Origin of the sequence: Mesorhizobium sp. M0983 (genome assembly GCF_040318975.1) — a bacterium.
Taxonomy (GTDB): Bacteria; Pseudomonadota; Alphaproteobacteria; order Rhizobiales; family Rhizobiaceae; genus Mesorhizobium.
Genome location: NZ_JAMYNH010000006.1, coordinates 57672 through 115342 on the forward strand (window position 1 = coordinate 57672; position 57671 = coordinate 115342).

Here is a 57671-nt window from a genome sequence, read left to right on the forward strand (position 1 = left end):
ATCAAAAGCATCCAGCGCTGCCGCCAGCTCGGAATAGCTTTTGCGGGTTGCCAGAAACCCTCTCCAATTTGCGATCGCCACATCGACCGGCGCCAGTGAGCGGCCCAGCAATATGGACGACGCTATGATCACACCCGGCGAGGCCTCGCCCCCGATCACGAGGTAGGCACCAAGCCCCAGCACGCATGATTGCAAGGCCATTCGGAGCGTCTTCGACAGTGAGCTCGCTGCGCCAACGACGTCGGAGAGCCGTTCCTGGTTCTTCAGATAAAGATGACTGACCTCGTTCCAGCGCCGGCTAAGCGGGGCGGACAGGCCCATAGCCTGAACAACCTCTGCGTTGCGGCGGCCGGAATCGGCCAGAAGCCGCTGCGCAACGAGTGTTTCAGACGCACGAGCCGCAGGTTTGCGGCCGATGATCTCCGCAGCCACCGTCAAAAGCACAACGGCGCATGCGCCGAGCGTTGCCAGCACGCCAAGCGCAGGGTGCAGCAGATAGATGACCACCATATAAAATGGTATCCAGGGAGCGTCGAATAAGACTGTCGGCCCCAGTCCGGAAAGAAAGCCACGTAGCTGGTCCAGATCACGAAGCGGATGTACCCGGTTCGCATCCGGCCCGGCAACGAGGGGCAGGGAAAGCGAGGCTGCGAACGCCTTTTGCTGCAGATTTCTATGCAGGCGGCTGCCGATGCGGACCAACAGGCGAAGCCTCACGAAATCGAGGAGCCCGTAGGCCGCGTAAAGTCCCAGCATCCCGACTGTAAATCCGACAAGAGTCGGCACGCTCTGCGAAGGCAGCACGCGATCGTAGACCTGGAGCATGTAGACGGAGCCGGTCAAGGCGAGGATATTTATCAATGCGGAGAAAACGCCTACGCCAACGAGGCCGTGCACACAGCCGAACATCGCGGATCGTAGATCGAGCGAGCGCCCTTTGGTTGACTTCATGATATGCGCTCTTTGACGCGAAATTGCCGCGCAATCTCGTCGGTTCTTTCGATGAGGGACAAACTTTAACCTTCCGGGAAGCAGCAGCTCCGCCCTTCGCTGCTGGAACATTACGAATTGCTTACATATGTGCCTTCTTTGATTAAAATGTAGCAAAATCGTGACGCCAGGCTGAGAATTCGGCAACTGGCTCGCCAGGCTGGGGATAACCGGGTCTGGTAAGGAGATATTCCTAATCATGACACAGCGCAGAAGCTTATGGTCATCTTTGTAGCATCAAGGCGTCGAAGCGTCTGGGGACGGATGGGTTTTGATTTTGTCGATCGAGAGTTAAACGGTTTTGAGATACACTTCATCGGAACGCAATTGTCGGCCACCAACGCCAGCTAAAACGGGGAGGCGAGTGTCGTGAGCGAAGAGATCAATGTTGCCGACGCCTACGGCAGGGGCCGCAGCACCTTCATGGGATTGCAGCTGCTGGTCTCGCCCGGTGCGCTTGTTCCTCGGCCGGAAACGGAACTGCTCGGCAACGCCGCTCTCGATGTTCTGAGCCAACTGAACTTGCCGGTGCCTCGCGTTGTCGACATGTGCTGTGGGGCGGGCAATCTGGCGTGCGCCATCGCGCACCACGCTCCCACCGCGCGCGTGTGGGCAAGCGATCTTACCGACGGATGCGTGGAGGTCGCGCGCCGCAACGTCACCCATCTTGATATGGAGGAGCGGGTAACGGTGCTTCAGGGCGACTTGTTCGGCGCCTTCTCCGGCTTGGAGCTTGACGGCACGATCGACGTGATCGTTTGCAACCCGCCCTATATTTCGGAAAAACGGCTCGAGGGCGATCGTTCGCATTTGGTCGAGCTCGAGCCGCGTGAAGCGTTCGCAGCCGGACCCTACGGTCTGAGCATCCATATGCGAGTGCTCAAGGACGCGCCGCGTTATTTGCGGCGCGGAGGCATCCTGCTTTTCGAGGTTGGGCTTGGCCAGGACCGGCAGGTCATGAGTTTGCTCAAGCGTTCCAAGGCTTATGAGAGTATCCGGGCAGTCACCAACCAGGCCGGCGAGGGCAGGGTGGTTGTGGGGCATACGAAGGCGCAGGCGTAAGCACCGCCGTCGCGACAGGCCTAGACGCGCTGTCGCAACCGGAAACGGTCGGGGACTTGAAACAGAGTTGCGCGAGATGTCGGCAAATCAGTTTCTCTTGCGCATGACATATTGCGCAATTCCCTCGATGGAATCGAGATTCTCGGGCAGCAGCTCGCTGTCTTCGACCGTGATGCCGAAGGTCTCCTCGATGAAGCCGATAACCTCGAGCACCCCCGTCGAGTCCACGATGCCTTGGTCGAGAAGCGAGGTGTCGCTCTCCAGGCTCTCTGGATCGGCTATATAGAAATTCGACGCCAGGAAAGCGCGAATTTGATCGCTGCAGGTATCGGTTCTATCCTTGGTAGACAACATTGATTTCGCCTCCGGTACAAAAAATGAATGCTGATCAACTTCGCCCTGATACCGACTCATGACAGGGCGGTTTTTTTGAGTTTGCCCGTGTCGGTCATCGGCAGACTGGGTACGATGACGATCGACTTTGGAACCATGAAGTTTTCCAGTCGTCTCTGGCACTCTTTCTGCAACTGCTTTTCACCGATCATGCTTCCTTGCTCCATCACGACAAATGCCTTCACTGCTTGTCCAAGCAACTCGTCCGGAACGCCGATGACCGCGGCTTCCCGTACGCCCGCAATCTCCATCAACACGTTTTCCACCTCCTTCGGCGCTATCTTCTCGCCCCGCGATTTTATGATCTCGTCGCCGCGACCGACAAAGTAGAGGTAGCCCTCGGCGTCCATCCGGCAGTAATCGCCGGTGTACAGGACCTGCTCGCCCGGCAGCGGTCCGGGCTTGAGCTTCCTGGCCGTCGCCTCCGGCTTGCCCCAGTAACCCTTCATCACCGTCGCTCCGCGGATGACGAGCTGGCCAACGACACCGTGGCCGACCCGCCTGTCATGCTCGTCGACAATCCACATTTCCGTATTGGGGATGGCGATCCCGACGCTCAACGGCTTTCGCTCGAGATCCTCCGGCGGCAGGTAGGTACAGCGCTTGCATTCGGTAAGGCCGTACATCGAATAGATACGGGCACGAGAAAATAGCTCCTGAAGCAGGAGAATGTGCTTGAGCGGCAGAGCGGCCGCAGTGTTCGTGACATAGCGAATACTCGAAAAATCCTGATCCCTGAGAGACTTGAGCTCCCCGAGTGCGGCGAAGATGGTCGGTACGCCGGGAAAGCCCGTCACCCTTTCTTGCTTGATCAGCCCAAGGATCTGCGCGGGGAAGGCGAACGAGCGTTCAAGCACCAGCCGGGCGCCCGCGCCGAATGCCATGATCATCTGGTACAGGCCGTAGTCGAAGGCGAGCGGCAGGACGTTGAGGATCACCTCGTCTTCAGCAAGCGCCAGGTATGAGGAAATCGAGGCGCACGCGGCAACCATGTTTCGGTGCGTCAGCATCACGCCCTTGGGCTCGCCCGTCGAGCCGGACGTATAAATGATTGCAGCAAGATCGATATCGATGCAGTGGCGCGCGGGCGGCGTGCTGCGGGCTGCCGCGACCGCAGTTTCCCAGCGCACAGCATGCGGCGGTTCTTGCAGGTCGTCGCGTTCGATCGGCCCGGAGACGATCATGCAGCGCAACGATGGGCAATTCCGCGCCGGCTCCCTGAAAATCGAATGCAGGTGGTTGTCGGTGATCAGTGCCGTCGGGCGGCAATCGTTGAGCAGATAACCAAGCTTGTCGCTTTTGGTGAGTGGATTGACGATGCACACCACGGCGTTGGCCTTGAGCACGGCCCAGAAAGCGACGACGGCCTCGACAGTGTTGTCGGCGAAGATCACCACCCGATCGCCGCGCGCGATTCCGGCCTGGCTCAAATGATGCGCTATGGCGTTCGAGCGCATATCGAGATCGCCGTAGGTGACACGTTGATTACCGCACACCAGGGCCACCTTCCCGCCGAGCCGGCTGGCAGAGTGGATGAGATAGTCGTGCAGGAGCGGTACGGCGCCATGCATCATGCGAGCACCTCTGCGCGATGCTCGCGGTCGATATCGACGCTGAGCTTGAGCGTGCGAGCTCCACTTGGTCGGCTCGCGATAAATTGCTCATGAAGAAGCTGCGTCGACAGCACCCCGACCAGCGCCATATTGTCGGAGTTGGACAGGTCGGCGCCGCCGGCGCTGGCCTGGCACTTGCTCAGGAGACGGGCAACCGACTTAGGATCGAAGACGTTTGCCTCGCGCAGCGCCGCCTCCGAAAGTGCTTCGCGAATATAGGCCGGAGCGCCATCGGCGACGAAGCAAAGCGCGTTGGGGGCCCGGTAGGGCTGCTTCTTGCGAGTGACGATTTCCGACGGCACAATCGGTTGCGCCACACGCTTCAGAACATGCTTTTCATCGAGCACGCGCAGCTTATAGGCGGCCGGAAGCGAATTCGCGAGCCTCACGAGTTCATGATCGAGGAATGGGAAGCGCCCCTCGACGGAATGGGCCAAGAGCATCCTGTCCCCTTGCGATGAAAGCAGGTATCCCGACATCAGCGTCTGGATCTCGATATGCTGGTCCTGCGCAAGGGAGCCCCATCGCGAAAACTCCGCCGGCAGGCGGGCAAGCAGCTCGGACACGGCGTTGCGGCGCTCCGTTTGGGCCCGCATGTCTGCCGAAAACAGCCGCTTGATAGCGCTCGTGGTACGCCAGCGCGTGCCATGCGCAAAACCAGGCGCGTCATGGGCGTGGATGTCGCGCCCGAAGAACTGGCGTGCCATCGCCTGCTGTTGCACCGGCGAGCGGCTGAGATAGGGATAGAGGCGCTCCAGCAGCCGGGAGCGTCGCGTCGAGGCGGGCTGGCGTCCCCAGAAACGGCGGACCTTGCCCTCGCGGAACAGATCGTAGCCGGCGAACATTTCGTCGGCCCCTTCGCCGGTCAGCACGACCTTGATGCCATGCTGACGCACCAGTCTCGATAGCAGGAACAGCGGCGCCGGCGCGGTCCTGAGGATTGGCCGCTCGGTGTGGTAGATCACCTCAGGGAAGATGCCAGCGATATCGCTGCGCGAAACAACCACCTCATGGTGCTCGCTTCCCGCCACGCCGGCAACCAGGCGCTGGAAATGAGTCTCGTCATACTCGGCGTCGGCAAAACGCAGGGAGAAAGTCTGGAAGCGCCCGCCGGCGAAGCGTCTTCCAAGCGCGGCGACCAGCGAGCTGTCGAGCCCGCCGGACAAATAGCAGCCGACCGGCACGTCGGCGCGTACTATCCTGAGCGCCGTAGCGGCTTCCAGGGCGCCGCGCACTTCCTCCACCGCGTCATCAAGTGAACCGGCGAATTCGTCATCGCCGGGTCCGTCAACCTCTGGATAGCTTGGCTTCCAAAAAGCCCGCTCGCGAACGATGCCACTGTCATAAATGCGAATGTGCCCTGGAGTGAGTTCGCTTACTCCTCCAAACACGCCTTGTGGCGGCACGACGGTCCAGAGCGTGAAAGTCTGATCGATGCCGGCTGGATCGAAGGCGCGGGGTATATCCGCATCGGCCGCGAAAATGGCCTTCACCTCGCTGGCGAAGTAAAGCCGTCCGCCGTGCTCGCAAAAATGCAGCGGACAGATGCCGAACCGATCCCGCGACAAGACGAGTCGACCCGCCACGGAGTCCCAAATGGCGACTGCCCATTGCCCATTCATCCGCTCGAAGGCGGCCTCGCCCCAGGCATGATAGGCATGGACGATGACCTCCGTGTCGCTGCGTGTGCGGAAGCGATAACCGAGCGCGACCAGGTCTTGTCGCAGCTCGATGTAATTGAAGATTTCGCCGTTAAAGACGATCCACATTGTGTCGCCCGCGCCAGCGAGTGGCTGCTGGCCACTGGCGAGATCGATGACGGACAGACGGGCATGCGCCAATCCCGCACGTTTGTCCCGGTAAAGACCGCGCTCGTCCGGGCCGCGATGCGCCAGTGTGCCTACCATGCGCATCAGCGCATCACGGGAAGGGGGCGCCGCGGCGGCGCTCAGCGACACAATTCCGGCGATGCCGCACATCGCCTAGCCCTCGCCCATTGAAGAGGACACCAACGGCCGCGCGTGAAGATAGCGTGCGGCGCGCCGTTTGCTGTCGATATCCTTGAAAACTTTCTGAACCTGCACCACGGTGAGACCGGTGGCCTCGGCGACGTCTTCGCTAGCGATCCCGTGGTTTAACCCGTAGAGGCACAAATCCATCAGATAATAAGGCAGTGCGAAGTAGAACTCCTCCTGGCTCTGCGCCATCGAGAAGGTGTCCGTGGTGGGCGGTCTGCGCCGGACCTCTTCCTCCACCCCAAGATATTCGGCCAACTGGTAGACCTGGGTCTTGTAGAGGTGAACGATTGGCATCAGGTCGGCGATTCCGTCGCCCTGCTTGACGAAGAAGCCCTGGTCGTATTCCAGGCGGTTCGGCGTGCCCGCTACCGCGTAGTTGAGGCGGTCGGCATGATAGTACTCGGTCATCTTGCGCAGGCGCTGCTTGTAATTGGTTGCGGCGACGATCTGCAGATAGGCTGCCGACGGCAGACGCACCGTGTCGGTCCTGCCCTCAGGGTCCTGAACCGTGAGGCGCGTGATGTTGAGACCATTGCTCTCGAGAACTGAGGCCAGCACCAGCTTGCATTTCCAGCCGTCCCCATAGTCGGGAACGACAGTCTGGATTGCCTCGGTCTGCCGACAATAGGCGCCGATCGCTTCGAGGGCCGGTGTTATGTCCTCCAGGATCGCATCGATGCCAAGCTGTGCGGCGACAGTGCGGCCAAGCCTTAGCGAGTCACCGGAGGAGTGGCGCTCCGGCATGAATATTCCGAGGACCTTGTCTTTCCCAAAGGCGCGAACACACAACGCCGCGACGACGGAGCTGTCGATGCCGCCTGAGAGGCCGACAACCGCGCCTCGACGTCGCAGCGTGCCAAGGACCTGCTGGCGCAGGATCTGGACGATGCGATCGACCTCCGCAGCAGCGTCGAGCACAAGCGCGTCCTTGCTGAATGTTGAGATCAGGTCGATAGCTTGTACTCCAGTTTGCGAGACTCGGTTGGCGAATAGGTTTGCGCCACCGCTTTCTCGATAAGCGGGCGGTTGGTGGCGAGGTGAGGTTCTACGACCAGATCGATGTGGCTGCCGACGATCGGAATCACGTCCAGATGTCCGAAAGCGCGATCCCAGCCGATGGCCAGAGGCATTCCGGGTCGAGCACAGCGGAACAGGGTGCCTGTGATCGGCAGCGCCGGCTTTGGCTCGGCCACCCACTGGAAGAAGGCTCGCGCGCGCAAAACCTCTTGCAGTTCCAGTTTGGTTCTAAAACTCGTCGCGTTGAACTGTCCCTGAGCGAAACGATCGAGAAACCGGACCAGTTGCGCCTCGCGCCGCATTGCCACGGCGACTTTCGCGAGGGCCCGGCAAGCCATCCGATAAGCGGATACGCGGTTGGTTCGGATTCGATTGAATGTGCGCGTAAACGTCTCCCAGCGAGCGCTTCGCTCGCCGACGAGACTGGTGTCGAGAATGCCAAGGAACCTTACGGTCCGCCCCGCGGCCAGCAGCCGCGCCGCAACTTCGAAAGCGACAGCACCGCCGAGCGAATGACCGAGAAGTCGTATATGACCCGCGGGTTGAGCGCGGCGGATCTGCTCGACGGCGGCATCGGCCATGTCGGAGAGGCTGTTTTGCCCGCGCAGGATCATGGTCAGGGCTGGGTACCTGATCGGGGCAACGCGGGTGATCTTGCCCATCGCTGCTGCAAAGGCAGCAAGGCTCGGGCCGTAGCCGACGGATCCCGGGAACAGAAAAAGAACTGGAGGATCATGCTTCTGGGCGCGCGCGCTTTGGTCGCCTGCCTGTGCAGACGCGACCGCCTTGACCATCTCGTCCAGGCTCATTCCAACGGTGAACGCCTCAAGGCCGAGTTCCTGCCCGATGGCGCTTTCGATTTCCATGACGCAGTGCAGCAGCTTCAGCGAGTCTCCTCCGGCGTCATCCCAGCGTCCCGCCGCTACGCGCGTATTGAGGATGCTGGTCCACGCCCGCTGGACGATCTGCTGCGCCGTCAGCTTGCCTCGCGGCTCGAGCGGACGCGCCGTCGCTGCCGTCCCTCTGGCTGAAAGATCCATCTCTGCAAGTGTCGAGATGTCCACCTTGCCGCTTGGCAGACGCGGGATCTCGGCGATCGTGTGTAACCGCAAGGGACGCAGCGGCGGTGGCAGATTGGTCCTCACAAGCTGGCGAAGCTCGTCCGAAAAGCTCGCTTCGGCCGAGCGCCGAGGAACGGCAAAGGCGACAAGCTCATTGGCCGCAGTCACGATTGCCACGGCATCCGCAACAGCAGGCGCGCAACGCAGCACCCGTTCGAGTTCGGCTGGCTCGACGCGTCGACCGTTGATCTTTACCTGCCGTCCCTTGCGACCGACGATGTGCAGTAAGCCTTGATTATCAAGTCGGACGAGGTCACCTGTCGCGAAAATCCGAAGGCCTGGATCGTCCGGGTCTGATGTCGCCGGCATAACCGCCCCATCCTCCCAATGGCCAAGCAAGACATACGGGCTCCTGATCAGAAGCTCTCCGCTGCGGCCCGATTGAACGCAGCGGCCCGCTTCGTCGACAATTGCGAAGGTGATTCCAGGCAGCAGCCAACCAACTGGAACCGAATCTCCATGCTCCGGCCAGTCTCGCGGCAAGAACCATTGTGAGCCGGTGGTCTCGGTTGACGAGTAACCGATCTGGATGAGGCACGTATCGGAGACGGCCTTGCGCAGCAGTGCGATGTCGGTCCAGGGCACCTTCTCGCCACCGATCCGGGCGACTCTAAGCGAATGGAACGCTTCAGCAGGTCCGTCGGCCATGAGCGCGCGAAGCAGCGCCGGCACCAGATAGGTGATTGTCACGCCTTCGGATCGCACTAGGCGCTGAACGGCGCGCAAGCCGACCGCTTCGACTTCGACCAGATGCAAAGTGGCCCCGGTGAGAAGGGCTGCAAGAATCTCCCGGTACCCGGCGATTGTGGCGGGTCCGGTCAATGGCAGGAAAACATCATCCGAGTTGATGTGGCATGCATCGACATATTGCTGGACCCGGCACAGCAAGCTGCGCTGGCTGTTAACGATGCCTTTGGGGCGGCCTGTGCTCCCTGACGTATAAAGCACGATGGCGGGCGCATCGACCGAGACGGGGTAAGGCTGAGGCACTTGTACCGATTGCGAGGCCGCACTGGTGGGCACATCGATCCAACTGACTTGGTGAGGCAAACCGGCGGGTCGGACATTGCCCTCGCCCAGGATGGCCGAGAGCCGCGCCCCCGCCACGATTTCCAGGATCCGCGAGCTGGGATCTCGCGCGTTGAGTGGCACCGAAAGTCGCCCAGCCGTCATGCTTGCCAGCATGGCGATGGGATACCAGGCCGAGTTGGCCTGAAGAATCCCTATCGCCTGTCCGTCTGGGACGGCGGCAGCGATCTGGTAGGACAGCGTCTCAACTGACCGGAGAAGCTGGGAATAAGTCAGACGATTGGCGCCGTCGCTGATTGCAAGCTTGTCGGGGTACTGGCGGACCATATTTCTCAGGTGATCGAATACGGCAACGTTGGTAAAATCGGTGCCCAATCCTTGAAATGGGCGCAGTACCGGACCACCCTGATCCAGTGCGTATTGTGGAACACTTGACCATTTATTGGAGGTCGTTGTCTGACAATCCACCGCTAGATCCTGATCCGCGACTTCTGATCCCAAATATGCCGAAGACATGAGTTGCCCACGCTAAGATTAGGATCACTTATCGCCTCCCGCCCCAATCTTTTCATCGATCATTCTGATGATGCCCCGATCTTCGCCCAAGGACGCTTGGTTAGTCACTTCGCCTGTTTCGCAAGCCGCCGGCAGAGCCAATCATGCCGGGCTCGCGTGGTGCGCTTGACGCAGCGAGCACTGGCGTTCGTGCCAAGTTGGCAACGCCTGTTACACATCTGCCAAGGTGGGATCGAAGACGGAATCGCCGCTATTCAGGCACATTGCCTATTCTGTGGTTCTCCCGGGCGATACCGGCAATGGTTCAGTATCGGAGTAGCTGCCGGCGACAAAACAATATGCATAGATCTGTCCCCGATTTTCGTCAGTCACGCGGATCCAGTCTTTTTCCCACTTTCGGAAGGTAATATGTCCATCGGTCACCATGGCCGCAGCCTTGAACGGACTCGGCGCGTTGACGACGCGCACCGAGATCACATCGTCGCCGTCCATACGCTCGACGAGATACGTCTGCATGAAAGCCTCCCGCTAAACCACCCGCACTTTAACGCCGGCTAATAGATTCGGTTGCAACGTGCTTGGCGAAACTTGGGGTGGACACGTTCCATACCTGCAGGCACCTTCGCACTCGGCGTCGGCCGCGATGGTCTCGCCTGTCGGCAACGGTTCGCGCGCCCTGAGCGTCGAGACCAAAAGAAGCTCAAGACAGCTCAGCGGGCTGAGATATCGGCCGGATGGCTGAGCGCGCAGCCTGCGCGCCGCCCAGACCGGCACCATCGCCGCGCCGATTTCGGACGTCACCAATCCCTTTTTCGCCGAGTTCGTACGCGGACTGGAGACGCAGTCCACCAGCGCGCCGAGCGCTATAATATTCTGCTGTTCAGCACCGAGGAGAAACACGGCACGCGAAGCGCGCGAGATCGACCGGGTGCTGGAGCGCCGCATCGACGGCATCGTCATGGCACCGGCGGCGGCAACGAGGAGTTGCTCGCCGACCTCGCCGAGAGCGGACTGTCACTCGTCTTCGGCCACCGCAGGCTGAAGGGCGTGCTGGAACGTCAGTCGTATTTGGCCAGGAAGCGCCCGACGGCGGCGAGGCAGTCGTGCTTTTCCTCGACATGCGGCATGTGGCTGGAATTCGGGAAGACCAAACCTTCGACGTGCGGGATAAGATCCAGAAAGGGCTGGACGCAGGCCTCGGTCGCTTCGTCGTAGAAGCCGCGGAAAACCAGGGTCGGCGCCTCGATCTGATGCAGGCGGTCGACGATGGTCCAGTTCCGCATCGTGCCGATGACGTGGAACTCATTGGGACCATTCATGGTGTGATAGACGGTCGGATCTTCCTCGATTGCCGCAAATGTCCGGGCGACCTCTGGCGGCATCGGAACGACGCGACAGACATGGCGGTCGTAGAAAGCCTTCGTCGCCGCAACATATTCCGGATGATCGGTGGTTCCTGCCGCTTCGTGCCGGTCGAGCGCGCTTTGCACATCGGCTGGCAGCCCGGCGCGCAATTGCCGGGCTCCTTTCACCCACAGCACCATCGAGGCCAGCGAATTGGCCAGGATCAATGCCTTGAGCCCCTCCGGGCGGCGCACCGCGTGCTCGGCCGAAAGTATGCCGCCCCAGGATTGGCCCAGCAGGGCGTAGCGGCTGGCAATGCCGAGATGGGCGAGCAGCGCATCGAGTTCGCCCAGGAAGAAATCGACGGTCCAGAAGTCACCGCCCTTATCCGGCAGATGGGTCGATTTGCCATTGCCGATCTGGTCGTAGTGGATGACGGCTCGTCCGGTTTCGGCAAGCTCCTTGAATGAATCCACATAGTCGTGCGTGCAGCCCGGTCCACCATGAGCGACGATCAGGGGCAGCTTGCCCGAGGTGAGGTTTCCGGTCACTCGGTACCAGGTGCGATAGCCCTGGTATTGGCTAAATCCTTCGGTGATCGCATGCGCCGTCACAATCAAAGCTCCGCATCATGGCGCGGCAGGAGCCGAAGTGTGGACCCTCCCAAGCCTTGTTTTGCGGCCGACGGTACTAAGCGGCCCGGCGCATTTACAGCTAGCACTATTTATAGGTTTGCCGGTTATGAGTTTGCCCGAGGCAAGGCCGATCGCCCGCAGGTCGAGAGCCTCAATGCTCCGGTTCAAGCAGCCGGTAATGGGCGGCGAGCGCGATGGCATGGAAGCGGTTGCGCGCGCCAAGCTTTCGCGTCGCCGCGTTGAGGTGCAGCGTTGCGGTAGGCACCGCGCGGCCAATCTCACGCGCGACCTGCTTGGCCGTCAGTCCGGCAGCGGCCAGGCGCAGGCACTGGCGTTCGCGCGACGTCAGATGGACATGTTGGCAGGTGCGGATTCCAGCATCGAAACCGGCATAGACGGAATCATGCAGCAGATGACCCAGATCGCCGATCTCGGCGATGAAGGGTCTGGCTTCGGCCTCGAACCCGGCCTCCGGATCGGCACGGATAGCGGTGAAGGTGGCGAGATCGCCGCCGGCAAGGCGAATGGGTACGGTGACGCCGCAGGTCATCCTCGTGTCAAGCAGATAGCTGACCACAGGATCGTGCTTGGACTGAAGCACACGCTGCATGACGTTGCTCTGAACACCGTTGTGCGACCAGAGAAACGGTCTCGATACCGCGAGCGCGGCCTCCTGCACCGGGTCGAGCTGATAATATCCGCCCTTGCACCAGAGATCCTGCATGTCGCGCGGCACGTTGCGCAGAGCCATCAGCGAGGGCGTGATAAGCTCGCCCTTGTGGCTGACCGGCACCGGCGTATAGTCGTAGATGAATGCGGTGAAACCGATGGGCTCCAGCACCTCCGTCGCCATCGCCATGGCAGCGTCGATGCTCATTCCAGTTCGGAACCGGCTCTCTAGATCGCCTGGAAGGCTTTGCATCCGGCAAGCTTACCCGCTGATGATTGCTTGTCAAATAGCCATGTCGGGCGACTGCTCAACAAATAGGCGGGAATAAGCCTGTCCGACCCTATCTATCTTAATAGCTATCCCGTCCGGCTTCGCTCGCCGTAGTCTTTTGCGATTGGGCGAAGTAGCGAACGCCGTTCGCAAACCCAGGACTGTTTTCAGCCGCGCGGCGGTCGATCGACCGGATTCAGCGCGGCAAAAGCCGACACGCCTCCATGAGGGAACAAATATGCGACCCCAAAAAGCATTTGCAGCGTTGATACCCGGGCTGGCTCTGCTCGGCGTGACGATGATGTCGCCGGCAAGCGGTGCCTTGGCCGCCGAGGGCAAGCCAGGCGGCACGCTCCGATTGCTGGCCAATGCCGCGGCAGGCACCGCCGATCCGCACATCAATTACACGCTGCAGTATTTCCAGATCAATTATGTCCTCTACGATGGCCTGGTGACCTACAGGAAGGCCAGAGACAAGACCGGCTTCGAGGTCGTCGCGGACCTGGCGGAAAGCCTCCCGCAGGTCGAGAACGGCGGCAAGACCTATGTCTTCAAGCTGCGCAAGGGCATCAAGTTCGCCGATGGCTCGGACGTCACGACCAAAGACGTGGTCGCTTCGTTCCAGCGCATCTTCAAGATCAGCGGGCCGACGGCCGGGACCTTCTACAAAGGCATCATCGGCGCGGATGCATGCTTGAAGGCGCCCGCGACATGCTCCCTCGAAGGTGGCCTGTCTGTCGACGATGCGGCCGGAACCATTACCTTCAACTTGGTCCAGCCGGATGCCGAGTTCCTGCAGAAGCTTGCCGTTCCACACGCGTCGATCCTGCCGGCGAGCGCGCCGCTCAAGGACGCCGGCACCGATCCGATTCCGGGCACCGGACCCTATATGATCGCCAGTTACGACCCCAACAAGCTGATGAAGATTGTGCGCAACCCTCACTTCAAGGAATGGAGCAAGGAAGCGCAGCCGGCCGGATATCCGGACGAGATCGACTATGAATTCGGCCTTACCGACGAGGCGGCGGTGACGGCGGTCGAGAATGGCCAGGCGGACTGGATGTTCGATCCGCCGCCGTCCGACCGTCTCGCCGAACTCGGCACCAAATATGCCAAGCAGGTCACGGTTCACCCGCTGACGGCGATGTGGTACGCGCCGATGAACACCAATCTGGCGCCGTTCAACGACATCCGCGTTCGCCAGGCGGTGAACTTCGCCATCGACCGCGCCGCGATCGTCAAGCTTTTCGGCGGCAGCAATCTGGCGCAGCCGGCCTGTCAGATCCTGCCGCCGGGCTTCCCGTCATTCGCAGCCTATTGCCCGTTCACCGCCAATCCGGGTGAGAAGTGGTCCGCGCCGGATATGGATAAGGCCAAGCAATTGGTTGCTGAATCGGGAACCGCAGGTCAGGAGGTGACGATCATCACCGAGGACACCACTGTCTCCAAGGCGATCGGCGTCTATCTGCAGGACGTGCTCAACCAGCTTGGCTACAAGACGTCGGTCAAGCCGATTTCGCAGAACATCCAGTTCACCTACATCCAGAACACCAACAACAAGGTGCAGATTTCGATCTCGCAATGGTTCCAGGATTACCCGGCGCCATCGAATTTCCTGCAGGTCTTGTTCAGCTGTGCCTCGTTTACGCCAGGTTCCGACGCCTCGGTCAATATTTCGGGGTTCTGCGACAAGTCGATCGACGCATCGATGGACGAGGCAGAGGCAGCCACCATCGCCGATCCGGCCAAGGGCGCGACACTCTGGACCGCCATTGACAAGGCGGTGACGGACAAGGCGCCGGTCGCCGTCCTGTTCACGCCGAAGCGGGTCGATGTCATCTCGTCCAGGCTGAAGAACTTCACCTTCAGCCCACAATTCTACTGGATCGTCAGCCAGTCTTGGGTGGAATAACCTCCCGGAGCCAATGCGACGGAGCGCCGCCGGCTCTCCGTCGCATTTCCTTTTCCGGCGGATCAGCGCATCTTTCAGGCCGAGATTTTTCCTAGGCAATCCTGTTCATGGTCAATGTCATTGCGGATCAGCCCGCCATCTCGGTTCGCCGGGCCACCGATGGCCCGTGGCGCACGGCATGGCGCAAGCTGAAAGGCGATCGTTCGGCAATATCGGCATTCGCCGTGCTCGTCGTCGTCGTGATCGCCTCGCTCGCGGCGCCGCTTTATGCGCGGTACGTCTCCGGCACCGATCCATTTGTGACCAATCTCAATGGCGAGGTCGTCGTCGATGGGGTGACCCAGCCGGTGCTGCAGCCCTCCACAGAAGGCCTTGGCCTCGGCATGACGCCGATCGGGCCGACGTGGCGCATCGGTCCCTACCTGCTCGGAGCCGACAACCAGGGCCGCGACGTCGCGGCGCGGCTGCTTTACGGCGGACGGGATTCGCTGTTGATCTCGGGTGCTGCAGCCGCGCTGTGTCTCGTCCTCGCGACGTTTCTGGGGGTCGTCTCCGGGTTCTTCGGTGGCATCGTCGACATCGGCCTGTCGCGCATTCTCGACGTGCTCTGGGCCTTCCCGATTTTCCTGCTGGCGATCTCGCTGTCGATCGTGCTGATTGCGCAGAGTATCCAGATCGGTCCATTCGAAATCCGCTCCGGCAGCCTGTGGCTACCGGTCTTCATCATCGGCATCGTCTATGTGCCCTATGTGGCGCGGCCGATCCGTGGCCATGTCCTGACCTTGATGCATGCCGAATTCGTGACCGCTGCGATCGGCCTGGGCGCGTCGCCCTGGCGCATCCTTTTGCGCGACATCATGCCCAATGTGGTGACCCGGATCATCGTTTTCGTGCCGTTGATCCTGGCGCTCAACATGATGACGGAATCCTCGCTGTCGTTCCTGTCGATCGGCGTGCAGCCGCCGGATGCCAGCTGGGGCACCATCATCCAGGACGGCCAGGGCCTGCTCTATTCGCGGCCGGTCGTTGCACTGGCGCCGGGGCTGGCCATCGTCATCACGGTCCTGGCCCTCAACATTCTGGGCGACAGCGTACGCGACGCGCTCGATCCGAAATCCTCGCCGAGGGGCGTCTAGTGGTTGCCGCGCTCGGCTTCCGGCTTGGCCAGATGGTGCTGGTCATGTTCGGCATAAGTGTCGTTGCTTTCCTGATTTTCTTTGCGACGCCGGGCGCCGATCCGTCGGCGCGCATTGCCGGCCGCAATGCTTCGCAAGAGACGTTGATCCAGGTGCGCCACGATTTCGGTCTCGACCGGCCATTGCCTGTGCAATATGGGCTGATGATGAACCGGCTTTTTGTCAGCCGTGATCTCACCTCCTTCGTCAATCGCGGGCAGCGCGTCATCCCGACCGTGATAAGCGCCATTCCGGTGACGCTGTCGCTGGTCGGCGGCGCGGCAGTGCTGTGGGTGCTGGGTGGACTGATTGTCGGGGTGATCGCAGGCGCAACGCGCGGTACATTCGTTGATCGCGCGCTGATGATCCTGAGCCTGGTCGGCGTGTCGATCCCGGTCTTCTGGCTGGGCGAGGTCGCCAACCTGCTGACACAAAGCCGCTGGCACGACAGCTGGCTGTTTTCCTGGGTTCCTCCGCTCGGCTACATCCCCCTGACCGAGAATCCCTGGGGCTGGTTCAAGGCGCTCGTCATTCCGTGGTTCACGCTGGCAACCCTCTATGTCGGCCTCTATGGACGGGTGCTGCGCGCAAGCCTGATCGAGATGATGCAGGAGGATTTCATCCGCACCGCCCGGGCCAAGGGGATCGGCGAGCGCCGGGTGTTGCTGCATCATGGCCTCAGGACCTCGCTGGTCGCGTTCGTTACCATGTTCGGCCTCGATTTTGGTGCCCTGGTCGGCGGCGGCGCACTGTTGACCGAAGTGGTCTTCGGATTGCAGGGTGTCGGGAAACTGACCTATGAGGCACTGCAGACCCTCGATCTGCCGATGATCCTGGCCACGGTGATCTACGCCGCCTTCTTCGTGGTGATGGCAAACTTCATCGTCGACGTCGTCTTCGTCATCATCGACCCGAGGGCACGCAATGTCGGCTGATGCTCCTCTTCTGGTGGTCAAGGACCTCACCGTCTCCTTCCGCAGCGACGAGGGCCTGGTGCGGGCGGTGGGAGGCGTCTCGTTTGCCGTCGAGCAGCGCGAGATCATCGGGGTGGTCGGCGAATCCGGTTCGGGCAAAAGCCAGACCTTGCTCGCCATCATGGGGCTGATCGACAGCCCCAACGCTATCGTCTCCGGTTCCATCCGTTTCATGGGACAGGAGCTGATCGGGCTCAGCCGGCGTGCGCTCGATGCCATTCGCGGCCGCCAGATCGCGATGATCTTCCAGGATCCGATGTCGGCGCTCACTCCTGTGCATACGATCGGCAACCAGATCGGCGAGCAGGTGCGCGCGCATGAAAAAGTGTCGGCGAAAGCCGCGCGGGCGCGGGCCGTGCAATTGCTGGATGCGGTCGGCATCGCAAATCCGGATCGGGTCGTCGACAGCTACCCGCACCAGCTTTCCGGCGGCATGCGCCAGCGCGCGGTGATTGCCATGGCACTCTCCTGCAACCCGGCGCTGCTCGTCGCGGATGAACCGACCACAGCCCTCGATGTTACCGTGCAGGCGCAGATCCTCGAGCTGATCGGACGATTGCGCGACCAGTTCGGCTCGGCGGTGATCCTGGTCACGCATGATCTTGGCGTCGTTGCCGAAGTCGCGGACCGGGTGCTGGTGATGTATGGCGGACGCTTTGTCGAGGAGGGCGGCAAGAGCAGCGTGTTCCGGGCGCCGCTGCATCCCTACACATGGGGCTTGTTCGGCTCGATCCCGCCGATGGAGGGACCACGTCCGGCCCGGCTTGCCGCTATCCCGGGGATTCCGCCCTCGCTCTCCAACCTGCCGAAAGGCTGCGCCTTCGGCCCCCGGTGTGCCTTTCGCCACGACGCCTGTCTGGTCCAGCTGCCGATCATGCAAGGCGAGAGCCATCGCGCCGCCTGCGTGTTGCCGGAGTCCACGCGCAGACAATTCGCTGTCCAGAAGGCTGGCGGCGTGGAGATGCAACGATGAATGCCGTGCCGCGCCCGCTGCTTCGCGCCGGCGATCTGTCGAAACGTTATAGCGTCGGCCGCTCGATCTTCCCGGCACAGCGCCGGACCGTACATGCGGTCGATAAGGTGTCTCTCGACATCTGGCCCGGGGAAACGCTCGGCATCGTCGGTGAGTCCGGTTGCGGCAAATCCACGCTTGGCCGGTGTCTGGTGCGTCTGACCGAAATCAGCTCGGGGTCGCTGGAATTCGAGGGCCGCGACATCAGCGATGCCTCCCAGCGCCAGCTTCGTCCGTTGCGGCGGCAGATGCAGATGGTCTTTCAGGATCCCAGCGCTTCGCTCAATCCGCGCCGGCGGGTCGGCGATCTGCTGGCCGATCCATTCCGTATCCATGAACGCCTCTCGGCATCGGAAATGGCGGATCGCGTGGCCGACCTTCTGCGCCGGGTCGACTTGTCGCCCCAGCACGCATCGCGCTATCCGCACGAATTCTCCGGCGGCCAGCGCCAGCGTATCGGCATCGCCCGTGCGCTGGCGCTGCGGCCACGGCTTATCGTGGCCGATGAGCCGGTCTCGGCGCTCGACGTGTCGATCCAGGCGCAGATCGTCAATCTGCTCGCCGATCTGCGCGAGGAGTTCAACCTGACCTATGTGTTCATCGCTCACGACCTTTCCGTGGTGCGTCAGATCTCGAGCCGTGTGGCGGTAATGTATCTGGGATCGATCGTGGAGAGTGGGCCGACCGACGAGGTCTTTGCGGCGCCCAGACACCATTACACCGCGGCGCTGCGTTCCGCCGTTCCGATACCCAGCATCGACCGGGCGCGGCGCGGGCGGTTGGTACTCAAGGGCGACCTGCCCGGCCCGATGAACCCACCTTCGGGATGCCGGTTCCACACCCGCTGCCCAGCCGCCACCTCCCTCTGCCGCAGCGAGCGTCCGCTTCTTCAAAGCATCGGCGATGGCCGCCTGGTTGCATGCCATCATCCAGCCGGCGGTTGAGAACACACGTTTCTCGTTCAGCTGCATCATCTGATCACGACCGCTCGGGCCGGGATTTCATCACGGCACGTCGGCTTCAGAGAGATCAGACGCCATCTGGACCCTGCACGATCCGGCCCTATGTTGCGCTTCGACGTCCGCGGCATGGGCACCGCGAGCCTAATACTAAAGTAACTGTTCTCGCGTTGCCGCGCGATGCTACGATTTGAGGGACGGGCATAGGCGGCCGTACAGCGCTGCGATTTTCCGCCGGAGAGGACGGAATATGGGAGGCCACTCTTCGTGCCGCAGCAGGCAGCCGCCGACATGTTGCTCGGTTGTCGACCATAAGGGAGGAAGTCACCAATGAAGATATCGTACCTGGCCTCGGCCGCGCTTCTTGCAGCGACTGCGATGCCTGCCGCAGCCGCCGAGATTTCTGACGGCAAGGTCAAGATCGGCATTCTCAACGACCAGTCGGGCGTCTATGCCGATTTCGGCGGCAAGTGGTCGGTCGAGGCCGCCAAGATGGCGGTCGAGGATTTCGGCGGCAAGGCACAAGGCGCGCCGATCGAGATCGTCAGCGCCGACCACCAGAACAAGCCGGACATCGCCTCCAACATTGCGCGGCAGTGGTATGATACCGAACAGGTCGATTCCATCATGGAACTGACCACCTCCTCGGTGGCGCTGGCCGTCCAGGGGATTTCCAAGGAAAAGAAGAAAATCGACATCGTCACCGGCGCCGCAACCACCGAGCTGACCGGCAAACAATGCTCGCCCTATGGCTTCCACTGGGCCTATGACACGCATTCGCAGGCGGTAGGAACCGGTGGCGCTCTTGTCCAGCAAGGCGGCGACAGCTGGTTCTTCGTCACCGTCGATTATGCATTCGGCTATTCGCTCAAGGAGCAGACCGCCAAGTTCGTCGAGAGCCATGGCGGCAAGGTGGTTGGCGAGGTGCGCTATCCGCTCGGCTCGACCGATTATTCATCCTTCCTGCTGCAGGCGCAATCGTCGGGCGCCAAGGTCGTCGGGCTGGCGAACGCCGGCCTCGACACCTCCAACTCGATCAAGCAGGCGGCCGAGTTCGGTATCGTGCAGGGCGGTCAGCGGCTTGCAGCGCTTCTGTTCACGCTGGCCGAGGTGCATGGGCTCGGCCTCGAGGCAGCGCAAGGCGTGGTGCTGACCGAAGGCTTCTACTGGGATCGCGATGACAAGAGCCGCGAGTTCGCCCAGCAGTTTTTCAAGCGCACCAACCGCATGCCGAACATGATCCAGGTCGCCACCTACTCGGCAGTGACGCAGTATCTGAAGGCGATCGACAAGGCCGGCACCGACGCGACTGAAGCCGTCGCCAAGGAATTGCATTCGATGCCGGTGAACGACGTCTTTACGGCGAACGGCAAAGTGCAGTCCGACGGCAACATGGTCCACGATATGTATCTTTATCAGGTCAAGTCGCCGAGCGAGAGCACCAAGGAATGGGACTATTACAAACCCCTTGCCACGATCCCCGGTAACGAGGCGTTCCTGAGCCCCAAGGAAAGCGGCTGTCCTACGGCCAGCGAGTGATTGGCGGGCCGATGGCGCCGCCCGAACCGAATGGGCCGCGGGTGGTGCTTTCCGCCCGGGGCCTGCGGCGCGACTTCGCCGGTTTCGTCGCGGTCAGGAATGTCGATCTCGACCTCTACCATGGCAACATCCACGCGCTGATCGGGCCCAACGGCGCCGGCAAGACCACCGTCTTCAACCTGCTTACCAAGTTCCTGCCGCCGACGAGCGGCAGGATCGAACTGCTCGGCCACGACATCACCCGCACGTCGCCGGCCAAGGTCGCGCGGATGGGCCTGGTGCGCTCGTTCCAGATATCGGCGGTGTTTCCGCATCTCAGCGTGCTCGACAATGTGCGCGTTGCATTGCAGCGGCCGGGCGGGCTCAGCGTTCAGTTCTGGCGCTCGCTGGCAGCGCTCGATCGATTGACGCCGCGCGCCGAGGAGCTTTTGCGGTCTGTCGGCCTCGACGATGCCAAGAACAGGCCCGCCGCCGATCTCTCCTATGGCAGGAAACGCGTGCTCGAGATCGCCACGACGCTGGCCCTCGATCCGAAAGTGCTGCTGCTCGACGAACCGATGGCCGGCATGGGGCAAGAGGATGTGCGCACGGTTTCAGACATCATCCGCTCGGTCGCCAGGGATCGCGCCGTGCTGATGGTCGAGCACAATCTGACTGTTGTAGCCGATCTTTGCGACTGGATAACCGTCATGCAGCGCGGCGAAATCCTTGCCGCCGGCGACTATGCCACGGTCAGTCGCGACGAACGGGTGAGGATCGCCTATATGGGCACCGCCGATGAGTGACGCCGCGCCTCTTCTTGCAGTCCGCGGCCTCAACGCCTGGTATGGCGAAAGCCACGCGCTTCACGGCGTCGATCTGGAGGTCTTTCCAGGTGAAACGGTGACATTGCTGGGCCGCAACGGCGTCGGCAAGACCACGACATTGCGCGCCATCATCGGGCTGATCCGCCAGCGGACCGGCCAGATCGCTTTCGACGGCAAGGATCTGATGCCCCTGCCACTGCACCGGACGGCGCATCAAGGCATTGGCCTGGTGCCGGAGGAACGCGGCATCTTCGCGACGCTGACCGTGGACGAGAATCTGGTCCTGCCGCCGATCGTAGCCGAGGGCGGCATGAGCGTGGAGGAAATATTCGATCTCTTCCCCAATCTGAAGGAGCGCCGCAACAGCCCCGGCACCAGGCTGTCGGGCGGCGAACAGCAGATGCTGGCGATCGCGCGCATGCTGCGGACCGGCGTGAAAATGCTGCTTCTCGATGAACCGACCGAGGGACTGGCTCCCGTTATCGTGCAGCGCATCGGCGATCTGCTGGCGACGATGAAAAAGCGCGGCATGACAATCCTGCTGGTCGAGCAGAATTTCCGCTTTGCCAGCCGTGTCACCGATCGTTTCTATCTGATGGAGCACGGCAAGGTAGTGTCGGGCTTTCCGGTCGGCGAACTGCCTGATCGCATGACGCTGCTGCATGAAGTGCTGGGTGTATGATGGCGCCATGACGATGATCTTCGGAATACCCGTTCAGGCATTCCTCGGCCAATTGCTGGTCGGCCTCATCAACGGCTCTTTCTACGCCATGTTGAGCCTCGGCCTGGCTGTCATATTCGGCCTGTTGCGCGTCATCAATTTCGCTCACGGCGCGCTCTATATGCTCGGCGCCTTCATCGGCTATCTGCTGCTCACCCGGTTCGGCATCGGCTATTGGCCGGCTCTGATCCTGTCGCCGCTGATCGTCGGCGGCTTCGGTGTCGTGGTCGAGCGCCTGGCGCTGTCGCGGCTTTACGATATCGACCCGCTTTACGGTCTACTTTTCACCTTTGGCCTCGCGCTCGTGCTCGAAGGCGTGTTCCGGTACTACTATGGGGTATCGGGAAGTCCTTATTCCGTGCCGCCGCTGCTGTCCGGCGGCACCAATCTCGGCTTCATGTTCCTGCCAAATTACCGCGGCTGGGTGGTGGTCGCCTCGATGATCGTCTGTTTCGGCACCTGGGTGCTGATCGAGAAGACCAAGCTGGGCTCCTATCTGCGCGCGGCAACGGAGAACCCCCGCCTGGTCCAGGCTTTCGGCGTCAACGTGCCGTTGCTGCTGACCCTTACCTACGGCCTCGGCTGCGCTCTTGCCGGTCTCGCCGGCGTTCTCGCCGCGCCGATCTATCAGGTAAGCCCGCTGATGGGATCTGACCTCATCATCGTCGTGTTCGCCGTTGTCGTGGTCGGCGGCATGGGATCGATCCTCGGGGCGATCGTTACCGGTTACATGCTTGGGCTCGCCGAAGGCCTGACCAAGGTTTTCTATCCCGAAGCCTCCAATCTGGTGGTCTTCGTCATCATGGCGATCGTGCTTCTGGTCCGGCCCGCCGGTCTTTTCGGAAGGGACGTCTGAGATGGCCGAACTCTCACTTCGCGGGACGCGCGCCAAAAGTTCGGTATGGCTTGAATGGACGCTGGTGGGGCTCGGCATCCTAGCGCTGCTGGTGGCGCCTTTCTTCGTCTATCCGATCTTCCTGATGAAAATGCTGTGCTTTGCGCTGTTTGCCTGCGCGTTCAACCTTCTGCTCGGCTACACCGGGTTGTTGTCCTTCGGCCATGCGACGTTCTTCGGCGGGGCAGCCTACTTCAGCGCATATGCGGTCAAGGTCTGGGGCTGGCCGCCGGAAGCGGGCATCCTGCTCGGCGTCCTGGGTGCCGCGCTGCTTGGCCTTGTGATGGGCTTCTTTGCCATCCGCCGGCAAGGCATCTATTTCGCCATGATCACGCTGGCGCTGTCGCAGATGTTCTTCTTCTTCTGCGTGCAGGCGCCGTTCACCGGAGGTGAGGACGGCATCCAGGGCGTGCCGCGCGGCAGGCTGTTTGGAATGCTCGACCTGAACGTCTCGATGAACATCTACTATTTCGTTCTGGCGGTCTTCCTGATCGGCGTGTTCGCCATCTGGCGCATCATCAACTCGCCTTTCGGCATGATCCTGCGTTCCATCCGCGAAAACGAGAGCCGGGCAATTTCGCTTGGCTATTCCGTCGCCAACTACAAGCTGGCGGCTTTCGTCATGTCGGCAACATTGGCCGGGCTGGCGGGCGCGCTCAAGGCGATCGTTTTTCAGTTTGCCACGCTCACCGACGTCACCTGGCAGATGTCGGGCGAGGTGATCCTGATGACGCTCCTCGGCGGCATCGGCACCATGGTCGGGCCGATCATCGGCGCCAGTCTGGTCGTCGGCCTGGAAAACACGCTCGCTACCTCGAATTTTCCGGTGACCATCGCCACCGGCCTGACCTTCATGGTCTGCGTGCTGGTTTTCCGGCGCGGTATTGTCGGTGAGGTCTATGCGCGGTTTCTCGGGCCAAGGGGTGACGCGAAAGACTGAACGGCTCAGCGCCTCGTCGCTACGCGATACGTACGCCTTGCGCGTCGAGAAGCACGCAACCCAGCGGGTCGAAGCAGACATCGACCGTTTCGCCTTCACGCAGCGGCTGGCCGTCGATCAGCGTGTTGGCGCGCAACGGCGTGCCAGCGCCGATGTCGATCTCGTAGACCGCATTGCCGCCGAGATAGGAGGTCGAGACTATTCGTCCCGACAGCCTGTTGGCAGCACCGGCGGTGCCGACGGTAAGCTTCTGCGGGCGAACGACGACGGTGATCGCGCTGCCGGCCGTGAGCGCCTTCGGTGCGGCCGCCTTTACGACATGGCCGCTGGCCAGCGCGATCGTTGCCATGTTGCCGTCCATCGCCGTCACGCTGCCGGGCAGCATGTTGGCCTTGCCCAAGAAATTGGCGACAAATGCGGTGGCCGGCTGGTCGTAGACCTGCGCGGGGGAACCGATCTGCTCGATCAGGCCGGCGTTCATCACGACGATGCGGTCGGACATCGACAAGGCTTCTTCCTGGTCGTGCGTCACAAAGATGGCGGTGATGCCCGTCTCTCGCTGGATTTTCTTGATCTCGACGCGCATGTCCTCGCGCATATTGGCGTCGAGCGCCGACAAGGGCTCGTCTAGCAGCAGCACTTCCGGTTCGAAGACGATGGCGCGGGCCAGTGCGATGCGTTGCTGCTGGCCGCCCGAGAGCTGTGACGGCAGCTTTGTCTCACTGCCGGGCAGCCGCACCATATCCAGCGCCTTCTTGACCCGGCGCACGATTTCCGGTTTCGGCACGTTCCGGTATTTCAGCCCGAATGCGACGTTGTCGAAGACGTTCTTGTGTGGAAAGAGCGCGTAGTTCTGGAACACCAGGCCGATGTTGCGCTTGTAGATCGGGATGTCGTCGACGCGCTTTCCGCCGATCGAGATCTGCCCGCTGGTGATATCCACCAGGCCGGCGATCGATCGCAGGATCGTGGTCTTGCCGCATCCGGACGGCCCCAGCAAGGTGACGAAACTGCCCTTGCGGATCGCCAGTGAAAAATCGCGCACGGCGGCGAACTTGCCGTAGAAAATATCGATGTCGCGAAACTCGACCGCAGGCTTTCCTGTCGGCTGGCTTTCGCCCCGAGCGAGCGGGTCGCGATCAGCCCCGGCCGATGCCGGCCGGGGCTGATCGTGGCTGTTATCGTCATGCACCTTTCGACACCCTGTCCCATTGCTTGGTCCAGGCGTCTTCGTTCTTCGCCCAGTAGAGCGGATCGGCGAAGGTCAGCGACTTCATCGATCCGGTCGGGTCGAAGGCCGGAAGCGCTGCGATCTTGTCGGTCAGCTTCACCTTGGTCGGATCAAGCGAGGGTGGATAATTCTGGCCTTCGGCGACAGCGATCGACGTGGCCGGATCCAGCATGAAGTTGATCAGTTCCTCGCATTCGGCCATCGGCGATCCCTTGAGCACCAGCATGTCCTCCATCCATGCGTATGAGCCGGCGGGGTCGAGATAGCCGATCGGCTGGCCCTGCTGCTGCAGGGCGGCGACGCGTCCGGACCAGGCATCGGTAACGACGATTTCGTTGCGCGACAGGAGGTCCATCAGTTCCGCGCCGGAACTCCAGAACTTCTTGGCCAGGTCGCGGGTCTCGCGAACCTTGGCCCAGACCGCATCCATGTCCTGGATGTTGTTGGGGTCCTGTTTCGTCTGCAGCGCCGCATACCAGACGCGCGTCGTCATATCGGCGTAGCCGCCGACCTTGCCGGCATATTTCTTGTCGGTAAGCAGGTTGGCGCCCTTTTCCTTGGCTTCCTCCGGCGAGATGACCTTGTTGTTGTAGGCGATGCCGGTGGTGCCGTAATCATATGGCACTGCCGACAGCTTCGGCGTGATCTTGCGGAACGGCTCGATCATGGCGGTCAGCACATTCGCCATGTTCGGAATGTTCGCCTCGTTGATCTCCGAGTTGAAGCCGCCATTGACGTATTTGATGTAGTAGTTGACGCCGGAAGAATGGACGATCTGGAAGTCGCCCGGCTTCGACGTCTTGATCTTGGTGATGATCTCGTTCTCGTCGCCAAAGGTGCCCTGGACGACCTTGACCTTGGACTTGGCGGTGTAGGGCTGGAACGCGTACTTATCGATCGCCTCCTGCACCACGCCGCCCCATCCGTCGAAGCGCACTTCCGAAACCGCGGCCAGCGCGCGTCCCATCCAGGGCATGGAAAGCCCGGTGGCGGCGGCAGCGGCGGCCGTCAGCGTCAGGAATGATCGCCGGCTGATGTCGCCATTGGCATAGCGTTCGTTGAGCCGTTCCAGTCGTTTGGTGGTTGTCAGTTTCATTTTCATTCTCCCATTTTCATTTTCACTTGCCTGCCTTGAACCAGGTGAGGCTTTGCAGGATGAGCCCACCAGCCAAGGGAATGCCGACCGTCAAAAGGATCATGACAGTGCCCAGCGCGTTCACCTCGGGGCTGATCGAGATCTTCAGCATCGAGAGGATTTGCGTCGGCATGGTCTCGACGCCCGCCGGTCGCCAGAACAGGCTGGCCGAGGTGTTGTCGAACGAGATGGTGAAGGCGAGCAGCACGCTGGCAAGCACTGCGGGAATGAGCAGCGGCAGCGTGATCTCGCGGAATGTCGACACACGCGGCGCCCCGAGCGACAGTGCCGCCTCCTCATAGGAACGTTTAATGCCGACCATGCGCGCCTGAACGATCAGCACCACGTAGGGGAGCGTGAGCAGAATGTGGCCGAGCACCAGAAGCGTCATGCTGCGCGGTTGGTCGACGGCTTTGATCATGACCAGCAGGCCGACGCCCAGTATCGTCTCGGGGACCAGCGCGGGAAGAATGACAAGCGTGTTGATCGCCTGCTTGCCACGGAACTCGAAGCGCACCAGCGCCAATGCCGCCATGATGCCGAGCAGCGTCGTCACCGTTGCCGTCACCAGGGCAATCCACATCGATGTCCGGAAGGCATCGAGGACCGGCCCGTTGGTGAGCAGCTTCTCGTACCAGCGCAGGCTGAAGCCGGTGAGGGGAAAGCCGCCAAACATCGAGGCGTTGAAGGAAAGCACGACCGTGGCGAGGATCGGCGCGAACATGAAGACATAGACGCACACCGTGATCGCGCCGGTTAGCCGCCACGCCCATCTGCCTTCGCGATCGGGATGCTCCGCTCTCATGCACTGAGACCCTTCATGATCTGCGACAGGCCCATATAGCGGCTGTAGGCGGCCGCGGCCGCACCGAGCAGAACGAACAGGACGATGGAAAGCGTGGCGCCCATCGGCCAGTTGAGCTGCCCCATGATGGTGTCGTAGATCAGGTTGCCGAACAGCGCGTCGCGGCTTCCCCCGAGCAATTGCGGCGTCACATAGGAGCCGGCCGCCAGCACGAAGCAGAGCAACAGTCCGGCGCCCAGCCCCGGAATCGACAGCGGCAGGGTCACTTCGCGGAACGCCTGTGCGCTGGTGCAGCCCATCGAGCGGGCGGCGGCGATCAAGGTGCGGTCGATGCCCTCCAGGCTGACATAGACGTTCAGGATCATGTAGGGCAGCAGAAAATGCAGCAGCCCCATGATGACGGCGCCCTCGGTGTAGAGCATCGGCAACGGCTCGTTGATGACCCCCAGCCGGATAAGCACGACGTTGATCAGCCCCTGTTCGCCGAGAATGTGGATCCACGAGAATGTCCGGATGGTGAAGCTGATCCAGAACGGCACGATGAGCAGCAACAGCAGCAGCCATTTGTGCTTGAAAGTCGTGGCCCAGATGAAATAGGCGGGGAAATAGCCAAGGATCGCGCAGATCACAGCGGTGATGGCGCCGACGCGAACGGTCTTCCAAAGAAAGCCGTGATAGTAGCTGTCGGTGAGGAATTCCTTCCAGTTGTCGAAGGTCAGCACCGCCGACTCCACCCCAGCGGTAACGAAGGTGAAAAACGTGTAGACAGTCATCATCGCGATCGGCAGCAGCAGAAGCAGGGTAAGCAGCAAAAGCACGGGCGCGACGAGGACCCAGGCCAGTCGCTGATCATATAATTTCCACCCTTTGGTCACGACCCGTCCAACCACTTCATGTCCAAGCCGCCATCACCGGGCTCGGCTCCGGACTAGATTGGGCGATCGGCGTTCAGGTGTCCACTCTGCATATGGCTCCTGCACAAATTCTGTGCAGGGCCACCGCGCGACCGTCGCCCTGCTGGATTTAACAAATTGCTCGGGTTCGCCTGCGCATTGATTAAATCAGATATCCCGATATACAGGATAATTTCGGATATAGATTTGGCATGGGCCCGGGCATTTCATGAGTCGCAATTTTCTGGTGATTGAACCTGAGGAAGGCATTGCCGTGCTCAAGGGGCTTGCCTCCTCGGCGCGTATCTCGATGCTGAAACTGCTGCATGAGAAGGGGCCGATGAATGTCAACGAAATCGCCGCCGTGCTGTCGCTGCCGCAGTCGACCGTCTCGACCAACATCCAGGTCGCTGGAGGATGCGGGGCTGATCCGCACCGAGAACCTGAAAGCGAAGAAAGGCAGCCAGAAAATCTGTTATCCGACGGCCGAAGAAGTGCTCGTCGTGTTCAAGAGCGAATATCGTGCGGTCAAGAACGACGCGATCGAAGTGTCGATGCCGATCGGGCTTTACACCGGCTTCGAGGTTACCGCGCCCTGCGGCCTTTGTTCGCCGGACGGCATCATCGGCTTGCTCGATGTACCGAACACTTTCCTCGATCCGGATCGTATGAAAGCCGGGCTGTTGTGGTTCACCCGCGGTTTTGTCGAATACCAGTTTCCCAATAATGCCAAGCTCGCCAATGCCGAGATCACCGAGCTCGAAGTGGCGATAGAGCTGTCTTCGGAAGTGCCGGGCACCAGCGCCGATTGGCCCTCGGACATCACGCTGACGATCAATGGCGTCGATGTCGGCACCTGGACGTCGCCGGGGGATTTCGGCGACAAGCGCGGCGTCTTCACGCCGTCCTGGTGGAAACTCAAGGGTTCGCAATACGGCAAGCTCAAGAACTGGCGAATTGCCAATGACGGCACCTATGTCGACGGCCTCAGGATTTCCGAAACCGGCCTCGCCGCACTCGATCTGAAGAGCCATCATTCAATCCGCGTCCGTATCGGCGTCAAGGACGACGCCAAGCGCCCCGGCGGGATCAACATTTTCGGCAAGGGCTTTGGAAATTACGATCAGGACATCCTGCTCCGGATCAAAACTGGTTGATATCATGAAACCGGGTTCTGAAGATAACGCAGCAATTTCAATGAACTGGCTTTCTGCTGAGCCAAAACCTTCGTCTAATTGTCCTACTTTTGGCTATTTTGGCTTGACGAAGAGCTGCCAATTCCTCTTTGATATCGGGCAAGATGATTTAAATCATCGTTTGTGATATCGATGGGAGGAATGCATGAAGGCAGCCGTTACGGCACATCCGCATTATGTTGTCTCGGAAATCGATCCGAGGCTCTACGGATCCTTCATCGAGCATCTCGGGCGGGCAGTTTATACCGGCATCTACGAGCCAGGCCATCCGACGGCGGATGCCAATGGCATGCGTCAGGACGTCATCGATCTCGTCAGAGAACTTAATGTTCCGATCGTCCGCTATCCCGGCGGCAATTTCGTCTCCGCCTACAATTGGGAAGACGGCATCGGCCCCAAGGAAGAGCGCCCGGTGCGGCTCGACCTCGCCTGGCATACGTCGGAAAGCAACGAAGTCGGCCTGCACGAATTTGCCGATTGGTGCACCTCCGCCAACACCGAGATGATGCTTGCCGTCAATCTCGGCTCGCGCGGCCTTGACGAAGCCCGCAACCTTCTGGAGTACGCCAACCATCCCGGCGGCAGTAAATGGAGCGACAAACGCATCGCCAATGGCCGCAAGGAGCCCTTCGACGTCAAGCTCTGGTGCCTCGGCAATGAAATGGACGGCCCCTGGCAGATCGGCCACAAGACCGCGGACGAGTATGGCCGCTTAGCGCATGAGACGGCCAAGGCAATGCGCGCCTTTCTCCAAGTCGCTCGAGTTGGTGGTCTGCGGCTCTTCGAATGCCAAGATGCCGACCTACCCTGAATGGGAAGCGACGGTTCTCGACCATACCTACAACGAGGTCGACTACATCTCGCTGCACATGTATTTCGACAACGAAGCCAACGACGCTTCGAACTATCTCGCCATGAGCGAAAAGCTCGACGACTACATTGTCTCGGTCGCCGGCGTCATCGACTATATCAAGGCCAAGAAGCGCTCCAACAAGCAGGTCTACATCTCGTTCGACGAATGGAACGTCTGGTACCATTCCAAGGAGCAGGACAAGAAAATCCTCGGCGGCAGCGACGGCTGGCCATTCGCCCCGCCGTTGCTCGAAGACATCTATAATTTCGAGGATGTGCTGCAGGTCGGCCTGATCCTCAACACCTTCATCCGCCGTTCCGATGCCGTCAAGATCGCCTGCCTGGCACAACTGGTCAACGTCATCGCGCCGATCATGACCGTTCCGAATGGCCCGGCATGGCGGCAGACGATTTTTTATCCCTATCTGTTTGCTTCTAACTACGGCCGCGGCAATGCGCTGGATCTCAAGGTGGAAAGCCCGACCTATAAATCCACCGTTGCGGGCGACGTCGCCTACGTCGACATTGCCGGCGTGCACGACACGAAGACCGGCCACGTCACCTTCTTCGCCGTCAACCGCCATTCGAGCGAGGCAATCGAAACAGTGGTCGACCTCACCGGCTTCGGCGCAGCGGAAATCGTCGATCACCGGGTCGTGGCGCACGCCGATCTGAAAGCCGTCAATTCGGCCGAGAACCCAGGCAATGTCGGCCCAAGGAAGGGTGAGGGCGCCTCACTCGCCGGCGGCAAGCTGAGCCTGTCGCTGCCGGCCTATTCCTACCAGGTCATTCGCCTGAGGCTCTGAGTTCAGGCGGATCATCGAGACAAGCGCAAGCGCTGAGGAGGAGCGTCGACGTGACGGCCGATATCGAGATCAGAAACGTGAGCAAGCAGTTCGGTGCCATGACGGTGCTGGATCATCTGTCGCTCTCCATAAGGGCACGCGAATTCATCGTGTTCCTGGGGCCGTCCGGTTGCGGAAAATCGACGCTTCTTCGAATGATTGCCGGTCTCGAAGCTGTCGATAGCGGCGAGATTGCCATCAACAATGAGCGCATCGATCATCTGCCGCCGGGCAAGCGCGGCATTGCCATGGTGTTCCAGTCCTATGCGCTTTATCCGCATATGACGGTGCGCGACAACATGGCCTTCGGGCTTGCGAATATCGGCGTTCCAGGCAAGGTCATCGAGGCGCGCATCAACGAAGCCGCCCGCATCCTCGAAATGCCGCATTTGCTCGATCGCAAGCCGGGCCAGCTCTCCGGCGGTCAGCGCCAGCGCGTCGCCATCGGCCGTGCGATCGTCAAGGAGCCGAAGGCGTTCCTGTTCGACGAGCCGCTCTCCAATCTCGATGCACCCGCACCCGCATCGAACTTGCCCAGCTTCATCAGCGCCTGCAGTCGACGATGATCTTCGTCACCCACGACCAGGTCGAGGCAATGACGCTCGCCGACCGCATCGTCGTCATGAACAATCGCAAGATCGATCAGATCGGCACTCCGATGGAGATCTACGAGCGTCCGGCGACCAAATTCGTCGCAGGGTTCGTCGGTGCGCCGGCGATGAACTTCGTTGATGCGACGCTCAACAAATCCGGCGAGAACGCCACGGCCAGGTTTGCGGACGGCATCTCGGTGCAGACCGAGATCGCCTCCAGCCAATTGACCGATGGCAAGTACACTTTCGGCATCCGTTCGGAAGACGTCCGTATCGTTGCCGCCGGACAGGGCAATGCCGATGGCGTGGTCGATGTGCTCGAGCGGCTCGGCGAACGCACCCTGATCTACGCGCGGCTGGGCGATGGCCAGCAGATAGTCGGTTCCGATGCCGGCAACAGTCGCGTCGCCGTCGGCGACAGGATCGGGCTCGCCTTCGACGGCCAGAAATCGCATCTGTTCAATGAGACCGGCCGCGCCTGGCATGCGAGGGAGGCCTGAGATGGTTGACCGGCTGGCGATGTCCCCGACCGCGACGCTTGCTGTCGGCGCCAGAACGCCGACCGCCGACATCTATGCGCCGCAATGGCGAAACTTCATTTTCGTTGCGCCATTCTTGTTCTTCTTCACGACGCTGCTGCTCTTCCCGCTGCTCTGGGGGATGTGGCTGAGTTTCCACAAGGCCGACACGTTCTCGTCCGGAAATTTTGTCGGTTTCGGCAATTACGTCAGGCTGTATCACGACAAGGTCTTCCTGCAATCGATCTGGAACACCTTCTACTTCGTGCTGCTGACGGTGCCGACGCTGGCGCTGATCGGTCTTTTCCTGGCGCTTTGCCTCAATCGCCGGACGCGCACTGCTGCGGTTTTGCGGACGCTGTTCTTTTCCTCGTCGGTGCTGTCGGTCACCATCGTCACGCTGATCTGGCGCATCGTCTTCATTCCGAATGTCGGCCTGTTGTCGACGATCTACGGATGGTTCGGCGCGACCGCGCCGGCTTTCATTTCCGATCCCAACCTGGCGATGGTCGGCATCGCCATTGCCACCATCTGGTGGTGCATCGGCCTGCCGATGATGCTCTTTCTCTCGGCGCTCCAGCAGATTCCGCAGGATATCTACGAGGCGGCGGCGCTGGACAATGCCAATCGCTGGCAGACGCTACGCTCGATCACGCTGCCGTCGATCAAGCGGACCTTCATCCTGGTGATCATTATCCAGATCGTGCTGCAATTCCAGCTGTTCGGCCAGGCTTGGCTGATGACGCGGGGCGGTCCGAACAACCTGACCAAGCCGATCGTGCTCTACATCTACGACACCGCATTCCGCCGCTGGGATCTCGGCCTGGGCGCCGCTGCATCGGAAATCCTGTTCATCCTCATCCTGATCGCGGCCATGGCCCAGTACCTGGTGACACGCAGCAGGGGAGACCAGGCATGAGCGCTCCAGCCGCTTCCATCAAGGGACGGGCATTTGGCGACCATTTGTTATTGGCCCTGGTCCTCCTGCTTTCGATCGTCATGATCGCGCCGGTTCTGTGGGTCATCGGCCTGTCACTCAAGGACAATGCGGAGCTGATGGCAGATCCGAATTCGGTGTTTCACGCGCCCTATACGCTGAAGAACTACATCAACACGGTCGGCACCTCGTCGGTGTTCATCTGGGTGCGCAACAGCATCATCGTCTCGGGCGGATTGACGCTCGGCACCTTGATCCTGTCGTCGCTCGCCGGCTACGGCTTTGCACGGCTGAATTTCCCCGGCCGAGACGTGCTGTTCGTGATCGTGCTGTTCGGCCTGGCGGTCCCGGAGCAGGCCGTGCTCGTCGCCCGTCACCAGATCTTCAGCATGCTGAAGTTCCACAACACCTATCAAGGGCTCATTCTGCCGGGCCTTTCGGCTCCGTTCGGCGTCTTCCTGATGACCCAGTATTTCAAAGCCATCCCGAAGGAGTTGGACGAAGCCGCCATGCTCGATAACGCCAGCCGGCTCAGGATTTTCTGGAAGGTGCTTCTGCCGCTCACGCTGCCTGCGCAGGCAACGCTCGGCATCTTTACCTTTCTCGGCGCGTGGAACGATTATTTCTGGCCGCTGATTTCGGCAACGAGGAAGGACATGTTCACGCTGACGGTCGGCATGGCCTCGACGCAGACCAACTTCGCCCAGTCCGAAGGCATCGGCTTCCTGATGGCGCAGGCGGTGTTTGCCGGTGCACCGATCCTGATCGTCTACCTGTTTTTCCAGAAATACATCGTCACGGCGGTCTCCGGCGCTGCGGTGAGATAACGAAGATTGCCTGACGGCCGGGGGGAATGCGCAGCGATTGAAGCACGAAGGCCAATCCAGGGTGGAGCGGCGGAAACTCAGTAGGAGGAACTGATATGAAACTGAAGAAAATGCTGTTTGCCGCAGTCTCTGCGGGCGCAATGATGCTCGCAAATCCAAGCTTCGCGGCCACGGAACTGAGCGTGCAGCGCTTTTTCGGCGCCTGCGATGCCGATTTCGGCACCAACACCGATCCCACCAAAGCCGTTGGCGAATGCGGAATCATCACCTCGCTGATCAACAAGTTCAACGCCGACAATCCCGATGTCCACGTCAACGTCACCACCGTGGAATGGCCCGGCTACGATCAGCTGACCGCGCAGTTCGCTTCAGGCGACGCTCCGGACATCGTCACGATCCATGAATCCGTACTGTCGGATTATCAGTCGAAGGGCCTGTTGATGCCGCTCGACGATCTCTTGAAGTCAGTCGGCGTGACACCCGACGCCTTCACCGACGCGGCGCGCAATGGCGCCACCAAAGACAGCAAGATCTATGGCCTGCCGATCGACAGCTGGACGATGCTCTATCATGTCAACATGGATCTTTTCAAACAAGCCGGCCTCGTCAGTGCCGACGGCACGCCGATTTTTCCAAAGTCGCCCGAGGAACTGCTCGCCCAGGCCGAACAGTTCAAGCAGAAGACGGGCAAGCCTTATTTCGTCCAGAACCTGACCAATGAGACTGCGCTCTACACACGCAATCTCTACACTTATCTTTTCCAGCAGGATTCCGATTTCTTTGCCGATCCGAAGCATGTGAAGTTGAATACGCCGGAAGCCAAGAAGGTCGTCGAGATGTACAAGGCGATCTTCGAGAAGGGCTACACCACCAAGGACCTCGATTATGGCGGCTCGATCAATGCCTTCCTTGCCGGCGAGGGTGGCGTCCACCTCAACGGCACCTGGGTGGTCGGCGATTACAACGCCCAGTCCGAAACCAAGGGTACGGCGCTCAACAAGGGCGGCTATGCGGTTTATCCGTATCCGCAGCTGTTTGGCGGCACCCACGCGCAATATGCCGACGGCCACACCTGGGCCGTGTCGCAGAAAGACCGCACGCCTGAACAGATCGCGGCCATCGGCAAATTCCTGAAGTTCTTCGCCGACAACGACTTTGAGTGGTCGCGCACCGGTCACCTGCCCGCCTACAAGGCCGTCATCACCTCGGACGCCTTCAAGGCCCTGCCGCATCGCAACACGATCTCTGCGGTCGCCGACCTCGGCAAGCCGCTGCCGTCGGCCGTACAGCGCCAGTTTGCGATCCAGGACATTATCGGCGAAGAGATGAGTGCAGCAATCAGTGGCCAGAAGGACGTCGACACCGCCCTTGCCGACATGGAAAGCCGCGTCAACGAATTGCTCGCCAACATTTGACCACGGGTTTCGAAAGGCCCTCCCAAGGCGCCCCCGCGGCTGGAAACGGCCGCGGGGTTTTGGTGAGGCGGTGGTTGCAGTGGTTATTGCGTGACTTGCCCGTGGCGACCGGGTCGAACACGCCAATCACGGCGCCGCAACCTCGGCAGCAGCCGACGCGAGCCCTGACTGGAGGATTCCGCTAGAACGCCGCGGCCATGGGCATTGCGATCTTGTTGGGGATCTGGATGTCGATCTCCAATCTCGACGTCGTTTCGCCGTGATCCATGCTCACCTGCAGGAAATCCTGGTCGACCTGAACATGCCGGGCGATCACCGCCATGATCTCCTCGCGCAACACGGAGACGAGATCGGGCTGGTTGCGGCTTCGACGCTCGTAAGCCAACAGCAGTTGCAAGCGCTCGCGCGCCACGGGCGCGCTGCCGCGGCGCTTGAAGATATCGAGCAGGTTCATGCTGCCCTCCTTCCCAACAGCCGGTCGAGGAGGCCCCTCCGCTCGAAAGGCAGAACGACCGGCAGGTCCTCGCCCTCGAGTCTTCTTGCCGCGTCGATATAGGCGCGTGCGGCGGGGTTGGTGTTTTCGCTGAGCGTAACCGGCGCGCCCACATTGGATGCGCGCAGCACGTCCTGGCTCTCGGGAATTATTCCCAGCAGAGGCGTGGACAGGATCTCGAGAACGTCATCAATGCTGAGCATCTCGCCGCGGGCAGCGCGGGCAGCGTCATAGCGCGTGACGAGGACGTGTTTGGCAATCGATTCACCTTGCTCGGCTTTCATCGTCCTGGAGTCGAGCAGGCCGATAATGCGATCGGAATCGCGGACCGAGCCCACTTCCGGGTTGGTCACGATTACCGCCTCGTCGGCAAAGCGCATGGCAAGTTGCGCGCCGCGCTCTATGCCGGCGGGGCTGTCGCAGAAGACGTAGTCGAAAACCGATCGCAGCTTGTCGATGACATCGGCGACGCCTTCCTCGGTGAGGGCATCCTTGTCGCGCGTTTGCGAGGCCGGCAGCAGGAACAGCGTGTCGAGCCGCTTGTCACGGATCAGCGCCTGCGAAAGCTTGGCAGTTCCCTGAATGACGTTGACGATATCGAAAACCACGCGCCGCTCGGCGCCCATGATCAGATCGAGATTGCGCAGGCCGACATCGAAGTCGACGAGGGCCACCCGCTTGCCGGTTTTCGCGACCGCCGCGCCGAGAGCGGCCGTCGAGGTCGTCTTGCCGACACCCCCTTTGCCGGATGTGACAACCACTACCTTGCCCATATTTGTGCCTCCAATGTTGTTAGTTGAGCGGTGCGACGCAAAGTGCGCCGTCCTCGAGAAAGGCCTGTACCGGCCTTCCTCGCGAGGAGGCGTCCATCTCCTCGGCGGTGCGGTACCAGCCGTCTACCGCCAGAAGTTCGGCTTCATTTTTCCGGCAAAAGATACGAGCCGCAGAATTTCCCGTGGCGCCGGCGAACGCACGCCCACGCAGCGTGCCGTAGACGTGGATCGACCCCCCGGCGATGATTTCGGAACCGGAACTGACGGAGCCGACAATGACCACATCGCCATCGGGGTGAAAGATCGACTGGCCGGAGCGGATCGGTGCCTTGATCATCAATGAGTTCGGCGCCTCCGGCTCTTCCGTCTTGGCCTCAGCGGCGGCTTTTGGGTCCGGCTGCACGTAAAGCGCGTCAGCGGTGGCCTCCTTGGCGCCAACGAGGAGCGGCGGCAGATCAGCATCGAGACCAACATTGCCGTCCGCCTCGATCGCGTAGATGCGAATCCCGCGCTCCGCGAGTTGTGAGACCAGATCTTCGATCTCGCCCGCCTCGGGCTTGAGCATATTCAGGTCGAGCACGACCGGGCGACCGGCAAAGAAGCCGGGAGAGTTTTCGGTCCAGTGATCCAGGCTTTGCAGCCATTCCCCCAACGGGGCCTCAGGGGTGAGGGTGAAGGCTACAAACGAGCGCGCTCGAAAGCGTATGGACTTGTTTTGGATGGGAGCGACGCAGGTCACAGAGGCGACTCCTTACTGATTGGTTAAGGCTAGCCCGGCATGGTTAACGAACAGTTAATGGCGGCCTTCCGAGGCTTCCATTCTTGCTGTTTCGGAGCGCACCGACGGTCGATCTGATTGGACCCTGGAGACCCTCGCCGTTGCCGAAGACCGGCCGATGGGCGGAAATGAGGCGTTGCGACGGTGCGGAGGTGCCATTCGACCTCCGCACCGCAATCGCCATGGCACTTTTGTCAGTTACCCATCATCTGCTTGGCGTTTTCCGGCGTGATCGCCGTCGTTGCAACTGTGACCGTCGGCTCGACGGATGTGGCGCAATCGAGAAGAACCGACTTTGCCATATCGATCGCCTCCTTGGCGCCCGTCGGATAAGTGAAGGTTGCAGCCCATTCGCCTTCGGCAACGGCCCGGATGCCGCCGGCAGGACCTGGCAATCCGTCGGTGCCGATGATCTTGATCTGCCCTTCCTTGCCGGCGCCCTTGGCGGCAAGGCGCGCTCCGGCGGCCATCATGTCGTTGCTGGCGTAGACCATCTTGATATCGGGATTGGCCTGAAGCATGGCTGCGAACGCCGTCTGTGCCTTGTCCGGCAGCCAGTCCGCCGCCTGCTCGGCGACGACCTTGATCTTGTCGTTCTCCTTGACGCCGTCCTTGAAGCCGTTGAGCCGTTCCACGGCAGGGGTCGAACTGGGCAGCCCTTCCAGAACGGCAACTTCACCGCCGTCAGGAAGCAGTTTCGTGGCGGTATATTTGCCGGCTTCGAAGGCGATCTTGTAATTGTCGCCGCCAATAAAAGCCGTGTAGTCCTTGCCCGGATCGCCAACCGTCTTGCGGTCGAGCTCGATGACGGGGATGCCGGCCTCCATGGCCCGCTTCACCGCCGGCGTCAGCGGCGATGCTTCGAAGGGCGATATCAGCAGCAGGTCGACCTTCTGGGTGATGAAATTGTCGACCTGTGAGGTCTGGGTGTTCACGCTGCCGGCGCCATCGGCGATCTGCAAGGTGAACTGGGACACTGCCTTGGCGGCGGCGGTGAGTTCGTCATTGACGTGCTGGCGATACGGCTCGGCATTGTTGGCCTGAGAAAAGCCGATTACGAATTCGCCGGTCTTGGAGCAAGCCTTGACCAATGGTTCCGCAGCTTGAGCCCCTCCGGCGGCTGCGAGAAAGGTCCCGGCAAGCAGACACGTTTGCCAGGCCCTTTGTCTGCTATTGCGTGTGCTCCTGATAACCATGGTTGTTTCCTTCCTGTCGATGCCCTTGGCTCGACTGTTGGTTTGCTGAGCTTCACTCTCCCGACGCCGGGTAAGCTGGCGTTCAGGGGTCTTCCAATGTCGCCCACTTAACGGACCAGACCTTCGCGGCGACGGACGAGGGACTGAAGAACCGCCGCCAGGATGATGATCGCGGCTGTCGCGAGCAATTGCAGGGCGGGTGTGATGTTGTTGAGTTGCAGGACGTTGGCGAGCGCGCCGAGCATGATCGTGCCGGCGACCGTGCCGACCATCGATCCGGCTCCACCGAACAGGCTGGTACCGCCGATGACGACCGCGGCGATGGCGGTAAGTTCGTAACCGGCGCCGTCATTGGCACTGCCGAAGTTGAACTGCCCTGCATGGACGATGCCGGCGAGAGCGGCCGCGAAGCCGGTGATCGCATAGACGGTGATCTTGACGGCGGACACCGGAACGCCCGAGAGGCGCGCCGCCCGCTCATTGCCGCCGACGGCAAAGACATAGCGGCCAAAGCGGGTCGTGTTGAGAACCACTGTGGCGATCGCCGCAAAAGCGATGAAGACGATGGTTGCCACCGGCACCACATTGTTGAACAAGCGCTCGCCCAGAATGGCAAATACCGGAGGGGCAAGCCCGGGTCCGTCGCCATAGGAGATGTTGATGTACTCGTTGCCCGAGACGACCAGGGCCAGACCGCGCGCGGCCTGAAGGCCCGCGAGGGTGACGATGAAGGGCTCAAGGCGGAAGCGCGTCGAGATCGAGCCCTGAACGGCACCGAAGACCACGCCGGCAAGAAGCACGGCAAGGATCGTCGGCACGAGGCCAACGCCACCATTGATCATCATCGTGGCCGTGACGACACTGGCCAGGCCAAGCAAAGCGCCAACCGAGAGGTCGATCCCCGCAGTGATGATGACGAAGGTCATGCCGATCGCGATGATGCCGGTCTCGGACACGGCGCGTACGATGTTGGCGATGTTGTCCGGGGCGATGAACAGTATCTGTCCGTGCCGGCGCGGCGAGAAGATGATGCCGCCGATCACGACGACCACCAAGCCGATCAGGCTCTGGAAGCGGACGATGAGTGCAAGCGGATCGCGCCGCTTCTGAGCTGTCTTGCCGCTCGGCAGTTCGGTATCCGCCGTGCTGGTGTCGGACATCAGGAGGCCTTTCCGGTTGCGGCGGCAAGCACCGTGTGTTCATCGACGCCGCGCTCGAATTCCGCCACGTTGCGGCCCTCCCGAAGAACCACGATGCGATCGCATAGGCCAATCAGCTCAGGCATTTCGCTCGAGGCGACGAGTATGCCGAGGCCTTGCGATGCCAGATCGCGAAGCCTGGCATAGATTTCCGCCTTCGCGCCGACGTCGACGCCACGCGTCGGTTCATCCAGCAACAGCAGCCGCGGATTGCCGAGGATCTCCTTGGCGAGCACCACCTTCTGCTGGTTGCCGCCCGACAGCGCGCCGACCGGGATGGCCGCATTGCGCGGTCGTATGTCGAATTGGCCGAACGAGCGCGCCACAGCGGCTGCTTCGCGTGCAATCGACATGAAGCCGCGCGGCGAGATTCGTCGCAGCACCGACATGACCAGGTTGCGGCCGACCGCTGTACGCAGCATCAGCCCGCTTCCTCGCCTGTCGTCGGTGACGAGGGCGACGCCGGCCCTGCGCGCAGCTCTGATGGACTCGAGGCGCACCGGGCGATCGTCGACCTCGACGGTGCCGGCCCAACGGCCGGCCAGGCCGGTGCCATAGAGCGCGCTGAGCAACTCGGTACGGCCGGCACCCATGACGCCCGCCAGGCCGACAATTTCGCCCTCATGCACGTCGAGCGAAACGTTTTGGGGAACCTGCCAGCCGGCGCTGGCTCGAGCGGGATGGAAACGGGCGTCCTTGAGATGAAGGAGCCGGCGACCTGCGGTGCGTGTGCGTTTCGGGTAAAGGTCCTCCAGAGGCCGGCCGACGAGAAGGCTGACCAGTTCGGCCTGTGGTGCGTCCGGGGCTGTCGTCCCGGCCACGCGGCCATCGCGCATCACCGTTACCCGGTCCGCAACTTGGGGAACTTCCTCAAGCCGATGCGAGATGTAGATGATGCCCACGCCGGTGGCACTGAGCTTGCGCATGATGGTGAAGAGCCTGTCCACCTCGCTGACCGTCAGGGCCGCCGTCGGCTCGTCCATGATCAGGACACGCGATGCATAGGACAGTGCCTTGACGATCGCCACGACCTGACGATGCCCGATCGACAGTTCGCCGACGGGCCGTTCGACATCGATGTCCAACTCGATGGCGGTCAGCCGGGTGCGGGCTTCTTCGCGCATCCTTGCGACATCGAGAAAACCGCCGGGCTTCACCAACTCGCGACCGAGGAAAAGATTGGCCGCGACATCGAGGCCAGGCACGAGATCGAGTTCCTGGAAGATCGTGGCGATGCCGGCGGCCTGCGCTTCGCGCGGATTGGCAAAATGCACCGGTGCGCCATCGATCGTGATCGTTCCTTCGTCAGGGGCGTGCACACCGGACAGGATGTTCATCAATGTCGACTTGCCAGCGCCGTTCTCGCCCAGCAGGGCATGGATCTCGCCCACGCGCAGTTCGAAATCGACGCCGCGCAAAGCGTGAACGCCACCGAAACGTTTAACGACGCCATTCATGGTCAGAAGCGGCGAAGTCATGCCGGTCTTCCGCAGGATGCGCGCAGGCGCAGCGTTGGCTCAAGGCGAACCGTGCGTCGTTGGCCATCTGGAAGTCCAATCCGCTCAATCAGCAACGCGGCTGCCTGCCGGCCCAAATCCTCGCAGGGCTGTTCGACCAGCGTCAGTCGCGGCTCGAAGTAATCGGCCCATTCGAAATCGTCGAAGCCGACCACCGATATGTCCCTGGGGACAGCGAGCCCTCGCTCACGGACCGCGCGCATCACGCCTATCGTCGACAGATTGTTGCCGGTCACCAGGGCAGTCGGAGGCACCAGCAGCGACAACAGCGCATGGGCGGCGGTGCTCGCACTGGCGGTGGTCGCGTTTCCCGTCACGACGTAGTCCGGCACAAACTCCAGGCCGTTGGCCTCCAGTGCCGCGCGAAATCCGTTCATGCGCTCCAGCGTGGTGGCAAATCCCCGCTGTCCGGCAACAAAACCGATGCGGCGATGTCCGAAGGACACGACGTGGTCGATCAGCGCGCGGATGGCCTCGAAATTCTCGACACCGACCTGATCAAAGCGATCGTCAGGTAGTCGGTCGATCAAGACGCAGGGCAGGGACCGTTCCGAGAGATATCGCAATGCAGCTTGCGGCGCGGCAGAGGGCGCCAGGATGATCCCGTCGACGCGTCGCTGGTGCAGTGCCTGGACGACAGCCAGTTCCTTGTCGGAATCGTCCTGCGTATCCGACAGGAACACCATGAGGCCAAGGCGCGCGCACTCGGTCTCGACGGCGCAGATGATGTCGCTGAAATAGGGGTTTGAGATCGCCGAAATCGCCAGGCCGACACTGCTCGTCGAGGCCAGCTTTAGCGAGCGTGCGACACTGTTGGGCATATAGCCGAGAGCAGCGATCGCCTCGCTCACCGATCTGGCAGTGGCCGGGGAGACATAGCGGGTTTGATTGACGACGTGTGAAACGGTCGACACCGACACGCCTGCCCTGCGAGCGACCTCGACGATCGTCGTCATCGCGGAGCTGTCGCGCTCGACGTGGTGACGGGCAAGCGCACGCACGCTCCTCCTCGAATCTTGCGTTTCCCAGTCTCACAATCTTTGAATCCGCCTGGGCGGCCGTTGTGACTTTCCGAAAGCTAGCGCCATCGAAACGTTTGCGCAACCGGTTTTCTGGCTTGATGTGACTTGCTTGCGCCGAAATCAGCCAGGACTTCCGTGCCGGCCATCAGCTGCGGCTGGATGCCACCGCGATCTGTTGGCCGGGCGCGACAACTAGAGCAAGGCTTCGTACCGATCGCCAATCTTGTCGACTGCGAAATCCGCCGCCCGGCTTTTCAGGACGGCAGCAGGGGTGGGGTGGTCCAGCATCTCGGCCATCGCCTTCGCCAGGGCTGCGGCGTCACCGACCGGCACCAAGGTGCCGAAACGGCCGTCACCGAGTATCTCGCGCGGGCCATGCGGAGCATCGGTGGAGATTACCGGGACACCGGCAGCCATGGCCTCGACCAACACGTTGCCAAAGCCTTCGCTGGTGGATGTAAGGACGAACAGATCGGCTGCGGCATAACAGGCTGCCGGATCGTTGACGTAGCCGGCAAAGAGCACTTCCCCGCCTATGCCGGTCTCTTCGGCATAGGCGTGCAATTCGGCAGCCAGCGGACCTTCGCCGAAGATGACAAGCCGGGCAGGGCGGCCGGCGCGCAGGGCAGCGAAGGCCCGCAGCAAAGTCCGGTGGTCCTTGACCGGCACCAGGCGCCCGGCCGTGGCGATGACCGGGCCATATCCCATCGCTGCCAATTTTGCCTGCCAGGCATAGGAAGTCCCCTGCGGTGCTTCAGCCGGCGGCAGCGGGTTGCTGATGACCACGACCTTGGATTCGGGGAAGCCGCGGGCGATGATGTCACGGCCGACACCCGCCGAAACGGCGATGGCTTTGGTCGCGCGCGCTGCAACCAGCGCGGAAAGCCAGATCGCCAGCCTCGCGCCGAGGCCGCTCGCAGGCAGCGAGGCGGCGGCGTGGAAGCTTGGAAAGAATTTTGCGCGGCTTCTGGCCAACATGAGTGACAGCGCCATGACCAGATTGGCGAATTCCGGGGCACTATAGACCGCATCAGGATCAAGGCGGCGGAACAAATTTGCGCTTCGCACGATGCCTTTTAGCGTCGCCGACTTGGCGTAACCCTCGCCGCGCAAGAGAAGGCCGAAGTCGACCAGATGCACGGCGGCGGAGCGCAGCGCCGCGTTAGGCCCTTGCGCGTTCCAGGTAAAAAGCGTGACCTCGTGGCCACGCGACGCCATTTCATTTGCCATCAGGACGAAGACACGCTCGGCGCCGCCGCCTCGCAGGCTGGCGATGTGGAAAACGATGCGCTTCGCCATGCCTTGCTTCAGGCTCGGCTGGCAGCAAGGTCTGATCTGTTCGGCGGCCGGCGCATGTCGCGGATAATGCCCATGCCAATGGCCAGCAGCATGCCCAGGGCAAAGCCTGCGAACGCTCCTGCGCCTGCCACCAGGGCAGTGCGCGGGGGCCATGAGCGCCCTGGCGGGGGCACCGCGGTCGAAATCACCTGTACGTTTGTGGTGTCGATCTGCTCGCGCTCGCTGATTTGGCGCGCACGTGACAGAAAGCTCTCATAGACCGCTCTCTTCGAGGCCGCATCGCGTTCAAGCTCACGCAGGGCGACTTCGGATTCGCTGTCGGTGAAAACGTTGCTCTTCAGATCGTTCATCCTGGCGTTGAGAGAGGCCAACGAGGCCCTGGCCTTGTCCAGGCTGGACTTTGCCGTTCCGACGGTGCGGGAGAACTCGGCTCGGAGTTGCGAGTTGACGGTCTCGAGCTCCGTCCTCAGCCTGACAATCGTCGGGTGGCGCGGACCGAAGGTCATCGACTGTGAGTCGATCTGCTGTCGCAGGCTGTTTGACCTCTCGCGCAGCGCCGCGAGCGCTTCCGAAACCGTGGGGTCGGGATTGGCCCCATTTATACCGGAGGCAACCAGGGCGTCGTAGCTTGCCTGCGCGGCGATCACGCGCGATTGCGCATCGACGATTTCGCCGTTGAGCTGCGTCATCGTCTGCGAACTGACGAGCTGGCCATTGCTGGAGGACAGGTTGTGGCTGCGCCTGTAGCTCTCGACCTTCTCTTCGGCTGCCTGGACGTCGCTCTTGAGTTGGCCAAGCCGGCTGTCGAGGGCAGCCGCGGCACGGCCGGCACCGGCAGCTTCGGCCTTGGCCAGTTCTTCCTGGAAGTTTTTGACTATGGCCTGCGAGATCAGGATCGCTTTGGCAGTGGTTTCCGCGGATACCGAGAGGGTTGTGACAAACGAGGTTGGGTCCGCAGCGGCGTTTACCCGGTCCGCCAGGTTCTTCAAGGCGATAAGCTTCGGGTCGGGCTTCGCCACCGCGCCAGACGTAGACGTGCTCCGGTCTGGATCGAAAAACTCTGGATCGTGAGTCAGATTCAGTTCGTCCACCACACGGGAAAGCACGTTGCCCGAGGTCAAGATGCGCTGCTTGCTGCGTGTGTTGAGCAGCTGGCTATCGACCTGGCCCGGTTGTGAGTAGAGGTCGTTTTCCACAACCTGCAAATTGGAGGGGTTGATGAGTACCTCTGTCGTGACGGTGTAACGCTGCTTGCTCAGCAATGCATAGGCGCCGCCGACAATGCCGCCGATTACCGCCAGCATGAACGCCAGGGCGAGACCGGCCCGCAGCCAGATGAACAGGCGTCGAAAATCGAGCTCGAGGAAATCGCCGATCTTGTCCAGGGTCACCGTCGCGACAGGCTCGGATGGTTGCGGCGTCACCGGTGCGGAGCTGCGCGCCGCGACTGGGTCATGCTGTTGCAGCATCGCCCTGCGCCGCGCATTGGCGATACGCGCGAACGCACTGTTATTGGAAGCCGTCGCGGAGATGGGGGGTGTGCCGGAACCGGCAGACATGGTGACAACCCTTGTTAAATCGTTACGCTTGGCCTGCTCTACAGAAACATCGTTAATATCTTATTTTCCAAGCTGGCCCATTTTGCCGTTCATCCCCCCTTCCGTCCGGCGGACGTTGAAGGGATTCGTTGCCCAGAATTTGGCGCGCATTCTTGCCGTCGCCCGATTTGCGTCCGCAACCGGTGAGTGATTTTCATGAAATCGGTAACGCGCACTTAACGGCGCGGTTGTATTGAAAAGATGGCAATGCCTTTTGAATGACATCTGAAGCACTGACCGCGACCTGCAGGATGGCGTCAGTCGCCTGCAATTGCAGGAGAGGAACGTGACGAAATTCTATTCGGTCCAGTATCTTCGCGCCTGCGCCGCTTTGTTGGTTCTGTTCGCGCACGCTTTTTCCTACCAGATCGGCATAGATAATCCGATTATCGTGACTGCGGGCCGCCTTGGTGTCATTCTGTTCTTCGTCATTAGCGGATTCATAATGGTCTATATTACGGGGAGCGGTCCCTTCTCTGCTCCAACCTTCCTGAAACGCCGAGCGATCCGGATCATCCCCCTCTACTGGCTTTTCACAAGCGTCGCCGCACTTCTGGCAGCTCTTGCACCAAGTCTCTTCCAGAAGACCGTCTTTACGTGGCCCCATTATCTCCAGTCGCTGTTCTTCGTTGTCCACCAAGCGCCCGAACGAGATGGCGTCAGCCCAATTTTGTCACTCGGCTGGACGCTCAATTATGAGGCCTATTTCTATATCGCATTCGCGGTGCTCGCATTCCTATCGGTGACCGCGCGCGCATTTGTGTTGACGGTCTTTTTCATTGCGATGTGGCTGGCCGGGCTGTTGATAGCTCCCACCAACCCTGTTCTCCAGTTCTATCTGAACGCTTCGCCGGTGGCCTTCGTCGTCGGCATGTGGATAGGCCGGCGCTATCTGGACGGCGGCTTTGCTTCCGACACACGCCATGTCTGGCTACTCGGCCCTATGGCCGCTGCAGGCGTGTTGCTTGCATTCGTCGATGACGGCACGCCGCTGATGAGCCAGATCAGCTTCGCGGGGCAGGTAATGTGGGCCGCCAGCCTGCTTCACCTTGGCCTCATTCTGGAACCGAAACTGAAGCACTGGAGCCTGCTCGAAGAGCTCGGCAACGCCTCCTACGCGCTTTACCTGTCGCATATCTTCGTGATCGGCGCCGTAGCCTACCTGGCCAGGCGCACCATCGGCTACGACCATCCGGCAACAGTGTTGCTGGTCTCGGTGGTCAGCATCGTGACTGCCTGCATAGCCAGCCTGGTGATCCACCAGATGATCGAGAAGCCGATTCTTCTCATTCTGAACGGCAGAAGGAAGGTTAGAGCCACATCGCTTCCTTACGCTGCCACGGAGAACAAATAAGGAGACCGTGCAAACGTCCGGGCATCGAACTTAACGGTTGTGGCAAACGCATGGCCCGGCATATTTTGACAACACACACGCCGCATCCGTTCGGCAGTCTCTTGAATGGATCTCGTGGCCGGAATGCCGTTTGAATACCTTCACTTGGAGGGGCCATGAGCTATCCTGCTGCCGCATCGGAACGATTGTTGTCCAGCCAGGCGCGCCGTCAAAACGCGTTGTCGCTGCTGTTTTTCCTATGCGCCGCATTCGCGTTCCTGCTGCGCTTTACGGTGTCGCCGCAGGTGATGAACATGGTCGTCGACTATACGGCCCAGGGAGGCTCGTTCTACGAGAAGCTGCATTTCGGCACTTACGCGATCTTCCTGCTGCTTGCTGTCGTTCTTTTCAGCCGACCGTTTCTGCTGCAGGGCGACGAAATTGGAATATTCAAGGCGTTGATGCGCTATTCGGTGCTGATGTTCGCGCTGGTGCCTTATCTGTTCATTACCGGCCGTGCGGGCTCCTCCGGGTTCATCATCGATACCTATCTGGTGGCCGGCGCCACAGGCCTGTTGATGCTGGCATTAAACGCGGAGTCGCGGCGGGCGCTGGGCGACGTAGTGCTTGGAATGGCCATCCTGAGCGCCGTGATCGGCACTATCGAAGCGGTGACTCAACATCGATTCCTGCCTTACGGCATCAACGAACTGCAGTTCAGGCCGATCGGCTTAGCGGCCCATCCGCTGTCACTAGGCGCGCTCTGCGCCACAGTCATCGGATTCGTACCGCTGACGCGCTGGCGCATATGGGTGCGGGTGGTGGCGATTTTCGTATTGGTCGTCGGTTGTGCTGCATCGGGCGCTCGCGCCGCGCTTCTGCTCGCTGCCGGAGAAATCCTCATTCTGCTGCTGTTCGTGCCTTGGCCGGGCCTGTCGCTCAAGTATGAGCGGCAGGCCAAATTTGTCGTGCTGATGTTCACTATGACAGGCGGCGCGGTGCTTGTTGCGATGCTGTTTGCTGGCGGTCTGCTGAACCGGTTCAGCAACACCATTTTCGACCAAAATTTTATGGCGCGGGTGACGATCTACCAGGTGTTCGGACTTGTCAGCTGGAAAGACATCCTGTTTGGCATGAACGGCGACGAACTCCTGGCGATCGTCAACGAGAAGCTGCATCTGCCGTTCATCGAGAGCGCGCCGGTGGTCATCGTCATGCTCTTCGGCCTGCCCATAGCCGTGCTCTTTACGGTGCTGATATTCTGGTTCGTTTTTCGGCTGCTGCGCGGGGCGCCGCTGCCCGCATGGATAGGCATCATCACCTTCCTGCTTGCTGCGCTGTCGAACAACGCGCTCTCATCAAAATCGCCTGAAATCGCGATTATTGTGGTGTTGCTGCTTGCCTATAGGAAGCAGCCCGATAGAGGCCAGCTCGAGAGCATGCCTTCGGCCGCTGCATCCCACCCAAACCCGGCCGGGTCTCGTTAAGCACGGACCTCGGATCCGGTCAGCCGGCGCTATCCACGACCTCGACATCGCCGGCGCGATTGAGCGTGTGGATACCCGCCCGCGCCCATGCCGGCCCCGGATCGATTGGGCGGGGCAGTTCAAAACGGACGTCGAAATCATTAAGCCGATCCAGCCGCATCAACCCCAGGCCACCGCCATAGGCTCTCGAGCCGTTTTGCACCGGCAGCAGCAAGGCGTCGCCCTGACGGATGAAAGCGCCGCCCGGCCGAGTGGCCGAGTGATCGACGGCGACGGGATTGAGCGCATGCGCTACCCAAGGCCCACGCAGCGCCGTGGCGGAATAGACGGTCATCGTGTCCGACGCGCTGCCGTGACCGAACCGCTCCGTCCCCAGCAACCAGAAGCGGCCGTCGGAATCTAGCAGCGTGGCGTCGTTGAAATCCCTGTCCGCGATCAGCACCGTATCGCGTACCCAGCGATCCGGAAACTGCACGGCACGGTAGAGCACCAGTTCGCGTGCCGTAGCGCTTTCAGGAATCATGAAAATTTCGCCGGAGTGGGCGAACACCTGCGGATATGACAGGTGATGCGCTTCCTCCAGCACCAACCTCGGCACGCCGAAAACGCCGTCGTCGCCAAGTTCAGCGACGGAAATCACGCCGCGGCCGGTGGCGTAGGGGAACTCCTCGACAAAAAGATAGTGGCGGCCGTCGCGTTCGAGAACGAACGGATCGGCGTAGAATCGCTGCCCGTCATCGGCAAGCACGGTGAACGGCTTGCCATCCAGCTGTCCGGTTTCGGCGACGCCTGGACCGTCGATCAGCCGGTAAGCAACCTGCCAATAGAAGGGGCGCCGGCCACGTCGCAGTTTTTGCACGGCACGGTCGACCAATCCCCTGCCGAAAAAGGGCAGATAGTGCCGGATAAATCCGCCTTTCTGCAGGGGTGGCGCCGGGCTCTCGGCAATCGGCGCAAGTTTGCCCGTGGAAAAGCGGGCGACACATTGGGCAATCAGGGAGATGGCGCCGGCGAGTAGCTCGTTGCTGCTGCGGGACAGCCAGAGCCGATCGCTGATCATCGGCCGCGCCCTGGCGATGGCAACGCCGTCGAGGCGGGCGGTGAGTTCGGGTAGCCGCCCGCTCGCCAGTATCTCGGTCATGCCTGCGGCAAAGCTGCTGCGGCCACAAAATTCGAGCGTCAGGACAGGCGTGCCCCGTCGTGCGGCGGTAGCGGTGAGATCGACTATAAGGTCGGCGGGGCCGGTATCGCCGGACGGCAACGGCTCGGAACGGCTTGCCAGTGAGGGGCCGAAGCGCCGGCCCTCGAGCGCCAGCACATTATCCATCCCGCGCGCGTTGGCTTCAGGCGTCGGCGCGCGGCAACTCGAGACAACGTGTCCAGCCGCGCTCAACCGCACCAGAAGCTCATTTTCCCAGCGCCGGGATGCGTCGGCGTGGCCGATGATTAAAATATTAGTCAATCCAATATATTCTCTTTCAAGACTACTACCATAGACTATTTGTCAGCCCGACCCTTTCACAAGAGTTAACCCGGGAGAACGCGGCCTTGGTTGTTAATCATATATTAAGAATTGAGATCACGAAGGCGTTTTCCGGCGCTATTATGGCTGTTGCGGACAATAGTCGGCATGTTTCGAGTGCTGCAGGCGGCCAGGATCAGCAATGAACGTCCTTTCACGTCCAAAACTGCCGTCCAGGCGGAAACTGCTGATCGTGTTCGGCACGAGGCCGGAGGCGCTCAAATGCTTTCCGGTGGCGCGCGCCGCCCTTGCTCATCCAGGCTTCATCACCGAAATATGCATCACCGCCCAGCATCGCGAGATGGTCGACCAGGTTGTCGAACTGACCGGCCTGCCGGTGCATCACGATCTCAACATCATGCAACCCGGCCAGTCGCTGTTCGACGTGACCTCGCGCGTGCTCTTGGGCATGGCCGAGGTGCTAGACAAGGCGAAGCCCGATATCGTCATGGTACAGGGCGACACCACCACGGCGATGGCCGCGGCTCTGGCTGCCTTCTACAAGCGCATCCCGGTCGCTCATGTCGAAGCAGGATTGCGCAGCCACAACATCAACTCGCCGTTTCCTGAAGAACTGAATCGCAAGATTGCCGGCGACATCGCCACCTGGCATTTTGCGCCGACCGTTCAGGCGCGCGACAACCTCATCGCCGAAGGAAAAGCCGAAAGCACTATCTTCGTGACCGGTAACACCGTGATCGACACGCTGTTGCATTTTTCAAGCGCGATCGATGCCGACAGGTTGATGAACGCGAAGCTCGCCGCCCGTTTCCCCTTCCTCGACTCTACGAAGAAAATGATCCTCGTCACCGGCCATCGCCGCGAGAATTTCGACGGCGGCATCCAGCGCATCTGTACGGCGTTGAAAGGATTGGCGGCGCGCGGAGACGTGCAGATCGTCTACCCTGTCCATCCAAACCCCAATGTGCGCTCGGTGGTCAACGCAGAGCTGGAAGGCGTGCCGAACATCCATCTGGTCGAGCCGCAGGACTATCTGCCGTTCCTGTATCTGCAGAAGCAGAGCTATCTGGTGCTTACCGATAGCGGCGGCGTGCAGGAAGAAGCGCCTTCGCTCGGCAAGCCGGTGCTGGTGATGCGCGAGAATACCGAGCGACCCGAGGGGATCGTGGCCGGCACCGCCCGCCTCGTCGGCACCGATGTCGAGAAAATCCTGTTCAACGCCAATCGCCTGCTCGACGATCAGGCTGCCTATCGCGGCATGGCGGAACGACACAACCCATATGGCGATGGCCGGGCCAGTAACCGGATTGTTGAGGAACTGCTGCATCATGGCTGAAATCAAAACCGTTTCCGTAATCGGCATGGGCTATATCGGCCTGCCGACCTGCGCCATTTTCGCCAGCCGAGGGCTCGACGTCATTGGCGTCGATGTGAACGGAGCGGTAGTCGAGAAAGTCAATCGCGGCGAAATCCACATCGTCGAGCCGGACCTTGACGGCCTGATCCAGAAGGTCGTGGCGAACGGCAAGCTCAAGGCCTACAGCACGCCGCAGCCGGCGGATGCGTATATCATCGCCGTGCCGACCCCGATGACCCACGACCATAGGCCGGACGTGACCTACGTGCTGGCGGCGGCACGAAGCATCGCCCCGGTGCTGAAGCGGGGAGACCTTGTTGTGTTGGAATCGACATCGCCGGTCGGCACGACACGCATCATGAACGGGCTGCTTGCCGAGTTGCGGCCTGACCTCAAATTTCCTGTCCTGCATGGCGAAGACGCCGATGTGCTGGTCGCCTATTCGCCCGAGCGCGTGCTGCCGGGAAAGGTGCTGACCGAGCTGATCAATAACGATCGCTCGATCGGCGGATTGTCCCGCAAATCGTCGGAACGGACCGCGGCACTCTATTCAACCTTCGTCACCGGCGACCTGTTCATGACGACGGCCGAAAGCGCTGAGCTGGTGAAACTTACCGAGAACGCGTTCCGCGACGTCAACATCGCCTTCGCCAATGAGCTTGCCGCAGTGTGTCAGGACCTGTCGCTCAATGTCTGGGAAGTGATCGATCTCGCCAATCGGCACCCTCGCGTGAACATCCTCCAGCCGAGCCCGGGCGTTGGCGGTCACTGCATTGCGGTCGATCCATATTTTATCATCGACGCCGCACCCAACAGCACGCGGCTGATGGCTTCCGCACGCCGGATCAATTCCGAGCGGCCCATGTCGGTGGTCAGGGATATCGAGGCCTTGCTCGACCCCTCCCGCAAACAAACGATCGCCTGTCTTGGCCTCAGCTTCAAAGCCAATATCGACGATTTGCGCGAGAGCCCGGCCGTCGAGGTGGTGAAGCTTCTGTCCGATAACCCCAATGTGAAGATCATTGCGGCTGAACCCAACACAAATGCGCTGCCGCATGAACTCGAGGGCAGGGGCATCGTGTTCACCGACGCACTTTCGGCCATCGACAAGTCCGATATCGTCGTCCTCCTGGTCGACCATCGGCAGTTCAATCTGGTAGACCCCGAAGCGCTCAAGGACAAGAAGCTCGTCGATACAAGGGGCCTATGGACCTGGCGCAAGGCACGCAAGCCCGACGCCCGTATCGAAGGCAAGAAACCAGAAGTCGCACAAGTGACGCTCGCAAGGGAGCAGGCTGCATGAACGCGCACGACCCGGCTTGGGCGCAGCATTCCCTGTTGGCATCACGGCGCCGGGAGTTCCTTGGCGCACCGATCCATGCGCTGACCATGGCCGAGACGCTGGCCATCGCCGACGAGGCGATGACCGTGCGGCGGCCGCTGCATCATGTGGTCGTGAATGTCGCCAAGCTGGTGACCATGCGCCAGAATGCCGAACTGCGCGAGGATGTTGCAGGGGCGGACGTGGTCAATGTCGACGGGATCGGCGTGCTTTGGGGCGCACGTCTGTGTGGCGTCGCGCTGCCCGAGCGGGTGGCGGGCGTCGACATCATGATCAATCTGCTGAGCCTCTGCGCGAAGCGTGGGTTCAGGCCCTATCTGCTGGGGGCCGAACAGCACGTTCTCGACGCGGTTGTAGCGAGACTTGCCAAGGACCATCCGAGCCTGGTCATAGCGGGGATGCGCAACGGCTATTTCAAGCCGGAGGATGAGGCCGGGATCGTCGCGGCGATCAACGCGTCGGGCGCCGACTGCCTGCTGGTGGCCATGCCGACACCGCGTAAGGAGCGATTTCTCAAGCGCTACCGCGACGAACTCGCCGCAAGCTTCGTGATGGGCGTGGGCGGCAGTTTCGATGTCTATGGCGGCAAGGTTGCCCGTGCGCCGAGGCTGATACAAGCAGCCGGCCTGGAGTGGCTGTTCCGCGTGGTCCAGGAGCCGCGACGCTTGTGGCGCCGCTACTACGACACCAACACTGCCTATGCCGGGCTGCTGTGCCGGGAGTTCTGGGAGCGTCGCTGGCGCCGAAACGCCGGTTTATAGGTTCGCGTTCACCCATAAAACAGGCGTGGCCGTGGGAGCGACGTTCGAACTCCCGAGACTAAGGCCGTGACTTGGAAAACGGCGCTTAACATTGGGTTATCTGAGTGTCACGATCGTAGATGCCGGTCTCCGAATCATGGCCTCTCAAATATCAAGGTAAGCGCCCGCCTTGCGGCATGTTGCAGCCGGGGGCGCGTCACCCTTTCGGACTTAGATTACGGGTTAGGATCGCGAAGGCTGTTCCAGGCCGGAGCGCTTTCCAACGCCGCATAGTTCCCCATTGCGATCTCCTGGACTATTTTCATTAGTGCTCCGCCAGCCGCGCGCAAGTGACCCGCCCACGCTTATCCGCCGTACGCCCGCCCCGGCAATCTGCTCAAACGTGAGACCGGAAACACCTTGGCCGAGGACATGATTGACCGGCACGCTGACAGAGCTGCAAATCTGCTCGAGAGACGCCAGATCCGGGACACCCGGCGCATACAGCACCTCAGCGCCAAGAGCTTCGAAGGCCTTTAGGCGGCGAATCGCCTCGTCGAGACCATACACGCCTTTACCCACCCCATCGGCGCGGGCGGTGAGCACGATGTCGTATTTTCGAGCAGCTGCAACCGCCGCCGCTACACGTGCCACCGCAGCATCAAAAATCGCGTATTGGCTGGCCAGGCTTTGGTTGTCGATCTTCGATCGAAAGTCCAGCCAATCCCGCTTCGGCGGCAAGCCGGACGGTTTCAGCCACGCCTTCTGGTGTGTCTTCATAACAATCTTCCAAATCGGCAGTGACCGGCACGGTCGTCGAGGCGGCGATCTCGGCGGCATATGCCAAGCTTTCGTCGCGGCCGACTTCCTTTGCTCCGTCCTTCTTTCCCTTCAAGAAGGCGTAACCCGAAGATGTTGTCGCAAGCGCCCTAAAACCCAGACCAGCCATCATTCGCGCGCCGGCTACGTCCCATGGGTTTGGGATCAGGAAGCAGCCGGATTTATGAAGAACGCGAAATTGTTCAACCTTCTTGGATCGAGAAATCACGCTGCCCCCTCAGACTTGGAAAAAAAGCCGGGTTCGACTAAATGCCGATGATTGCAGCTTTTCAATCGTCCGTTTTTCCGCCGAGCGCGACGTGCGGACCACTATGGCGCCTCCTCTCATGACCCGAACACCCGGAGATTGAATGTCCGGTATGCAAGAGCCCGTCTCCGGCAAGGTACACCATGTGTTGTAAGCCTCGGAAATACCCGCTTACAGATCGCTTATGCGCCTACGCGATCCGTAGCCGCGCCCGCAGCTGGGCGAGGAATTGCGTCGCTGCCACAGGGTGGAATAGCGAGGTCAGCCCGAAGAAAACCGCAGCTCCGGCGGTGCCGCCGGCGATGAGCGAGAAGATTGCCGGCACATCGCCGGCCACCATGCTGGCAAGCTTGGCGGCCACCCCTGTGCTGAGCGAGATGATTGCCGAAACGCCAATGTCGCGCCACGGCACCGGCACCGGCGTGAGCCGTTCGCTGATGATGATGCAGGTTATGGAGCCCACCACCGAGCCGCCCGCAAGCGCCAAAGCGGCGCCGATCTCCGCCATCGAAGGGATCAATAGCAGAGACAATGCGATTGTTGCCGCCGAGCCGAAGAGATTGGCGATGATCAGCAGCCACGGCCGTTTGTGCGCGTGCACCACGACGCCATAGACGAAGCTGGTGAGGTTGGCACACAGCACGCTGAAGGCGATGATCGGAAACAGCAGGCCGAAGCGGCCGTGATATTGCGAGGGCAGCATGAGCTCAGTGATATCGCTGCTGAGCGCGACCAGCATAGCTGCAATCGGCAGGCAAAGCCGCATCATCAAGGCCATCAACTGCGATAGCAACCGACCCGATGCGGCGGGCCCGTCCTCGTCGAACCGGCTGACCACCTCGGGAAAGGCGCCCATGTTGATGGCGTTAGCGATCATGTCGATCGGTTGGCGGGCCAGCGCATAGGCTGCGGCGAAGATCGCCACAGCGCTGGCATCGTAATAGAACTTGAGGAACAGACGCTCCGCGCTGTTGAGCCCGAAGCCAACCAGCGCCATGATGATCAGCGGCACACCGAGCGCAAAGAAGTCTCTGTGGGTGAAGCGCGGCGGACCGGTAACGACGCGTCGGGATGCCATGATGCCCGCCACGATGCCGGCAATCAAGGCGCCGAGGCTCGAGCCGAGCGATACCGTCAGAAAGCTATCCTGGAAGATAAGGATGGCGCCGATCGGCAGCGCGAGTTGCAGCAGGGCACGCAGGGCTTCGAGCATCGAATAGACCGAGTGGCGCTGCTGCATCTGCAGCACCGTCAACGCGAAGCGGCTGATGGATCCGGCGACGAGATAGCCGCAGACCGCGATCGCGAACTCGACCCAGCGTTCCGGCACGACCACCGCCGACGCGCCTACCGATATGACCAGCGCCAGTGCCGTGGTGGCAAGCAACACCTGCCCGGCCAGCATCAGGCTGCCGCGGCTGACTTCGCCCTTGCCGCCAAGCCTGAGCAACGCGATGCGCAGCCAGTTGGTGACGGCAATGTCGGTCATTTCGCCGACGGTCACCACCAGAGTGAGCAGGCCATACTCGGTCTGGTCGATCAAACGCGTCACGACGACCAGCAGGAGCAACGCCGAGATTCGCGTCAGCAGGATCGCCGGAGCATAAATGAGCGTGGAACGGAGCAGCAAAGGCGTGTCCCTGGAAAATTCACCTTCGACTAGCCGCCGATTGGCGGAAAATCCAGCGCGATGACGGCGAAGGGTGAACAGATTCAGTTTGAACTAAAAGATTTGCCGTAAACCTTATCGGGAACGTTTGCTTTGCAGTTACCCGGTCTGTGTTATTTAGAGTACCATCATGTTGCAGCGCCTCATATCCGATCGAAAAATACATGTCCTGGTCGCGACGCCGTCGGGCGTTTCGGGCCAGGGCGGCATCGACCGCATCATGGGGGCGCTGAAGCAGGAGTTCGAACGGCAAGAAGTCACCGACATCGATGTGCGCTTCCTTGCCAGTCGTGGCTCGGGGCATGTCGGACTTTCGATCTTCTATATGCTCGGCTTTTGCTTGCGGATGCTTAAAGCGCGTCTGGCTGGACGCGCCGATGTCGTTCATATCAACATCTCAGTCTCCGGCAGCACCTATCGCAAGATGGTGATCGCCGCCTGCGCACGGCTGCTGTCGATACCCTATGTCCTGCATTTGCACGGGGCGCAGTATCAGACATTCTGGAAAGACGATCACGGGTTCATAAGCCGCCGTATCAAAGCTCTGTTCGAGCATGCCGATCGGGTGATCGTTTTGGGCAGGCTTTGGCGCGATTTCGTCGCCAGCCGGGCGCCAGGCGCTGCCGGCAATATCGTGATCGTGCCCAATGCGACCGAAGTCCCGTCGCTGGCGCACGTCGGTGGCGGCGGCCACGTGCATATCCTGTTCCTGGGTCGTATCGGCGACCGCAAGGGCGTACCGCAATTGTTGGACGCGCTGCACCGCATGAACCCCGTCAAGAACTGGCGCGCCACGATTGCCGGCGATGGCGAAATCGATGCGGCACGGGCAAAATCGGCCGGGCTAGGGATCGCAGACCGGATCGCCTTTCCGGGTTGGGTGGGACCCGACGATGTCGCGTCGCTGATCTCTTTCGCGGATATTCTGGTTCTTCCCTCCTTCGCCGAAAACCTGCCTATGTCGGTGATCGAAGGCATGGCAGCCGGTTTGGCGGTGGTGGCAACCCCGGTTGGCGCGGTCGAAGACATAATTACCGACGGGCAATCCGGGCTGCTGGTGCCGCCAGGCGATGTTACTGCGTTGACCGACGCGCTGGGCCGCCTCGTGGAGAGCCCAGCACTGAGGGCGAGGCTTGGTGCCGGTGCCATGGCCGTGCATCGGGAACGGCTTGAACTCGCCCCGTTTGTCGGCGCAATCTGCGATGTCTGGCGGTCGGCGGCGTCAAGCCGTCAACCGGTCAAGCGCTGAGGCTGATGATCGCGGCGGCGCCTCAAGCCCGAATTCGCGGTGGAATATCTCCAAATTCAACAGCGCCCATATCAGCTTTTCGTGGTCTGCGGCACCTGTGGTGTGTTCCGAGACGATTTGATCAAGCTGTTTCGGGCTCAAATAGCTGCGAATGACGGAGTTAGGCGAGCAAAGGTGGTCGTGCACGTAGTTCCTCATCGACCCCCGAAACCATTCGGCGACGGGCACCTTGAATCCGATCTTGCGGCGGTTGAGAATTTCCTCCGGAAGTATGTTGGCCATGCTGCTGCGCAAGATCAGCTTACCCTTCCGCCAACCCACCTTGTAGCGATCGGGCAATTTGCTGACGAACGCAACCAGATCGCGATCGAGGAACGGCATTCTTCCTTCGATTGAACCGGCCATCATCATCCGGTCGCCTCGTTCCAGGAGATTGTCGGGCAACCACGATGTCTGATCGAAAAATAGCGCGCGGCGAAGATGGGATGCTGTCGCGCTTGAGGAAAACGGTAAGTTGTTGCGTCCATTGCGGCAATTGGCCGGCGCACCGATGAGGCGACTGTGTTCCTGCTCTGTCATGGCTCCAAACCAGGAGATCATCCGGGTGGCAAAGTCCCTTTCACCCGCGCTTCGGGCAAATGTATCGAACTTGGCCGATGCGCCAGGCATGGCACGTATCAAAGGGGCGAGGAGGTTGTTGTGGAGCAAGACTGGAACGAGCGACCGGTAGATTCCAGCCAGTGACTCTGCGCGATGTTTGGGATACCCGCCGAGAACCTCGTCTGCCCCTTCACCTGTGAGCACCATCTTGACGTCCTGTGAGGCTCGCTCCGACATCAGGTAAATCGGAATGTCCGAACTTTGTGAAACGGGCGCCCCCAGATGGCGAATCAACTTCGGCAGGTGGTCAATCAGGTCGTCCGCTTCTATGACCAGTTCGCAATGATCGGTCTTGAAATGATCGGCGACGCGTCGGGCGAATGGAAGTTCACTATAGGCCGGTTCGCTGAAACCGACCGAAAATGTGCGGATGGGCTTGTCGCTGTGCTTGGTCATCAGGGCGACGATTGCTGACGAGTCGAGGCCTCCGGAGAGAAAGGCGCCGAAAGGTGCATCGCTGCGCATTCTGATCTCGACGGAATGGTCGAGCAGTTCCAGAAATCGTCGCTTGGCGGTTTCGTGGTCGATGTC

The 57671-nt window shown here is 61.1% G+C and carries 49 protein-coding genes and 3 pseudogenes (2 of these 52 cut by a window edge); 24 read left to right on the top strand and 28 right to left on the bottom strand.

Going from position 1 to position 57671, the window contains the following annotated elements; all coding sequences use genetic code 11:
• Positions 1-951, bottom strand: partial view of a type I secretion system permease/ATPase gene (locus tag NKH71_RS13370; protein WP_023718552.1) — the 5' portion only. It extends 801 nt beyond the left edge of the window; the window shows 951 of its 1752 coding nt (coding positions 1-951); its start codon is at positions 949-951; its stop codon lies beyond the left edge, outside the window.
• 408 nt (positions 952-1359) lie between these two features.
• Between NKH71_RS13370 and NKH71_RS13375 the strand changes: the two genes are divergently transcribed.
• Positions 1360-2052 carry a N5-glutamine methyltransferase family protein gene (locus NKH71_RS13375; RefSeq protein ID WP_352790755.1) on the top strand — a complete coding sequence of 231 codons (693 nt, stop codon included), beginning with the start codon at positions 1360-1362 and terminating at the stop codon, positions 2050-2052.
• A gap of 87 nt (positions 2053-2139) precedes the next feature.
• Here NKH71_RS13375 and NKH71_RS13380 read toward each other — a convergent pair whose 3' ends face one another.
• From NKH71_RS13380 to NKH71_RS13420, 9 genes are all read right to left on the bottom strand, one after another.
• Complete coding sequence (locus tag NKH71_RS13380) at positions 2140-2406, bottom strand: acyl carrier protein (RefSeq protein ID WP_023718550.1); 267 nt, start codon at positions 2404-2406, stop codon at positions 2140-2142.
• A 56-nt stretch (positions 2407-2462) separates the two neighbouring features.
• Positions 2463-4019 carry a class I adenylate-forming enzyme family protein gene (locus tag NKH71_RS13385; protein ID WP_352895115.1) on the bottom strand — a complete coding sequence of 519 codons (1557 nt, stop codon included), beginning with the start codon at positions 4017-4019 and terminating at the stop codon, positions 2463-2465.
• A complete protein-coding gene (asnB, locus tag NKH71_RS13390; RefSeq protein WP_023718548.1) occupies positions 4016-6037 on the bottom strand; it encodes an asparagine synthase (glutamine-hydrolyzing) in 2022 nt (673 codons plus the stop codon). Before asnB (NKH71_RS13390) ends, NKH71_RS13385 begins: the two co-directional genes overlap by 4 nt.
• Positions 6038-6040: 3 nt before the next feature.
• Positions 6041-7024 (bottom strand): NAD(+) synthase, encoded by a 984-nt coding sequence (nadE, locus tag NKH71_RS13395; protein WP_031193946.1) that lies wholly within the window; start codon positions 7022-7024, stop codon positions 6041-6043.
• Positions 7021-9759, bottom strand: coding sequence for an AMP-binding protein (locus tag NKH71_RS13400; protein WP_352790759.1), 2739 nt, complete (start codon positions 9757-9759; stop codon positions 7021-7023). Before NKH71_RS13400 ends, nadE begins: the two co-directional genes overlap by 4 nt.
• Positions 9760-10026: 267 nt before the next feature.
• Complete coding sequence (locus NKH71_RS13405) at positions 10027-10275, bottom strand: hypothetical protein (RefSeq protein ID WP_023718545.1); 249 nt, start codon at positions 10273-10275, stop codon at positions 10027-10029.
• Positions 10276-10287: 12 nt separating this feature from the next.
• Positions 10288-10719: a hypothetical protein gene (locus tag NKH71_RS13410; RefSeq protein WP_352790760.1), complete on the bottom strand. Its 432-nt coding sequence runs from the start codon at positions 10717-10719 to the stop codon at positions 10288-10290.
• Between the two features lie 98 nt (positions 10720-10817).
• Complete coding sequence (locus NKH71_RS13415) at positions 10818-11717, bottom strand: proline iminopeptidase-family hydrolase (RefSeq protein WP_031193844.1); 900 nt, start codon at positions 11715-11717, stop codon at positions 10818-10820.
• Between the two features lie 172 nt (positions 11718-11889).
• Entirely contained in the window at positions 11890-12615 is a 726-nt protein-coding gene (locus NKH71_RS13420) for a LuxR family transcriptional regulator (protein ID WP_023718543.1), read from the bottom strand.
• A gap of 301 nt (positions 12616-12916) precedes the next feature.
• On the opposite strand from NKH71_RS13420, the gene NKH71_RS13425 reads away from it, so the two are divergent.
• The 10 genes from NKH71_RS13425 (at position 12917) to NKH71_RS13470 (ending at position 23611) form a co-directional block, all read left to right on the top strand.
• Positions 12917-14590 (top strand): ABC transporter substrate-binding protein, encoded by a 1674-nt coding sequence (locus NKH71_RS13425; protein WP_352494496.1) that lies wholly within the window; start codon positions 12917-12919, stop codon positions 14588-14590.
• A gap of 107 nt (positions 14591-14697) precedes the next feature.
• Entirely contained in the window at positions 14698-15726 is a 1029-nt protein-coding gene (locus NKH71_RS13430) for an ABC transporter permease (protein ID WP_023718541.1), read from the top strand.
• Entirely contained in the window at positions 15726-16700 is a 975-nt protein-coding gene (locus tag NKH71_RS13435; RefSeq protein WP_023718540.1) for an ABC transporter permease, read from the top strand. The genes NKH71_RS13430 and NKH71_RS13435 overlap by 1 nt, the downstream gene beginning before the upstream one ends.
• Complete coding sequence (locus tag NKH71_RS13440) at positions 16690-17712, top strand: ABC transporter ATP-binding protein (protein WP_352494495.1); 1023 nt, start codon at positions 16690-16692, stop codon at positions 17710-17712. The genes NKH71_RS13435 and NKH71_RS13440 overlap by 11 nt, the downstream gene beginning before the upstream one ends.
• Positions 17709-18695 (top strand): ABC transporter ATP-binding protein, encoded by a 987-nt coding sequence (locus NKH71_RS13445; protein WP_023718538.1) that lies wholly within the window; start codon positions 17709-17711, stop codon positions 18693-18695. The genes NKH71_RS13440 and NKH71_RS13445 overlap by 4 nt, the downstream gene beginning before the upstream one ends.
• Before the next feature lie 345 nt (positions 18696-19040).
• Positions 19041-20249 (top strand): ABC transporter substrate-binding protein, encoded by a 1209-nt coding sequence (locus tag NKH71_RS13450; protein WP_352484604.1) that lies wholly within the window; start codon positions 19041-19043, stop codon positions 20247-20249.
• Between the two features lie 11 nt (positions 20250-20260).
• Positions 20261-21034, top strand: a complete 774-nt coding sequence (locus NKH71_RS13455) for an ABC transporter ATP-binding protein (RefSeq protein ID WP_023718535.1) — start codon at positions 20261-20263, stop codon at positions 21032-21034.
• Positions 21027-21737, top strand: coding sequence for an ABC transporter ATP-binding protein (locus NKH71_RS13460; RefSeq protein WP_352484605.1), 711 nt, complete (start codon positions 21027-21029; stop codon positions 21735-21737). Before NKH71_RS13455 ends, NKH71_RS13460 begins: the two co-directional genes overlap by 8 nt.
• Before the next feature lie 7 nt (positions 21738-21744).
• Entirely contained in the window at positions 21745-22632 is an 888-nt protein-coding gene (locus NKH71_RS13465; RefSeq protein ID WP_031193840.1) for a branched-chain amino acid ABC transporter permease, read from the top strand.
• Position 22633: 1 nt separating this feature from the next.
• Positions 22634-23611, top strand: a complete 978-nt coding sequence (locus NKH71_RS13470) for a branched-chain amino acid ABC transporter permease (RefSeq protein ID WP_352484608.1) — start codon at positions 22634-22636, stop codon at positions 23609-23611.
• Between the two features lie 19 nt (positions 23612-23630).
• Here the strand turns inward: NKH71_RS13470 and NKH71_RS13475 are convergent, their stop codons facing one another.
• Genes NKH71_RS13475 through NKH71_RS13490 form a run of 4 tightly spaced genes read right to left on the bottom strand, consistent with a single transcriptional unit; the run spans position 23631 to position 27657 of the window.
• Positions 23631-24803 (bottom strand): ABC transporter ATP-binding protein, encoded by a 1173-nt coding sequence (locus tag NKH71_RS13475; protein ID WP_023718531.1) that lies wholly within the window; start codon positions 24801-24803, stop codon positions 23631-23633.
• The gene (locus NKH71_RS13480) at positions 24796-25938 is read right to left on the bottom strand and encodes an extracellular solute-binding protein (RefSeq protein ID WP_352484610.1); all 1143 of its coding nucleotides are present in this window, start codon (positions 25936-25938) and stop codon (positions 24796-24798) included. Before NKH71_RS13480 ends, NKH71_RS13475 begins: the two co-directional genes overlap by 8 nt.
• A gap of 22 nt (positions 25939-25960) precedes the next feature.
• Positions 25961-26782, bottom strand: coding sequence for an ABC transporter permease (locus NKH71_RS13485; RefSeq protein ID WP_023718529.1), 822 nt, complete (start codon positions 26780-26782; stop codon positions 25961-25963).
• The gene (locus NKH71_RS13490; protein WP_023718528.1) at positions 26779-27657 is read right to left on the bottom strand and encodes an ABC transporter permease; all 879 of its coding nucleotides are present in this window, start codon (positions 27655-27657) and stop codon (positions 26779-26781) included. The genes NKH71_RS13485 and NKH71_RS13490 overlap by 4 nt, the downstream gene beginning before the upstream one ends.
• A gap of 247 nt (positions 27658-27904) precedes the next feature.
• Here NKH71_RS13490 and NKH71_RS13495 point away from each other — a divergent pair.
• The 7 genes and pseudogenes from NKH71_RS13495 to NKH71_RS13525 all read left to right on the top strand — a co-directional run bounded on the left by NKH71_RS13495 (position 27905) and on the right by NKH71_RS13525 (position 34858).
• Positions 27905-28832 (top strand): annotated as a pseudogene (locus tag NKH71_RS13495) (ArsR/SmtB family transcription factor).
• 4 nt (positions 28833-28836) lie between these two features.
• Positions 28837-28998, top strand: a complete 162-nt coding sequence (locus NKH71_RS13500) for a hypothetical protein (RefSeq protein ID WP_156948152.1) — start codon at positions 28837-28839, stop codon at positions 28996-28998.
• A gap of 18 nt (positions 28999-29016) precedes the next feature.
• Positions 29017-30529, top strand: a pseudogene (arfA, locus tag NKH71_RS13505) (arabinosylfuranosidase ArfA).
• Between the two features lie 50 nt (positions 30530-30579).
• Positions 30580-31661: pseudogene (locus NKH71_RS13510) on the top strand (ABC transporter ATP-binding protein).
• A 19-nt stretch (positions 31662-31680) separates the two neighbouring features.
• Entirely contained in the window at positions 31681-32598 is a 918-nt protein-coding gene (locus tag NKH71_RS13515) for a carbohydrate ABC transporter permease (RefSeq protein WP_051409714.1), read from the top strand.
• Complete coding sequence (locus NKH71_RS13520) at positions 32595-33443, top strand: carbohydrate ABC transporter permease (RefSeq protein ID WP_352484059.1); 849 nt, start codon at positions 32595-32597, stop codon at positions 33441-33443. The genes NKH71_RS13515 and NKH71_RS13520 overlap by 4 nt, the downstream gene beginning before the upstream one ends.
• A 95-nt stretch (positions 33444-33538) precedes the next feature.
• Positions 33539-34858, top strand: coding sequence for an ABC transporter substrate-binding protein (locus NKH71_RS13525; protein WP_023720710.1), 1320 nt, complete (start codon positions 33539-33541; stop codon positions 34856-34858).
• A gap of 181 nt (positions 34859-35039) precedes the next feature.
• Here NKH71_RS13525 and minE read toward each other — a convergent pair whose 3' ends face one another.
• From minE to NKH71_RS13570, 9 genes are all read right to left on the bottom strand, one after another.
• Positions 35040-35312: a cell division topological specificity factor MinE gene (gene minE, locus NKH71_RS13530; protein ID WP_023720709.1), complete on the bottom strand. Its 273-nt coding sequence runs from the start codon at positions 35310-35312 to the stop codon at positions 35040-35042.
• Positions 35309-36124: a septum site-determining protein MinD gene (gene minD / locus NKH71_RS13535; RefSeq protein ID WP_352895116.1), complete on the bottom strand. Its 816-nt coding sequence runs from the start codon at positions 36122-36124 to the stop codon at positions 35309-35311. The genes minE and minD overlap by 4 nt, the downstream gene beginning before the upstream one ends.
• Positions 36125-36143: 19 nt before the next feature.
• A complete protein-coding gene (gene minC, locus NKH71_RS13540; RefSeq protein WP_031194495.1) occupies positions 36144-36863 on the bottom strand; it encodes a septum site-determining protein MinC in 720 nt (239 codons plus the stop codon).
• A 233-nt stretch (positions 36864-37096) separates the two neighbouring features.
• Entirely contained in the window at positions 37097-38098 is a 1002-nt protein-coding gene (locus NKH71_RS13545) for a substrate-binding domain-containing protein (protein WP_031194494.1), read from the bottom strand.
• A gap of 107 nt (positions 38099-38205) precedes the next feature.
• Positions 38206-39258 (bottom strand): ABC transporter permease, encoded by a 1053-nt coding sequence (locus NKH71_RS13550; protein ID WP_352484056.1) that lies wholly within the window; start codon positions 39256-39258, stop codon positions 38206-38208.
• A complete protein-coding gene (locus NKH71_RS13555) occupies positions 39258-40775 on the bottom strand; it encodes a sugar ABC transporter ATP-binding protein (protein ID WP_352494489.1) in 1518 nt (505 codons plus the stop codon). The genes NKH71_RS13550 and NKH71_RS13555 overlap by 1 nt, the downstream gene beginning before the upstream one ends.
• Positions 40772-41770, bottom strand: a complete 999-nt coding sequence (locus NKH71_RS13560) for a LacI family DNA-binding transcriptional regulator (protein ID WP_352494544.1) — start codon at positions 41768-41770, stop codon at positions 40772-40774. Before NKH71_RS13560 ends, NKH71_RS13555 begins: the two co-directional genes overlap by 4 nt.
• A 258-nt stretch (positions 41771-42028) precedes the next feature.
• Positions 42029-43135, bottom strand: coding sequence for a glycosyltransferase (locus NKH71_RS13565; RefSeq protein WP_352494488.1), 1107 nt, complete (start codon positions 43133-43135; stop codon positions 42029-42031).
• 8 nt (positions 43136-43143) lie between these two features.
• Positions 43144-44694, bottom strand: coding sequence for a GumC family protein (locus NKH71_RS13570; RefSeq protein WP_352494487.1), 1551 nt, complete (start codon positions 44692-44694; stop codon positions 43144-43146).
• 325 nt (positions 44695-45019) lie between these two features.
• Here NKH71_RS13570 and NKH71_RS13575 point away from each other — a divergent pair, with 325 nt between their 5' ends.
• Complete coding sequence (locus NKH71_RS13575; protein ID WP_352788062.1) at positions 45020-46087, top strand: acyltransferase family protein; 1068 nt, start codon at positions 45020-45022, stop codon at positions 46085-46087.
• Positions 46088-46242: 155 nt separating this feature from the next.
• Positions 46243-47553, top strand: a complete 1311-nt coding sequence (locus tag NKH71_RS13580) for a VpsF family polysaccharide biosynthesis protein (protein WP_023720699.1) — start codon at positions 46243-46245, stop codon at positions 47551-47553.
• A 19-nt stretch (positions 47554-47572) separates the two neighbouring features.
• Here the strand turns inward: NKH71_RS13580 and NKH71_RS13585 are convergent, their stop codons facing one another.
• Complete coding sequence (locus tag NKH71_RS13585; RefSeq protein WP_352788065.1) at positions 47573-48880, bottom strand: glucosamine inositolphosphorylceramide transferase family protein; 1308 nt, start codon at positions 48878-48880, stop codon at positions 47573-47575.
• A 337-nt stretch (positions 48881-49217) separates the two neighbouring features.
• Here NKH71_RS13585 and wecB point away from each other — a divergent pair, with 337 nt between their 5' ends.
• The 3 genes from wecB to NKH71_RS13600 are packed head-to-tail and all read left to right on the top strand — an operon-like array spanning position 49218 to position 52496.
• On the top strand, positions 49218-50372 hold the full coding sequence (gene wecB, locus NKH71_RS13590) for a non-hydrolyzing UDP-N-acetylglucosamine 2-epimerase (RefSeq protein ID WP_023720696.1): 1155 nt from the start codon (positions 49218-49220) through the stop codon (positions 50370-50372).
• Complete coding sequence (gene wecC, locus NKH71_RS13595; protein WP_023720695.1) at positions 50365-51696, top strand: UDP-N-acetyl-D-mannosamine dehydrogenase; 1332 nt, start codon at positions 50365-50367, stop codon at positions 51694-51696. The genes wecB and wecC overlap by 8 nt, the downstream gene beginning before the upstream one ends.
• Positions 51693-52496 carry a WecB/TagA/CpsF family glycosyltransferase gene (locus tag NKH71_RS13600; protein WP_023720694.1) on the top strand — a complete coding sequence of 268 codons (804 nt, stop codon included), beginning with the start codon at positions 51693-51695 and terminating at the stop codon, positions 52494-52496. Before wecC ends, NKH71_RS13600 begins: the two co-directional genes overlap by 4 nt.
• Before the next feature lie 222 nt (positions 52497-52718).
• On the opposite strand, the gene NKH71_RS13605 is transcribed toward NKH71_RS13600, so the two are convergent.
• The 3 genes from NKH71_RS13605 to NKH71_RS13615 form a co-directional block, all read right to left on the bottom strand.
• Positions 52719-53255 carry an isocitrate lyase/phosphoenolpyruvate mutase family protein gene (locus tag NKH71_RS13605; protein ID WP_352494485.1) on the bottom strand — a complete coding sequence of 179 codons (537 nt, stop codon included), beginning with the start codon at positions 53253-53255 and terminating at the stop codon, positions 52719-52721.
• A complete protein-coding gene (locus NKH71_RS13610) occupies positions 53137-53523 on the bottom strand; it encodes an isocitrate lyase/phosphoenolpyruvate mutase family protein (RefSeq protein WP_352788068.1) in 387 nt (128 codons plus the stop codon). The genes NKH71_RS13605 and NKH71_RS13610 overlap by 119 nt, the downstream gene beginning before the upstream one ends.
• A 229-nt stretch (positions 53524-53752) precedes the next feature.
• Complete coding sequence (locus tag NKH71_RS13615; RefSeq protein ID WP_352494483.1) at positions 53753-55192, bottom strand: lipopolysaccharide biosynthesis protein; 1440 nt, start codon at positions 55190-55192, stop codon at positions 53753-53755.
• Positions 55193-55361: 169 nt separating this feature from the next.
• On the opposite strand from NKH71_RS13615, the gene NKH71_RS13620 reads away from it, so the two are divergent.
• Complete coding sequence (locus tag NKH71_RS13620; RefSeq protein WP_023720691.1) at positions 55362-56480, top strand: glycosyltransferase family 4 protein; 1119 nt, start codon at positions 55362-55364, stop codon at positions 56478-56480.
• Here the strand turns inward: NKH71_RS13620 and asnB (NKH71_RS13625) are convergent.
• A protein-coding gene (asnB, locus tag NKH71_RS13625) for an asparagine synthase (glutamine-hydrolyzing) (RefSeq protein ID WP_352895117.1) crosses the window boundary here: on the bottom strand, positions 56454-57671 show its 3' portion. Its footprint extends 708 nt past the window's final position; the window shows 1218 of its 1926 coding nt (coding positions 709-1926); its start codon lies off the right edge, out of view — the gene reads right to left on this strand; the stop codon is at positions 56454-56456. The two genes, NKH71_RS13620 and asnB (NKH71_RS13625), sit on opposite strands and share 27 nt — an antisense overlap.

Excerpts from the sequence above, each read along its gene's own strand:
- NKH71_RS13380 (WP_023718550.1), bottom strand. The coding sequence starts at position 2,406 with ATGTTGTCTACCAAGGATAGAACCGATACCTGCAGCGATCAAATTCGC.
- NKH71_RS13385 (WP_352895115.1), bottom strand. The coding sequence starts at position 4,019 with ATGATGCATGGCGCCGTACCGCTCCTGCACGACTATCTCATCCACTCT.
- asnB (WP_023718548.1), bottom strand. The coding sequence starts at position 6,037 with ATGTGCGGCATCGCCGGAATTGTGTCGCTGAGCGCCGCCGCGGCGCCC.
- NKH71_RS13400 (WP_352790759.1), bottom strand. The coding sequence starts at position 9,759 with ATGTCTTCGGCATATTTGGGATCAGAAGTCGCGGATCAGGATCTAGCG.
- NKH71_RS13405 (WP_023718545.1), bottom strand. The coding sequence starts at position 10,275 with ATGCAGACGTATCTCGTCGAGCGTATGGACGGCGACGATGTGATCTCG.
- NKH71_RS13410 (WP_352790760.1), bottom strand. The coding sequence starts at position 10,719 with ATGACGATGCCGTCGATGCGGCGCTCCAGCACCCGGTCGATCTCGCGC.
- NKH71_RS13420 (WP_023718543.1), bottom strand. The coding sequence starts at position 12,615 with ATGAGCATCGACGCTGCCATGGCGATGGCGACGGAGGTGCTGGAGCCC.
- NKH71_RS13425 (WP_352494496.1), top strand. The coding sequence starts at position 12,917 with ATGCGACCCCAAAAAGCATTTGCAGCGTTGATACCCGGGCTGGCTCTG.
- NKH71_RS13430 (WP_023718541.1), top strand. The coding sequence starts at position 14,698 with ATGGTCAATGTCATTGCGGATCAGCCCGCCATCTCGGTTCGCCGGGCC.
- NKH71_RS13440 (WP_352494495.1), top strand. The coding sequence starts at position 16,690 with ATGTCGGCTGATGCTCCTCTTCTGGTGGTCAAGGACCTCACCGTCTCC.
- NKH71_RS13445 (WP_023718538.1), top strand. The coding sequence starts at position 17,709 with ATGAATGCCGTGCCGCGCCCGCTGCTTCGCGCCGGCGATCTGTCGAAA.
- NKH71_RS13450 (WP_352484604.1), top strand. The coding sequence starts at position 19,041 with ATGAAGATATCGTACCTGGCCTCGGCCGCGCTTCTTGCAGCGACTGCG.
- NKH71_RS13455 (WP_023718535.1), top strand. The coding sequence starts at position 20,261 with ATGGCGCCGCCCGAACCGAATGGGCCGCGGGTGGTGCTTTCCGCCCGG.
- NKH71_RS13460 (WP_352484605.1), top strand. The coding sequence starts at position 21,027 with ATGAGTGACGCCGCGCCTCTTCTTGCAGTCCGCGGCCTCAACGCCTGG.
- NKH71_RS13465 (WP_031193840.1), top strand. The coding sequence starts at position 21,745 with ATGACGATGATCTTCGGAATACCCGTTCAGGCATTCCTCGGCCAATTG.
- NKH71_RS13470 (WP_352484608.1), top strand. The coding sequence starts at position 22,634 with ATGGCCGAACTCTCACTTCGCGGGACGCGCGCCAAAAGTTCGGTATGG.
- NKH71_RS13480 (WP_352484610.1), bottom strand. The coding sequence starts at position 25,938 with ATGAAACTGACAACCACCAAACGACTGGAACGGCTCAACGAACGCTAT.
- NKH71_RS13485 (WP_023718529.1), bottom strand. The coding sequence starts at position 26,782 with ATGAGAGCGGAGCATCCCGATCGCGAAGGCAGATGGGCGTGGCGGCTA.
- NKH71_RS13500 (WP_156948152.1), top strand. The coding sequence starts at position 28,837 with ATGAAACCGGGTTCTGAAGATAACGCAGCAATTTCAATGAACTGGCTT.
- NKH71_RS13515 (WP_051409714.1), top strand. The coding sequence starts at position 31,681 with ATGTCCCCGACCGCGACGCTTGCTGTCGGCGCCAGAACGCCGACCGCC.
- NKH71_RS13520 (WP_352484059.1), top strand. The coding sequence starts at position 32,595 with ATGAGCGCTCCAGCCGCTTCCATCAAGGGACGGGCATTTGGCGACCAT.
- NKH71_RS13525 (WP_023720710.1), top strand. The coding sequence starts at position 33,539 with ATGAAACTGAAGAAAATGCTGTTTGCCGCAGTCTCTGCGGGCGCAATG.
- minE (WP_023720709.1), bottom strand. The coding sequence starts at position 35,312 with ATGAACCTGCTCGATATCTTCAAGCGCCGCGGCAGCGCGCCCGTGGCG.
- minD (WP_352895116.1), bottom strand. The coding sequence starts at position 36,124 with ATGGGCAAGGTAGTGGTTGTCACATCCGGCAAAGGGGGTGTCGGCAAG.
- NKH71_RS13545 (WP_031194494.1), bottom strand. The coding sequence starts at position 38,098 with ATGGTTATCAGGAGCACACGCAATAGCAGACAAAGGGCCTGGCAAACG.
- NKH71_RS13550 (WP_352484056.1), bottom strand. The coding sequence starts at position 39,258 with ATGTCCGACACCAGCACGGCGGATACCGAACTGCCGAGCGGCAAGACA.
- NKH71_RS13555 (WP_352494489.1), bottom strand. The coding sequence starts at position 40,775 with ATGACTTCGCCGCTTCTGACCATGAATGGCGTCGTTAAACGTTTCGGT.
- NKH71_RS13560 (WP_352494544.1), bottom strand. The coding sequence starts at position 41,770 with ATGACGACGATCGTCGAGGTCGCTCGCAGGGCAGGCGTGTCGGTGTCG.
- NKH71_RS13565 (WP_352494488.1), bottom strand. The coding sequence starts at position 43,135 with ATGGCGAAGCGCATCGTTTTCCACATCGCCAGCCTGCGAGGCGGCGGC.
- NKH71_RS13570 (WP_352494487.1), bottom strand. The coding sequence starts at position 44,694 with ATGTCTGCCGGTTCCGGCACACCCCCCATCTCCGCGACGGCTTCCAAT.
- NKH71_RS13580 (WP_023720699.1), top strand. The coding sequence starts at position 46,243 with ATGAGCTATCCTGCTGCCGCATCGGAACGATTGTTGTCCAGCCAGGCG.
- NKH71_RS13585 (WP_352788065.1), bottom strand. The coding sequence starts at position 48,880 with ATGGATAATGTGCTGGCGCTCGAGGGCCGGCGCTTCGGCCCCTCACTG.
- wecB (WP_023720696.1), top strand. The coding sequence starts at position 49,218 with ATGAACGTCCTTTCACGTCCAAAACTGCCGTCCAGGCGGAAACTGCTG.
- wecC (WP_023720695.1), top strand. The coding sequence starts at position 50,365 with ATGGCTGAAATCAAAACCGTTTCCGTAATCGGCATGGGCTATATCGGC.
- NKH71_RS13600 (WP_023720694.1), top strand. The coding sequence starts at position 51,693 with ATGAACGCGCACGACCCGGCTTGGGCGCAGCATTCCCTGTTGGCATCA.
- NKH71_RS13605 (WP_352494485.1), bottom strand. The coding sequence starts at position 53,255 with ATGAAGACACACCAGAAGGCGTGGCTGAAACCGTCCGGCTTGCCGCCG.
- NKH71_RS13620 (WP_023720691.1), top strand. The coding sequence starts at position 55,362 with ATGTTGCAGCGCCTCATATCCGATCGAAAAATACATGTCCTGGTCGCG.